General features: G+C 57.8%; 51 protein-coding genes, 2 tRNA genes and 1 pseudogene (1 of these 54 running past the window's edge). 29 read left to right on the top strand and 25 right to left on the bottom strand.

All coding sequences use genetic code 11. From position 1 onward, the window contains the following. The 9 genes from V6942_RS07190 to V6942_RS07155 all read right to left on the bottom strand — a co-directional run. On the bottom strand, positions 1–361 hold the 5' portion of the coding sequence (locus tag V6942_RS07190) for a Fic/DOC family protein (protein WP_136374375.1). The gene continues 257 nt to the left of window position 1, outside the view; 361 of the gene's 618 nt are visible here — the first part of the coding sequence; the start codon lies at positions 359–361; the stop codon falls past the left edge of the window. A gap of 412 nt (positions 362–773) precedes the next feature. Then, entirely contained in the window at positions 774–2,021 is a 1,248-nt protein-coding gene (gene tnaB / locus V6942_RS07185) for a low affinity tryptophan permease TnaB (protein WP_182934445.1), read from the bottom strand. Positions 2,022–2,138: 117 nt separating this feature from the next. Next, the gene (tnaA, locus tag V6942_RS07180) at positions 2,139–3,554 is read right to left on the bottom strand and encodes a tryptophanase (protein WP_106928216.1); all 1,416 of its coding nucleotides are present in this window, start codon (positions 3,552–3,554) and stop codon (positions 2,139–2,141) included. Between the two features lie 248 nt (positions 3,555–3,802). Further along, positions 3,803–3,880: a tryptophanase leader peptide gene (gene tnaC / locus V6942_RS23415; RefSeq protein ID WP_106928434.1), complete on the bottom strand. Its 78-nt coding sequence runs from the start codon at positions 3,878–3,880 to the stop codon at positions 3,803–3,805. Between the two features lie 119 nt (positions 3,881–3,999). After that, entirely contained in the window at positions 4,000–4,779 is a 780-nt protein-coding gene (locus V6942_RS07175) for a heme ABC transporter ATP-binding protein (protein WP_333501038.1), read from the bottom strand. Further along, complete coding sequence (locus tag V6942_RS07170; RefSeq protein ID WP_333501037.1) at positions 4,772–5,767, bottom strand: iron ABC transporter permease; 996 nt, start codon at positions 5,765–5,767, stop codon at positions 4,772–4,774. The genes V6942_RS07175 and V6942_RS07170 overlap by 8 nt, the downstream gene beginning before the upstream one ends. Then, positions 5,767–6,582 (bottom strand): heme/hemin ABC transporter substrate-binding protein, encoded by an 816-nt coding sequence (locus tag V6942_RS07165; protein WP_106928222.1) that lies wholly within the window; start codon positions 6,580–6,582, stop codon positions 5,767–5,769. Before V6942_RS07165 ends, V6942_RS07170 begins: the two co-directional genes overlap by 1 nt. Next, positions 6,579–7,610, bottom strand: coding sequence for a hemin-degrading factor (locus tag V6942_RS07160; protein WP_333501036.1), 1,032 nt, complete (start codon positions 7,608–7,610; stop codon positions 6,579–6,581). Before V6942_RS07160 ends, V6942_RS07165 begins: the two co-directional genes overlap by 4 nt. A gap of 62 nt (positions 7,611–7,672) precedes the next feature. Next, on the bottom strand, positions 7,673–10,030 hold the full coding sequence (locus V6942_RS07155) for a TonB-dependent receptor domain-containing protein (protein ID WP_106928226.1): 2,358 nt from the start codon (positions 10,028–10,030) through the stop codon (positions 7,673–7,675). A 205-nt stretch (positions 10,031–10,235) separates the two neighbouring features. Here V6942_RS07155 and V6942_RS07150 point away from each other — a divergent pair, with 205 nt between their 5' ends. After that, positions 10,236–10,523 (top strand): SelT/SelW/SelH family protein, encoded by a 288-nt coding sequence (locus tag V6942_RS07150; RefSeq protein WP_106928228.1) that lies wholly within the window; start codon positions 10,236–10,238, stop codon positions 10,521–10,523. Positions 10,524–10,587: 64 nt separating this feature from the next. Beyond that, positions 10,588–10,932: a nitrous oxide-stimulated promoter family protein gene (locus V6942_RS07145; RefSeq protein ID WP_106928230.1), complete on the top strand. Its 345-nt coding sequence runs from the start codon at positions 10,588–10,590 to the stop codon at positions 10,930–10,932. Positions 10,933–10,935: 3 nt separating this feature from the next. On the opposite strand, the gene V6942_RS07140 is transcribed toward V6942_RS07145, so the two are convergent. Further along, complete coding sequence (locus V6942_RS07140) at positions 10,936–11,757, bottom strand: AraC family transcriptional regulator (protein ID WP_333501035.1); 822 nt, start codon at positions 11,755–11,757, stop codon at positions 10,936–10,938. Positions 11,758–11,917: 160 nt separating this feature from the next. Between V6942_RS07140 and V6942_RS07135 the strand changes: the two genes are divergently transcribed. Next, positions 11,918–12,685, top strand: a complete 768-nt coding sequence (locus V6942_RS07135; RefSeq protein ID WP_106928234.1) for a phytanoyl-CoA dioxygenase family protein — start codon at positions 11,918–11,920, stop codon at positions 12,683–12,685. 116 nt (positions 12,686–12,801) lie between these two features. On the opposite strand, the gene V6942_RS07130 is transcribed toward V6942_RS07135, so the two are convergent. From V6942_RS07130 to hypA, 10 genes and pseudogenes are all read right to left on the bottom strand, one after another. Next, positions 12,802–13,677: a [formate-C-acetyltransferase]-activating enzyme gene (locus tag V6942_RS07130; protein ID WP_333501034.1), complete on the bottom strand. Its 876-nt coding sequence runs from the start codon at positions 13,675–13,677 to the stop codon at positions 12,802–12,804. Continuing rightward, positions 13,643–15,940, bottom strand: coding sequence for a formate C-acetyltransferase (locus V6942_RS07125; RefSeq protein WP_333501033.1), 2,298 nt, complete (start codon positions 15,938–15,940; stop codon positions 13,643–13,645). Before V6942_RS07125 ends, V6942_RS07130 begins: the two co-directional genes overlap by 35 nt. Positions 15,941–16,188: 248 nt before the next feature. Then, a complete protein-coding gene (locus V6942_RS07120; protein WP_333501032.1) occupies positions 16,189–17,121 on the bottom strand; it encodes an alpha/beta hydrolase in 933 nt (310 codons plus the stop codon). Between the two features lie 167 nt (positions 17,122–17,288). Further along, positions 17,289–17,717 carry a TOBE domain-containing protein gene (locus V6942_RS07115; protein ID WP_106928242.1) on the bottom strand — a complete coding sequence of 143 codons (429 nt, stop codon included), beginning with the start codon at positions 17,715–17,717 and terminating at the stop codon, positions 17,289–17,291. 56 nt (positions 17,718–17,773) lie between these two features. Beyond that, a pseudogene (gene flhA, locus V6942_RS07110) lies at positions 17,774–19,856 on the bottom strand (formate hydrogenlyase transcriptional activator FlhA). Positions 19,857–19,932: 76 nt separating this feature from the next. Further along, a complete protein-coding gene (gene hypE / locus V6942_RS07105) occupies positions 19,933–20,943 on the bottom strand; it encodes a hydrogenase expression/formation protein HypE (RefSeq protein WP_106928246.1) in 1,011 nt (336 codons plus the stop codon). Beyond that, entirely contained in the window at positions 20,940–22,061 is a 1,122-nt protein-coding gene (gene hypD / locus V6942_RS07100; protein WP_182930132.1) for a hydrogenase formation protein HypD, read from the bottom strand. The genes hypE and hypD overlap by 4 nt, the downstream gene beginning before the upstream one ends. Further along, positions 22,061–22,333, bottom strand: coding sequence for a HypC/HybG/HupF family hydrogenase formation chaperone (locus V6942_RS07095; protein WP_106928251.1), 273 nt, complete (start codon positions 22,331–22,333; stop codon positions 22,061–22,063). Before V6942_RS07095 ends, hypD begins: the two co-directional genes overlap by 1 nt. Beyond that, positions 22,324–23,196, bottom strand: coding sequence for a hydrogenase nickel incorporation protein HypB (hypB, locus tag V6942_RS07090; protein WP_333501031.1), 873 nt, complete (start codon positions 23,194–23,196; stop codon positions 22,324–22,326). The genes V6942_RS07095 and hypB overlap by 10 nt, the downstream gene beginning before the upstream one ends. 3 nt (positions 23,197–23,199) lie before the next feature. Next, complete coding sequence (hypA, locus tag V6942_RS07085; protein WP_106928255.1) at positions 23,200–23,550, bottom strand: hydrogenase maturation nickel metallochaperone HypA; 351 nt, start codon at positions 23,548–23,550, stop codon at positions 23,200–23,202. 215 nt (positions 23,551–23,765) lie between these two features. On the opposite strand from hypA, the gene hycA reads away from it, so the two are divergent. The 9 genes from hycA to hycI all read left to right on the top strand — a co-directional run bounded on the left by hycA (position 23,766) and on the right by hycI (position 31,753). Beyond that, positions 23,766–24,233: a formate hydrogenlyase regulator HycA gene (hycA, locus tag V6942_RS07080; protein WP_106928257.1), complete on the top strand. Its 468-nt coding sequence runs from the start codon at positions 23,766–23,768 to the stop codon at positions 24,231–24,233. An 83-nt stretch (positions 24,234–24,316) separates the two neighbouring features. Beyond that, entirely contained in the window at positions 24,317–24,925 is a 609-nt protein-coding gene (locus V6942_RS07075) for a 4Fe-4S dicluster domain-containing protein (protein WP_106928259.1), read from the top strand. Beyond that, entirely contained in the window at positions 24,922–26,748 is a 1,827-nt protein-coding gene (gene hycC / locus V6942_RS07070) for a formate hydrogenlyase subunit 3 (RefSeq protein ID WP_182967192.1), read from the top strand. The genes V6942_RS07075 and hycC overlap by 4 nt, the downstream gene beginning before the upstream one ends. 2 nt (positions 26,749–26,750) lie before the next feature. After that, a complete protein-coding gene (locus V6942_RS07065) occupies positions 26,751–27,674 on the top strand; it encodes a respiratory chain complex I subunit 1 family protein (RefSeq protein WP_106928263.1) in 924 nt (307 codons plus the stop codon). 16 nt (positions 27,675–27,690) lie between these two features. Then, positions 27,691–29,400, top strand: coding sequence for a formate hydrogenlyase subunit HycE (gene hycE, locus V6942_RS07060; RefSeq protein WP_106928265.1), 1,710 nt, complete (start codon positions 27,691–27,693; stop codon positions 29,398–29,400). 164 nt (positions 29,401–29,564) lie between these two features. Further along, positions 29,565–30,107, top strand: a complete 543-nt coding sequence (locus V6942_RS07055) for a formate hydrogenlyase complex iron-sulfur subunit (RefSeq protein ID WP_106928267.1) — start codon at positions 29,565–29,567, stop codon at positions 30,105–30,107. After that, positions 30,107–30,874 carry an NADH-quinone oxidoreductase subunit B family protein gene (locus V6942_RS07050; RefSeq protein ID WP_106928269.1) on the top strand — a complete coding sequence of 256 codons (768 nt, stop codon included), beginning with the start codon at positions 30,107–30,109 and terminating at the stop codon, positions 30,872–30,874. The genes V6942_RS07055 and V6942_RS07050 overlap by 1 nt, the downstream gene beginning before the upstream one ends. After that, the gene (locus V6942_RS07045; RefSeq protein WP_106928271.1) at positions 30,871–31,281 is read left to right on the top strand and encodes a formate hydrogenlyase maturation HycH family protein; all 411 of its coding nucleotides are present in this window, start codon (positions 30,871–30,873) and stop codon (positions 31,279–31,281) included. Before V6942_RS07050 ends, V6942_RS07045 begins: the two co-directional genes overlap by 4 nt. After that, a complete protein-coding gene (gene hycI, locus V6942_RS07040) occupies positions 31,274–31,753 on the top strand; it encodes a hydrogenase maturation peptidase HycI (RefSeq protein ID WP_106928272.1) in 480 nt (159 codons plus the stop codon). The genes V6942_RS07045 and hycI overlap by 8 nt, the downstream gene beginning before the upstream one ends. A gap of 99 nt (positions 31,754–31,852) precedes the next feature. Here the strand turns inward: hycI and V6942_RS07035 are convergent, their stop codons facing one another. Together V6942_RS07035 and ascF are read right to left on the bottom strand one after the other, a co-directional pair. Further along, positions 31,853–33,277 carry a 6-phospho-beta-glucosidase gene (locus tag V6942_RS07035; RefSeq protein WP_333501030.1) on the bottom strand — a complete coding sequence of 475 codons (1,425 nt, stop codon included), beginning with the start codon at positions 33,275–33,277 and terminating at the stop codon, positions 31,853–31,855. Positions 33,278–33,298: 21 nt separating this feature from the next. Continuing rightward, on the bottom strand, positions 33,299–34,750 hold the full coding sequence (gene ascF, locus V6942_RS07030) for a PTS cellobiose/arbutin/salicin transporter subunit IIBC (protein ID WP_106928276.1): 1,452 nt from the start codon (positions 34,748–34,750) through the stop codon (positions 33,299–33,301). A gap of 262 nt (positions 34,751–35,012) precedes the next feature. Between ascF and V6942_RS07025 the strand changes: the two genes are divergently transcribed. The 5 genes from V6942_RS07025 (at position 35,013) to V6942_RS07005 (ending at position 42,164) form a co-directional block, all read left to right on the top strand. After that, a complete protein-coding gene (locus V6942_RS07025; RefSeq protein WP_106928277.1) occupies positions 35,013–36,026 on the top strand; it encodes a LacI family DNA-binding transcriptional regulator in 1,014 nt (337 codons plus the stop codon). 144 nt (positions 36,027–36,170) lie between these two features. Beyond that, complete coding sequence (gene hydN, locus V6942_RS07020; RefSeq protein WP_106928279.1) at positions 36,171–36,716, top strand: electron transport protein HydN; 546 nt, start codon at positions 36,171–36,173, stop codon at positions 36,714–36,716. Positions 36,717–36,753: 37 nt separating this feature from the next. Next, positions 36,754–38,904, top strand: coding sequence for a formate dehydrogenase subunit alpha (gene fdhF, locus V6942_RS07015; protein ID WP_106928281.1), 2,151 nt, complete (start codon positions 36,754–36,756; stop codon positions 38,902–38,904). A 6-nt stretch (positions 38,905–38,910) separates the two neighbouring features. Then, complete coding sequence (gene hypF / locus V6942_RS07010; protein WP_333501029.1) at positions 38,911–41,136, top strand: carbamoyltransferase HypF; 2,226 nt, start codon at positions 38,911–38,913, stop codon at positions 41,134–41,136. Between the two features lie 11 nt (positions 41,137–41,147). Continuing rightward, entirely contained in the window at positions 41,148–42,164 is a 1,017-nt protein-coding gene (locus V6942_RS07005) for a HoxN/HupN/NixA family nickel/cobalt transporter (protein ID WP_106928285.1), read from the top strand. Between the two features lie 44 nt (positions 42,165–42,208). Here V6942_RS07005 and norW read toward each other — a convergent pair whose 3' ends face one another. Further along, entirely contained in the window at positions 42,209–43,342 is a 1,134-nt protein-coding gene (gene norW, locus V6942_RS07000) for an NADH:flavorubredoxin reductase NorW (RefSeq protein WP_333501028.1), read from the bottom strand. Beyond that, positions 43,339–44,787, bottom strand: coding sequence for an anaerobic nitric oxide reductase flavorubredoxin (gene norV / locus V6942_RS06995; protein WP_333501027.1), 1,449 nt, complete (start codon positions 44,785–44,787; stop codon positions 43,339–43,341). The genes norW and norV overlap by 4 nt, the downstream gene beginning before the upstream one ends. A 187-nt stretch (positions 44,788–44,974) precedes the next feature. Here norV and norR point away from each other — a divergent pair, with 187 nt between their 5' ends. After that, positions 44,975–46,492 (top strand): nitric oxide reductase transcriptional regulator NorR, encoded by a 1,518-nt coding sequence (norR, locus tag V6942_RS06990; RefSeq protein ID WP_333501026.1) that lies wholly within the window; start codon positions 44,975–44,977, stop codon positions 46,490–46,492. Here the strand turns inward: norR and gutQ are convergent. Next, on the bottom strand, positions 46,489–47,454 hold the full coding sequence (gene gutQ / locus V6942_RS06985; protein ID WP_106928293.1) for an arabinose-5-phosphate isomerase GutQ: 966 nt from the start codon (positions 47,452–47,454) through the stop codon (positions 46,489–46,491). The genes norR and gutQ overlap by 4 nt on opposite strands. A 201-nt stretch (positions 47,455–47,655) precedes the next feature. Here gutQ and mltB point away from each other — a divergent pair, with 201 nt between their 5' ends. The 11 genes from mltB to V6942_RS06930 all read left to right on the top strand — a co-directional run bounded on the left by mltB (position 47,656) and on the right by V6942_RS06930 (position 57,528). Beyond that, positions 47,656–48,726 carry a lytic murein transglycosylase B gene (mltB, locus tag V6942_RS06980; RefSeq protein WP_106928295.1) on the top strand — a complete coding sequence of 357 codons (1,071 nt, stop codon included), beginning with the start codon at positions 47,656–47,658 and terminating at the stop codon, positions 48,724–48,726. Between the two features lie 207 nt (positions 48,727–48,933). Further along, positions 48,934–49,632 carry a metal ABC transporter ATP-binding protein gene (locus V6942_RS06975; protein WP_420107838.1) on the top strand — a complete coding sequence of 233 codons (699 nt, stop codon included), beginning with the start codon at positions 48,934–48,936 and terminating at the stop codon, positions 49,630–49,632. Further along, on the top strand, positions 49,629–50,483 hold the full coding sequence (locus tag V6942_RS06970) for a metal ABC transporter permease (protein WP_106928299.1): 855 nt from the start codon (positions 49,629–49,631) through the stop codon (positions 50,481–50,483). The genes V6942_RS06975 and V6942_RS06970 overlap by 4 nt, the downstream gene beginning before the upstream one ends. Positions 50,484–50,501: 18 nt before the next feature. Continuing rightward, complete coding sequence (locus V6942_RS06965) at positions 50,502–51,380, top strand: metal ABC transporter substrate-binding protein (RefSeq protein ID WP_333501024.1); 879 nt, start codon at positions 50,502–50,504, stop codon at positions 51,378–51,380. Positions 51,381–51,519: 139 nt separating this feature from the next. Next, the gene (gene pncC, locus V6942_RS06960; protein WP_106928303.1) at positions 51,520–52,017 is read left to right on the top strand and encodes a nicotinamide-nucleotide amidase; all 498 of its coding nucleotides are present in this window, start codon (positions 51,520–51,522) and stop codon (positions 52,015–52,017) included. 80 nt (positions 52,018–52,097) lie between these two features. After that, positions 52,098–53,156 carry a recombinase RecA gene (recA, locus tag V6942_RS06955; protein WP_182930144.1) on the top strand — a complete coding sequence of 353 codons (1,059 nt, stop codon included), beginning with the start codon at positions 52,098–52,100 and terminating at the stop codon, positions 53,154–53,156. A 70-nt stretch (positions 53,157–53,226) separates the two neighbouring features. Continuing rightward, the gene (gene recX / locus V6942_RS06950) at positions 53,227–53,727 is read left to right on the top strand and encodes a recombination regulator RecX (RefSeq protein WP_106928307.1); all 501 of its coding nucleotides are present in this window, start codon (positions 53,227–53,229) and stop codon (positions 53,725–53,727) included. A 255-nt stretch (positions 53,728–53,982) separates the two neighbouring features. Then, positions 53,983–56,610, top strand: a complete 2,628-nt coding sequence (gene alaS / locus V6942_RS06945) for an alanine--tRNA ligase (RefSeq protein WP_333501023.1) — start codon at positions 53,983–53,985, stop codon at positions 56,608–56,610. A gap of 241 nt (positions 56,611–56,851) precedes the next feature. Beyond that, on the top strand, positions 56,852–57,037 hold the full coding sequence (gene csrA / locus V6942_RS06940; protein WP_000906486.1) for a carbon storage regulator CsrA: 186 nt from the start codon (positions 56,852–56,854) through the stop codon (positions 57,035–57,037). A gap of 318 nt (positions 57,038–57,355) precedes the next feature. Then, positions 57,356–57,448 (top strand) — tRNA-Ser (locus V6942_RS06935). 3 nt (positions 57,449–57,451) lie between these two features. Beyond that, positions 57,452–57,528, top strand: a tRNA-Arg gene (locus tag V6942_RS06930). The last annotated feature ends 143 nt before the right edge of the window (positions 57,529–57,671 follow it).

Here is a 57,671-nt window from a genome sequence, read left to right as displayed (position 1 = left end):
TGTCGCTACACGGTGTGTATTGAGCTAGATACTTAGTGTCGAATTCGTTCAGCAGTTTTGGCAACTGTGCCGAGGGGGCAAACATAAAGCCGCCTTTGCTGATATTCACAGCTCTTTCTTGTCCAGCCCACTCGTAGATGTTACCTAACCAGCGGCGATGCCAGCTTTTTAGCATGGCTACGCTGAGATGTCCTTCCGGGAACTGTTCTTCAAAAACAGACTGGTAGAGTTGTTCTAACAGGACAAGTTCCGCTTCATCCATCTCATTGGAAGCAGCGATACCCAGTTTATTAGCCAAAACCTGCTCGTCAGAGTCTTTCTCATACTGACCTTCGCTACTGGATACATGGTATCGGCTCATGGGGCTGCCCTGTGTTAATGGAGGGATGGAAAAACAAAGGGATTATAGCGCTGGATGAGTACAGCAAACAATATTCTTAAAATCAGATAGTTACAAAAGTGTAGGTTGAAATGTAGTTTTTATTCTCTGGTGGAAAATAATCTTTAATAATCAGCATTGACACACCAATGCATCATGGGGGTGTGGGCGTCGAGATTGTCGATTTTACTCATGGGGTGTTATCCAGATCCCTGATTAATAGTGTAAAGCGAACTTTTTCATTTTCGTTTTTGTCGCAAGGGGTGGCTATGATAACGGAGATAGCTATTTCAGGGAAAGCGGCGAAATCGAAAGTCGGGATCGCCGTTTAACGGGGATGCGCCCCTGGGCATATGTCCGGCGACGCGCCAAAACGGCGCGCCGCCGGATGGTGTTAGCCAAAGCGCGGAAGCAGGTTAAAAGTGCTGCCAAACCAGCACAGAATGACCGTCACACCAAACAGAATCACCACGGCAGGAATCGCTTTACCGCCCCAGACGGTAAATATTTTATCCGGAAAACGCTCGCGCGATTTCAGGGCGAGGAAGGCCGGGACGATGACTGCCCAGATTGTCGCGCACAGCCCGGCGCCGCCGATGGCGTAAATAAAGCCGTTGGGGAAAATCAGATACAGTGCGGCGGGCGGTAAAAAGGTCAGTAGCAGCGTTTTGAAGCGGCCGACGGGGGTGTTGTCCATTTTGAACAGGTCTGCCAGATAGTCAAACAGCCCCAGTGTGACGCCAAAGAACGAGCTGGCAACCGCCAGGTTAGAGAATATCAGCAGGAAGAATTCGATGACGCCGCGCTGATTGGTGCCTAAAAACGATTTCACCAGCGAGTCAACGTTGCCACCCGAGGCAATAATTTCCTTAAAGTTGCTGCGGTGGATATTGCCCATGGTGCAGTATAGCCAGAACAGATAAATCACCAGCGCCAGCAGCGAACCGAATACGATACTTTTGATTAGCTTATCTTTGCGCTTGCCGTAACAGATGATCAGGCTGGGAATGTTGCCATGGAAGCCAAACGAGGCAAGGCAAACCGGCACCGCCATGAGTATGTACGGGAAGTAGCTGCTATGGCCTTCCGGCGCGGCAATGTCCCGCAGAATGGAGTAGTCGACCTGGAAGAAAAACGAACCAAATACCACGATAAAGGCGATAATTTTGATGCCGAGGAAAAAAGAGGTAATGCGGCTGGCGGCGAGCGAGCTGAACCACAGTACTGCCGCGACAAAAATGGCGCTGCCGATGCCGACAATACGCGGGTTGACGTGCGTCCCGGCGTTGATGGCGATGGTTTCACTGATAATCGCGCCGTTGGCTGAAATATAGGCGTAGGTCAATATATACAGCACAAAGGCCACGGTAATACCGCTAAGCACATTCCATTTATTGCCAATCAGATCTTTCGTTATGGTATTAAAGCTTGAGCCAACGGGGTAATTAAGATTAGCTTCTAATAAAAGCAGGCCGGAATGAAGCATTGAAAACCAGGCAATAATTAAAATAAATGCGCCCCAAAAAAACCAGGCTCCGGCAAGGTCAACCGGTAAAGCAAACATTCCGCCGCCGATGACGGTGCCGGCAATGACCATAATTCCCCAGAATGAGGAATGTTTTGTATTTGAATCTTCGTCCATGGCTTTCCCTTGTTGATAACGTTTAAGTCAATGCTTTCGTCAGGAACAAACTATGACGCTAGGTAACAAGAACCCGAATGACCCGCTATCAGCAGGGCCATTCGGGTCAGTGGTTAATTAGACTTCTTTTAATTTTGCCGTAAAGTGACGCAGTACTTTCGGCTCGTAGGTGAAGGTTAAACCTTTAATATTGGCCGCATTCTCTTTAACGTGGCCGAACGCTTCGATAATAAAGTCCATATGCGTTTGGGTGTAGGTGGCGCGCGGAATAGTTAAGCGCAGCAGCTCAGCCGGACACGGCAGCTGTTTGCCGGTTTTCGGGTCGCGGCCCAGCAGGAAAGAGCCGATTTCGACGGCGCGAATCCCCGCCACTTTATACAGCTCGCAGGCCAGCGCCTGGGCCGGGAACTGCTCGGCCGGGATGTGCGGCAGCAGCTTGCCCGCATCGACAAACGCCGCGTGGCCGCCCGCCTGCTGGCAGGTCACGCCAATCGCCTCCAGACCGTCGACCAGGTACTGAATCTGCGCAATACGATAGGCCAGCCAGTCCTGATTCATACCGTCGTACAGGCCTACGGCCAGACGCTCCATCGCACCGCCTTCCAGACCGCCGTAAGTCGGGAAGCCTTCCTGTACGACGCAAAGGGTTCGGCATTCGGTATAAACATCGAAGAAGCTGTCGTCTTTAATACACAGCAGGCCGCCCATGGGCACCATGGCGTCTTTCTTCGCCGACATGGCCAGCATATCCGCATATTTGTACGTCTCGCGGGTAATCTCTTCAATGCTCCAGTCCTGATAGCCCGGCTCGCGCTGTTGAATAAAGTAGGCGTTTTCCGCAAAGCGCGCGGAGTCCATCACCACCGGAATATCGTATTTTTTAGCAATCGCGTACATTGCCTTGAGGTTTGCCAGTGAAACCGGCTGGCCGCCCGCAGAGTTACAGGTAATGGTGGCAACAATATACGGCACGTTATTCGGGCCAACGGTTTCAATGCCGTGCTCTAAGCCCTGAAGGTCAAAATCGCCTTTAAAATCATTACGTACGGCGGTGTCGAACGCTTCTTTGGTATACACGTTGCGTACGGTACAGCCGTTAATCTGGCTGTGGCCCTGGGTGGTGTCGAAGAAATAGTTGGAGAACGCCACCATTTTGCTGCGGTCGAGGCCTTTTTCCTGCTCGCGTTTTTTAATCAGTACCGGAATATAAATTTGCTCGGCGCCGCGCCCCTGGTGTGTGGGGATAGTGTGCTGGTAACCAAAAATCTCTTTTACCGCGTTGCATAACGCATAGTAGCTGCGGCTGCCGCTGTAGGCTTCATCGCCGCGTAACATTGCCGCCTGCATATTTTGCGTCACCGCACCGGTGCCGCTGTCGGTCAGCAGGTCAATAAAGACGTCTTCACTATCGAGCAGGAACGGGTTCATTCCAGCCTGAATAATGGCGTTGTCGCGGTGCTCACGGGTGGTGCGTTTTACCGGCTCAATAACGCGAATACGGAAAGGCTCTGGCAGATGTTTAAAGTTATTCATGGTGTTATCCTCAATTTTTTGGCAAGCGTATTCCGCTGACGTCGATAAAAATCAATACGTCATTTTTAACGTAATAAGCATGCCCGCTTCCGCTTTCTGTATTTTGGTTGCAATAAATACGGCGCGTATAATAACCGGCGCAACAATATTGCTGACCTTAATCAGAAATCATGAAATAGGTATAGGTATCCGAAACAGATAATGATAAATCTGTTGTCAGAAATATTTATCAGGAGGCGTGAGAGGCGTTAAGGACGGTGATTGACAATAATGCTGTCAATATTAAACCACTTTGACGTGTTATAGGTTAGCGTGCGGATGTTCATAATGTATGTTCTCCATTAGACACAGGCATACATTATTAGATTTAATATTTTTGTCTATTCCCAACCTATTCAATTGTGAATCTGGTCACGATTGATTCAGTAGATGAATCTAACGCCCGTCAGGGCGCCAGATAAACCTGCGGAACCGCCGCGTCCGGGTGCGTATTCATGCTGATATCCGCCCCGTACCAGCGATGGATGATCGACTGCTGGATGACCTCATGCGGCGTGCCTTGCGCCACCAGCTTACCCTGATGCAGTAAGAGAATGGTATCGGCCCACAGTGCGGCAAGGTTGAGGTCGTGAAGCACAACACAGACGTGCAGCTCGTTGCGACGGGTAAGTCTTTTTAGCAGCCGCAGCAAATGCTGTTGATAAAAGAGATCCAGCGCTGAGGTGGGCTCGTCGAGAAACAGCCAGCCCTTTGGCCCATCGCCGTGCCACAGCTGTGCCAGGCTGCGTGCCAGCTGAACGCGCTGCTGCTCGCCGCCGGAAAGCGCCGGGTAAGGGCGTCCCGCCAGATGAGTGCAGCCTGTTTCCGCCATGACGCGTTGAATGAGCGCGGGATCGTCCTGCGCCCCCCACGGTGCGCGCCCCATGGCGATGACCGTTTCAACCGGCCAGTTGGCGTTCAACTGAGTGCGTTGCAACATCACCGCGCGACGGCGGGAGAGGGCGGCAGCGGACCATTCGCTAAGCGGCTTGCCTTCTATGCGCTGTTCGCCGCTGTCGGCCGCTAAAAAACCGGTCAGCAGCCGCAGCAGAGTCGATTTTCCTGCGCCATTAGGGCCGATCAGCGCGGTGACTTCACCGGGCCGCAGCGTGAGTGAAACGCTATCAATCACCCGCCGTTTCCCCAGGCGTAGCGACAGCGCGCGGGCAATATAGTGTTTATCCATGAGCGGATCTCTCCTGGCGGAATATCAACCATAGGAACCACGGCGCGCCAAGCAGGCTGGTGAGTAGCCCCACCGGCATTTCGGCGGGCGCGGCGACGGTGCGGGCCAGCGTATCGGCAATCAGCAGCAGGATAGCGCCCGCCAGCAGCGAGCCTGGCACCAGACCGCGGTGATCTGGCCCCAGCCACATACGCATCAGGTGCGGAACCACCAGACCGATAAATCCAATCACGCCGCTGATGGCGACCGAGGCGGCGACCAGCACGGCGCTGCACAGCAGCATCAGACGCTGCACCATGCGGACGTTAACGCCGAGGTAGTGGGCCTCTTCATCACCCAATTGCAGCAGGTTGAGGCGCGAGGCCATCCACCACACCGCGAGGGATGACGGAATAATCAGCGTCGCGGCGACCAGCAGCGTCGGCCACTCGGCCTGCCCGAGGCTGCCCATTCCCCAGAGTGAAAGCTGGCGCAGCTGCGTGTCGTTGCTGATCCACGACAGCATGCCAACCAGCGCGCCGCATAGCGCGTTGATGGCAATGCCAACCAACAGTAGCCGGGAGAGCGAACCGCCGCCGGTTTTACTGAGGATAAAAATCACCGCCATCACCGCCAGGCTGCCGATAAACGCTGCCAGCATCGGGGCATACAGCGCCACCAGCATCGGGACCGAAATCGGCAGAATCAGCCAGAAGGCAACCGCTAGCGCCGCGCCGCTGCTGATACCGAGTAACCCCGGGTCGGCTAACGGGTTGCGAAAGAGGCCCTGCATCACGCAGCCAGAGAGCGCCAGCGCGCTGCCCACTACCAGCGTCAGCAGCACCCGCGGCAGACGGATGGTGAGCCAGATATGACGCAGCACTTCATCGCCGGACGGCCACAGGCTGGTTAACGGCAGCCGCATGGCACCAAGCGTGGTAGCCAGCATCGTCAGGGCCAGCAATAGCAGTACCATGAGCCACAGCTGGCGGGAGACGGTGATGCGCATCAGGGCAGCTGCTCCGCTTTTTGCCGCAGCTGTTGCAGCGCCTGAGGCGTACGGGGGCCGAAGCCCAGCAGCGCCATGTCGTCAATCACCAGCACCTGCTGATGACGACCGGCGGGCGTTTGCGCCAGGCCCGGCAGCTTCCACAACGAGGCTTCGCCGCCCATGCCCTTCAGCCCATCGGCGGAAATCACCACCAGATCCGGACGGCTGGCAATCACCCCCTCCTGCGACATCGTGCGATAGTGGTCAAAGCCCTGCATGGCGTTTTGCAAACCGGCGAGTTTTATCGCTCCGTCTGCGGCCGTTTGCTGGCCGGCGACCAGCGCCCCGGAACCTCCGTGGCTGAGGATGAATAGCACCCGTTTGTTCAGCGCCTGAGGCGAGATTTTTGCCATCTGCTCATCGAGCGTTTTACGCAGCGCCTCGCCCTGCGGCCGTTTGTCGAGCGCGTCGGCGATAACGCTGATTTTGCGTTCCATCGCCGCGGTGTCGTAGCCGCCAGGCACGTTAACCACCTTCACCTTGCTGCCTTCTACCTTTTGCAGTACCAGCGACGGCTGCGCCTGGCTGCTTGCCAGAACTAATGTCGGGCGCAGCGAGAGAATACCTTCCGCGTTGAGCTGGCGTAGGTATCCTACGTCCGGCAGCGATTGTGCTGCCGTGGGCCAGGTGCTGGTGCTGTCGCGCGCCACCAACTGAGGCTGTGCATCCAGCGCATAGACGATTTCCGTGACGTCGCCGCCGAGGGTGATAATGCGCTCGGCGGCGTTGGCGAACAGCGGCAGGGCCGCCAGCAGAATCACTAGCCGTTTCATACGGTCTGGCCTTCCGCGGTCAGACTGTCGACCTGCGCGCGCCACTGTGCCTGTTCCGGATGACCTTCGCTGCGCTGGCCGTACAGTTGAGCAATCTGTGTGCCGTCTTTAGCAAACAGCTCCACGCTGGTGACGTGGCCGTCGACGGTCGGTTTACGTGTCACCCAGATTTCGTCAATCGTTTCTTCGCGCAGATGCAGCGTAAACGTACGGTTGAAGATGTTGATCCAGCCACGCATTGGCGTCAGCTTTTCCAGCGTGCCGGTGAAGATCTGTACACAGCCGCGGTTGCCGACGAAGATCATAAATTCGTTGCCGTCCTGTTGAAGGGTCTCCAGCAGGCGGGGCAGTGCATCCGTATCAATACGGCAGGCGAGATCGTCACTTACCAGGCGGAAGGCCTGCTGGCGCGAGAGGTTGTATTTGCGCAGCAGCACGAAGAACTGATGAACGTCGGTCATCGCGCGCCACGCTTTTTCCAGCGCCGCGCCGTCGGCTGTGTCGGCGTAGCGGGCGCTTTCCGCAGGGCGGATAGCCAGCGGCGTTGGGGTATTCTGGGTATGCTCGGCAATCAGCGCCTGCCAGGCTGTGTGGGCCGTGGCATCGGTGGTGTAAACCTTCAGTACGGCATCACCGTGCGGATCGAAGAACTGGATGCTCTCTCGTCCCGCCTCGTTGAGGTAAAACGCGCTGGCCCATTGGCTCAGGAACAGACGCAGATCGAGCGCGCGCGGGTTCAGCACCAGGCCCGCGTGGCCGTCGAGATGCTGGTGGGTAAAGGCTCCCACCTGCTCGTGGACCGCATACTCATTACGGCAGATGCATTTTGTTTCGCCGACGCTCTCCAGCGCGGCGAGGAGCGCGCGGGCGTTATCGTGCAGGCGTACGGCGTCGTGGCCGACACGGGCTGCGGTTAGCTCGGCTTCGCTGATACCCATTTCCGCGGCGATGTCGCGGGCGTATTTGGCGGTGCCGTTGGCTTTCACGGCCTGATAGCGCTGCCACAGTTCGGCGGGTGTGTTTTGCATGGCTCTCTTCCTTATAATTTCCCCGGCCAGCGGCCGGGGTGCAGGTTTAGGGTATGTTGTTATCAGAAGTCGACGTTAATGCCCAGCTGCCAGGTGCGGCCCGGCATGACCGCCAGCGACTTATCGTTGGCATCCTGGTTTGTTGACGTTTCAATATTGCGGCTGCTCAGATAGTCCCAGTATTTCCGGTCGGTCAGGTTATACACGCCACCGTTGATACGGACGTTCTTCGCCACGCGCCAGTAGGCCGTCCAGTCGAGCATGCCGTAACCCGGTACGCGCATGTATTGGCTGGTGGAATCGGTGATTGCGCTGCCGGTATTGGTATAGGTTTCGCGGTTGGTGGCAGTCGCACGCTTACCCTTCACAAAGGTGGCGGTCAGGGCGGTGCCGTAGCGTTTCGCCGGGTCATCCCACGCGACGCCAACGATGGCCTTCATTGGCGCTACGCTGTCGAGATCAACGTACTTATCGCCGTAGTAGCTGGACTTCGATTTCCCTTCGCTGTAGCCGTAGGCCAGCGTTGCGCTCAGCCCGTCGACCTGTTCAAACCAGGTGCCGAAGTTGAACTTCGTGCTGATCTCCCCGCCGTAGATATAGGCTTTATCGCGGTTTTCCGCCTGATAAATGGTGTAAATGTTTGACGGTACGTTAGTGAACTGACTCGGGTTATTCGAGCGGGTGTAGCGGGTGTAGGCAATAAAGTTTTTATAGCTGTTGTAGAACAGGGCGGTACGCAGGGTGATCCCTTCAGTGACTTCGCCCTTCATTCCCCATTCGAGGTTGTCGCTGGTCTCGGTTTTCAGATCGGTATTGCCGATCAGCGCATACTGGCCGCGGCCCGCATAGCTGGAACCGAGATTCCATGAACCGTACAACTGGCTGGTGTTCGGGAATTCCGCGCCGCGTTTGTACTGCAGGTAGGTCATCATGCGCGGCGTGATGTCGTACTGGAAGGTCAGCGACGGCAGCGCCTGGGTATCCGCATTTTTCCCGTACAGCGTGGCAACCGAGGATTCGGTCAGCACCGTGCTGTTGGTGGTCAGGCTGGAGAGATTCTCCGGCTTGGTTGACTGATGCACGACGCGAATGCCGGGGATCACCGCAAAGTTGTGACTGTCGAGATCGAAGTTGATCTGATCCTGTAAGAAACCGGCGATCGTGTAATCGCGGCTGTCCGCTTCCGGCTGCATGATCTCACTGTAGACGCTCGGGATCGGCGACTGGCTGAACGGACGCTGAGTTTTCGTGGTGCTGGCATTGAAGCCCGCGCTCAGGTCATGGCGGCCAAGGGTTTTCGCCAGCGCCGTCTGCATACCCCAGGTATCGGTGTCGTAGTTGGAGTACACCGTCTCCATCGTTCCGCTGCTGCTGTCTGGCATCCAGGTGCGGTCATGTGCCTCGGTGTGCTGGTAGTACACTTTGGTTGAGACGCTGTCGATAACGTCATTCATCGGCGTCCAGTCGTCTTTGAGGCTCAGGCCCCAGCGGCGGGTCTGGCTGGTCTGCTGCGCATCGCCGATAGTTTTGCTGCCGCTGTCGTTCCACACATCGTAATGGGTGTGATTCGTTTTATGGTAGTAGTCGAGGGTACCGGTCAGCTTGTGTTCATCGTTCGGTTGCCAGATCCCGGAAGTCATAAAGGCGTCGGAGTGCCAGTTTGCCGGATAAGCATCAACACGGGTGCTGTTGGTGGTTGTCTGCTGGCCGTCACGACGGCTGTAGACGAAAATCCCGCGCAGGGTATCGTCGCCGCCTGCGGCGGTCAGGCCGTTGTGCCAGCTGCGGTCCGAAGAGTCATACTCACTGCGGTAGCTGAAGGCGCTGGTTTTGCCGGGATGCAGGTAGTCATCTGCCGATTTTGGCTTGAAGGAGACGTTACCGCCGATGGACGTGTTGGCGGTTTCGGTGTCGGTTGCGCCGGACTGAATATCCACGCTGCCGTACATATACGGATCGATGTAGTCACGACCGATGCCAAAAGTATTCAGCCCGGCGCGGCTGACATAGCTGCGTCCGGTTGCGTTCGGTTGGGCGATACCGTCAACATCGATGCCGACGCGGTTGCTCTCCAGACCGCGGATGTTATAACCCGTGTAGCCGCCGCGGTCGAAACCGCTCTTGCCGTTACCTGAACCGCCGCTGGCGCCGGTTGCGCCGATCAGCGGTTCGTAACGCATGATAGAACCAAAATCGTTGGCCCCTTTATCCTGCAGCTCCTGCGCGCTGACCGCATGTTGGCTACCCGGTTTGAGAAGCGGCGCGGGCGCGGTAACGGTCATCTGTTCCGCGCTATCTACGGCGGCGGTTTTATCCTGTGTTTCAGCCGCGCCCGCGGACGTCTGATAGAGTGCTGCGAGCAATGAGGTCACCAGTAGGCTTTTCTTGTGCCACGCCTCTGATTGAATAGATTTGTACATAGTTGCCATGCCTTCATCGTTATTAGTATTGGCTCACGCGACGCTCCCAGCGTCGGCTTTTCCTTAAGCGTTATGACGTTGTCCCATTTTTATCAACGCGAATAGTAATGATAGGTATTATCATTTGCAATAATGTTTGCAAATAATTCTGTCTCTATGCAACAATTTATTTACACTTTAAGCTTTAATCTTTTGTGAGAACGTTATGACGCAGAAAGCCGCCATTACGATTACCTACTGCTCTCAGTGCAACTGGATGCTGCGCGCCAGTTGGATGGCGCAGGAGTTGCTGCACACCTTCAGTACCGATATCGCCGCCGTTACGCTGGTGCCGGGAACCGGCGGAATTTTTACGATTACCGTGAACGAGATGCTGGTGTGGGATCGCAAGCGGGACGAGGGCTTCCCGGATGCCGCCGAGCTTAAGCGCCGGGTACGCGACGTCTGCTTCCCGGAGAAACCGCTGGGCCACGTGGACAAGCACGACGGATAAAGCGGCTGCCAACGCATCACTAAATGTGTATTATTAATGCATCTTTAATGGTGAGGAAAGGACTATGCCAGGCAATCGCATTCGTCGTGAAAAACAGACCATCAGCAGCATGATTACGCTGTATCAGCGCCGCTGCCCGCAGGCGCTGGATGACGCCGGGCACTATCAGGCGCTCAACGATTATGCCGATAAGCGGCTGGATAAGTGCGTGTTCGGCGAGGAGAAACCGGCTTGTAAACAGTGTCCGGTGCACTGCTATCAGCCGGCCAAGCGTGAAGAGATGAAGCAGATTATGCGCTGGGCCGGGCCGCGCATGCTCTGGCGCCATCCGATCCTCACGATTCTTCATCTGCTTGATGACCGGCGTCCGGTGCCCGAACTGCCGGAGAAATACCGGCCGAAAAAATAGCCCTCACAGGGTGCGGCAGTGACGGCGATACTCCGTCGGCGATCGCGCCGTGTGCTTGCGAAAAATCCGGCAGAAATAGTTGCTGTCCTCAAAGCCGCAGTGGTGGGCAATCTCTTTAATTTTCAGTTCATACCCGCGCAGTAATTTCTTCGCCAGCTCCAGACGTACGGCGGTGAGGTATTCATTAAAACCAACGGTGCTGGATTTCTGGAACAGGTGCGACAGGTAGTTTGGCGTAATGTGGAACTTCCGCGCGACGGTTTCACGGCTGAGTGCTTCGGCGGCGTGTTCGTCGATGTACTCCTGAATCGCCAGAAACAGCTCTTTGCTTTTACTGACCGTATCGGCCAGATGCGTAAGCTGATCGATACAGTGGCTCAGCAGCCCGCTGAGGACAATCTGTGCTGTTGGCATCACCGGCCGAATGGCCAACTCGTTTAACGCCAGTAGCAGGTACGACCCCACTCGCGGGCCTAGCCTGGCGACGTGCTGTTTGCGAATCTCAACGAATTTTTTGCCGTCGAAGCGTTGCAGGCTAAAGCCCAGCTTCTGCTTACTGAACAGAACGCTCAGCGTGGTGGCAGGGCCGTGCCACTGCGGGGCATTCCAGCGATTGCCTGGTATATACAGTGCCTGCATCGGGCCAAGCGGTTCCTGTAGGCAGCCGTCTACCAGTTCACCGTCCAATACGATCTCCAGCCGCGGGAATGATACGCTCATGGCCAGCTCCGGTGCGGGCTGCAACGTTTGCGGAAAACGCACGACCAGTTCACCCTGGCGGGCAAGCAGCTGCTCCAGCACGGGGACGAGGGATTGCTCTGACATGCTCATGTCCTGGTTATTATTCTGGATTTTGAATCTCATCACACTTTATTTTGCTGTACACAAAAATCCAGCGTTGTGTAGCTATCTCATACAGAATGCCGACCGCTCGTGCAGTAACTTTTCATACATGTTGTGAAATGGTTAACAAAAGAGAGGCGAGATGGACAAGCAAGCGGCATTCTGGCTGGACGCACTGGGCGCCAACGGCGAACTGTCGGCCACGATGAAACATGAGCTGGATACCCAGGGCTATACGATTGTGCACGGCGTGGCGGATGCCGACTGGCTACATGCGATGCGCGAGCGTATTGATTATCTGGTGGAGCTGGAAGGCGAGAACCTGGCGGTGGAACACCATCAGGAAGAGACGGCGACGCGCGTGGCGAATCTGATTAACAAGGGCGTGGTTTGGGAAAAGGTCTGGTCGCATCCGCTGATTCTGTCAGCGTGTCGCTATATCTTTGACGGAGGATTTAAAGTGTCCAGCCTCAACGCCCGTGAGGCGCTGTATAACGGCGGTCATCAGCCGCTGCATGCCGACTGGAAAAAACCGCGTCCCGACTTCCCGAAGGTGCATCTGGTGAATACTATCTGGGCGATTGATGACCTGTACGCCGCCAACGGCGCGCCGCGTATCATCCCCGCTACGCACCTGCGCCCGGAGCTGCCGGAAGATGTATTGAAAGACGTAGGAGCACCGCATCCGGATGAGGTGATTTTTGCTGCGCCAGCGGGCAGCGTGATGATTTACAACGCCCACGCGTGGCACGGTGGCACCACGAACCGCGAAGGCTCGCGCCGCCGCGTGCTGCACGGGCTGTATATCGACCGGGCGGATACCGCGCAGCAGGATCAGCGCCGCTGGTTAACGCCGGAAACGGCGAGCCGGTTGACCCCGGCGCAGAAGTGGCTGTTGGATGTGGAATAACGCCATGCATTAGCGTTTTTTATAGGCCCGATAAGCGTAGCGCCATCGGGCAATTTGTTGTGCCGTGCCGGATGGCGGCGTAAACGCCGTATCCGGCCTCCAGGTTTTGTGCAGGGCTAGCCCCCCATCACCACCTGATACCCCGCCTGTTCCACCCTCGCCCGAATTGGCGCAATCTCGTCGGCCTGCGGCGCTTTTATCCCCGCCATTGCCCACTCACGCGCCAGCAGGGAATACTTCGGCTCGCCGTACTGATGGAACGGCAGAAGATGCACTTCCTCAACCGGTAGCGGTGCCAGAAACGCCAGAATCTGTGCGACGTTATCGGTGCTGAGGGTGTAACCGGGGATCAGCGGCAGCCGTGGAATCACCTTAATACCTTCCGCGACCAGCAGGCGAAAGTTCTCCAGCACCCGCGGCTGGTTCATGCTCAGCACCTGGCGCGCCTGCGCGCAGTCCATGATTTTGAGATCAAACAGCACTTCATCGCAGGCCTGTGCCAGCGGCAGCAGGCGGCGAGGGGAGGTATCGCCCGCAGTTTCAATGGCGGTGCGAATACCCCACTGTTTGAGGCGCTGCAAAAAGCGGGTGGCGAACTCGGCCTGCATCAGCACTTCGCCGCCGGAGAGTGTCACCCCGCCGCCGGACGCGCGGAAGAACACCTCATCTTTGAGCACTTCCCGTTCGAGAGACTCCAGCGTCACGTCGCGGCCAATATGCTCCCACGCGCCCGACGGACATTCGTCGGCATCCTGCAAACAGGTGGCGCAGTGCAGACACTTGCTTTCCCGGCGGACGGTCTCAATTTTTGGCGACATCGACTCCGGGTTGGCGCACCACGGGCAGGTATGTGGGCAGCCTTTGAAGAACACCACGGTGCGGATGCCCTGACCATCGTTTAACGAATAGCGCTGGATATTGAAAATGCGCGCCGTGTCGGCGCGCGTCTCAATCACCTCACAGCTGATGCGCGGTGCGGCGGATAATGTCATCCTGAATCTCCTTCGACAGCTCAACAAAGAAGGCGCTGTAGCCCGCGACGCGCACCACCAGACCGGCGAAATCCTGCGGTCGTTGCTGGGCTTCGCGCAGGGTCTCGGCGTTTACCACGTTGAACTGAATATGCTGGAGCTTGAGCTTGGTAAAGGCGTGCAGGAAATCCGCCAGCTTGTTGAGCCCGCTTTCCCCTTCCAGCGTCGCCGGGGTGAACTTAACGTTCAGCAGCGTACCGTTTGAAAGCAGATAGTTATCCAGCTTGCTCACCGACTTCAGCACCGCCGTGGGTCCCTGACCGTCCTGGCCGACCATTGGTGACAGCCCGCCGTCCGCCAACTGTTCGCCGGCCAGACGACCATCTGGCGTCGCGCCGACGACCGAACCAAGCGGCACGTGCGCGGAAACGGTATAAGATCCAGGGGTAAACTGACCGCCGCGCGGGTTACGGTATTTTTCGACCTCTTTACAGTAAAAACGCAGCAAATCGGCGCTGATGTTATCAACATCATCGATGTCGTTACCGTACTTCTCAAAGCGGTTAATCAGCCGCGCGCGGACTTTTTCCCCCTCCGGCGTGGCGAAGTTGGCCTTCAGCACCGTCAGCAGCTCATCGAAGCTCATGCGCTGCTGATCGAACACCATGCCTTTCAACGCATGCAGCGAGTCGCTCAGATTGGCGATACCGATGCCCTGCACGCCGGAGAAGTTATAGCGCGCGCCGCCGTCGGTAATGTCTTTGCCGTTGGCGATACAGTCTTCAACAAACGAAGAGAGCAGCGGCACCGGCGCCCAGTCGCGGTGGCCGATATCGCAAATATTGCTCCCTTCCACCATCAGCTTGATGTAGTGGCGAATTTTATCGCGAATGCTGGCCAGCAGGCCGTCGTAGGTAAGGTGCTCATCGCCTTCGTGCTCCAGCATAACGATCTCCATGACCTTCAGCAGGTTGAACATCGCGATGTCGTGCAAACCGTAGGTGCGACCAGGAATCGATAGCTCGACGCAGCCCACCACCGCGTAGTCGCGGGCATCTTCCAGCGACACGCCACGGTTGAGGAACGCGGGCACCACGACCTCATCGTTGAAGATTTGCGGAATGCCGGTGCCGAGGCGCACGGTTTCGGCGGTTTTGCGCAGGAACGGGCGGTCGATCAGTTCGTTGACCCGCACGCCGAGGTTCGGCTGCGGCAGACGCACGTTCTGGTAGGCATCCAGGCAGGTAAAGGAGAGGATATTCACCGCGCTGCGGCCGTTTTCGGTCAGGCCGCCGAGCAGGGCGGTGTAGCCAGTCGGGAAACCGGCGAAATAGCGGGCGCTGCTGGTGGATCGCAGCAGTACGATGTCGTTGCATTTCACCCACAATGACTCCAACTGCTCCTGCATGAACGCCGGGTCCTCGCCGTGGTTCAGCGATGCCTGCCAGAACGGCAGCATGTACTGGTCAAAGCGGCCGAGCGAGATGGAGCTGGCGTTCGACTCATACTGCAAAATGATGTTCATGTACCAGAACAGCTGGCAGGCCTGCCAGAAGTTTTCCGGCTTCTGCCCGGCGTTATGGCGCGAGACGCTAGCAATGGTCTCCAGTTCCTGACGACGCTGCGGGTCAGGGCAACGGCTCGCCATCTCATCGGCCAGCGCGGCGTAGCGCAGGATGTGGCGCTGGGAGGCTTCCAGCAGAATCAGCACCGCCTGGTAAAAGGCGTTATCCGGCTGTTCGCGCAGATGGGCGTGCATCTCATTAACCAGCGCGTCCAGGCCGTTATTCAGCAGGCGCGGATAGTCGATGATGATATGGCCCTGGCCTTTGTCGGTCTGGTTGACGCTGAATATCTGCGTGCTGACGGCAGCTTTCACTTCGTCGGTCATCTGCGCGTTGATGAAGTCCTTCATCGAGCGCTTTTCCCAGTACGGGAACAGCTCGTCGCGGTACAGGCGCTTGTCGTCGTCGCTGATATTAAAACGGTCCTGCGGGCGGGTTGGGAACTGGTCCAGCTCTTTTAGCAGCCAGTACGGGTCCATCTCCGGCGACATAATCCCGGCGCGCGGTTTGATGGTGCGGTTGCCGGCAATCAGTTCATCGTCGCGAATGCTGATGGCGACGTTATCAAGAATATGAGCGGTGGCTTTGGCGCGGCGAATGATGACCGGCTCGCCGTCGGTCTGACGGTGACTTTCAGTGTAGAGGACGGCGCGCTCAAGGGAGATTTCGCGCGGGTTGGCAAAGAGGGCGTCTTTCAGGCGCTGGATACGATTAGTCATTTTGCGGGCTCCTCGGGAGATTAACCTGACATTCCTTATGGCTTCTACGTTAGGCAAATACGGGGCGGGGAGACAGAAGAGAATGAGGTGATTTACTGGATTATTGTGATCGAAAGGGAAAAATGAGATCTCAATTTTGTCTGGGTGGTAAACCAGATTGCCGGATGGCGGCTTCGCCTTATCCGGCCTACAGGTCCGTGCCGTTTTTGGGTTTGTAGGCCAGATAAGCGCAGCGCCGTCAGGCGCGACTAATGCAGCGAAGCAACCCAATTCATCGCCAGCTCCGGCCATGCGGCGGCGGGCAGGCCTTTGGTTCCGCGAATGCCAAACCCGTGTTTACCTTCGGCAAACAGATGCAACTCCGTCGGCACGATATGCGCGCGCAGGGCGTTGAACATCACCAGCGAATTTTCGACCGGTACTGACGGGTCATCCACCGCGTGCATCAGGAAGGTTGGCGGTGTTTGAGCGGTGATATTCAGCTCAGGAGAGTAGCGCTTAATCTGCTCGGCGGATGGCGTGTCGCCAATTAATGCGGTGCGTGAACCGGGGTGAGCAATGGCTTTATCCATCGAAATAACCGGGTAGCCGAGCACCACAAAATCAGGACGTGCGCTCTGTTTATCGACATCGTCGAGCGGCGAGTAAACCGCTTCGTCGTAGCGCGTCTCAAGGCTTGCCGCCACGTGCCCGCCCGCAGAGAAGCCCATCACGCCGATTTTTTGCGGGTTAATATGCCACTTTGTGGCATTAGCGCGCACGGTGCGCAGCGCTCGCTGGGCGTCAGCCAGTGGCGCATTGGCCCCTTCGGCATGACCGTCGGCGGGCATGCGGTAGGTCATCACAAACAGCGTGTAGCCTTTGGCGTTAAACGGCGCGGCTAAATCGCTGCCTTCTTTATCCAGCACCACCCGCTGATAGGAGCCCCCCGGCGTCACCAGCAGCGCCACGCCGTTCGGATGTGCCGGAGCGTAGACGGTGATTTGTGGCGCGCGGATACCGGTCACGGCGCGATCCGGCAGTTTGGGATCTTTGCTACGTTCCACCAGCGCGTAGGTTACCGGGCTGTTTTTAGCCCCCGGCGCTTCGCCATTGGGCCAGACGGAAAGGACAGGCAGGGCGGCAAAAGCCGCCTGCGCGGAAAATGCCAGAACAAGAGCAGCAGACAGAGGTAAGCGCATCGTAAACGTCTCCACGGGGAAAACGCTTATTTATCATCCATTAAATTGTGAGAACGGGAATGCATTCACAAAATGGTGTTTCATAAATAGAGAAACAAGAAGGTGTGAGGTGGGTGTTATTCCCGGCGTCGCGTAGCCCAACTGAGCAGCGCGACGCCGGGGAAAACTTACGCGCGGGTGGCGATAAGAATCGCGGAAGCCTTAATCAGCGCAATAGCGCGGCTGCCTTTCGCCAGCTTCATCTCGCTCTGACTTTCGTTGGTGATGACCGCAACAATCTCAAAGCCTGCGTCGGTTTTGATATGCACGGTCGCGTTTACCGCGCCTTCGGTGACCTGGGTCACTTCACCGGCAAACTGGTTGCGTGCAGAGAACTTCAGACCGCAGTCTTCGGTTGCCAGCGTTACCCACGGGGCTTTAATCAGGGCAATGGCTTCCTTCCCATTGACCAGGCCCAGCGCTTCTTTGCTGCTGTGGGTGACGATAGCCACCAGCTTTGCGCCGCCCGGCAGGGTCAGTTCGATTTCGTCGTTGACCGCGCCGGTTGAGACTGCGCTGATGGTGCCTGTTAATTGGTTACGTGCTGAAACTGCCATACGATACTGCCTCCATTCACTCGTTATCGAATCAGAGGTCAGTATAGCCACAGTTTTTACATTAACGAATCTTTATCAATACCCAGACGTTTCATTCTTGAGAGCAATGTGGTGCGCTTAAGCCCCAAACGCTGCGCCGCGCCTTTCGCCCCGGCGACCACGCCGTTCGTCTCTTTCAGCACCCGAACGATCAGCTGATATTCGTCTTCGCCTTCTTTCGGCGCTTCGGCGGCCGGAACGGGCTCCGCGTTATCTGAGGCAAACGCCAGCTCCGGCATGGACAGCTGCAGCACGCTGCCGCGCGTCAGCAGCACCGCGCGTTCAATCACGTTTTCCAGCTCGCGCACGTTGCCTGGCCATTCCATCTGGCTAAGGATGCGCAGCGTTTCCGCCGGAATACTGTCGATATTGCGGCCCAGCCGACGGGCGATTTTGAAGGTAAACGCCTTCACCAGTAGCGGAATGTCTTCCGGGCGTTCGCGCAGCGGTGGCAGGTGGATCGGGAACACATTAAGACGATAGTAAAGATCGCTACGGAACTCGCGATCGAGCACCATTTGCTTGAGATCGCGGTTGGTGGCGGCGATCAGGCGTACGTCGGTCTGGATCAGCTTATTGCTGCCCAGGCGTTCAAACTCCTGTTCTTGTAGTACGCGCAGCAGCTTAGGCTGTAGCTCCAGCGGCATATCGCCCACTTCGTCGAGGAACAGCGAGCTTTTATCCGCCAGCTCAAAGCGGCCGATTCGCTGGGTGCTGGCGCCGGTAAACGCGCCGCGCTCGTGGCCAAACAGGTCGCTTTCCAGCAGGCCGGCTGGCAATCGCGGCACAGTTCATTTTCACCATTCGGCGGGTGTTGCGGCCGCTGAGATTATGGATGGCGCGGGCGATCAGCTCTTTCCCTGTGCCGGTTTCCCCGAGGATCAGCACCGTGCTGTCGCTTGGGGCAACCATCTCAACCTGCTTAAGCACGTTGAACATCGCTTCGCTGCGGCCGATGATTTCGCCAAATTCGCCGTCGACGTTGTTCAGCTGTTCGGTCAACGCCAGGTTTTCATCCACCAGGCGCTCTTTCAGACGGTGGATTTCCTGATAGGCGAGGGCGTTATCAACGGCGATGGAGACGCGCTCCGCTATCTGCTTGAGCAGCTTCAGGTTGGCGGCACAAAAGACCTTTTCGTCGCACTGGGCAAGCTTAAGCACGCCGAGCATTTTGTCGCCCGACATCAGCGGCAGCAGGCACAGCGTCTGGATTTTGTCGTCCCACATTTCAAACAGATGGCGCTCGTACGGCGCCAGCTTATCGCGCTCGTCGAGGTTGAGCTTGAGCATCTCCTTGCTCTTAAATACCTGCTCCGTCAGCGTGCCGGATTCGTTAACTTCGCTTTGATCGTGCACCGGATCGTTAACGTCGATGTAGTGCGTCGAATAGATATTCAGTTTGCCTTTGCGGTTGCCGCGCAGCACCACGCTAATGGCGTCAATATTGAAGTAGTAGTGGATCTCTTTGGCGACCGCGCTGACTAACTCATCCATATCCAGACGCGATAGCACGGCGTTGGTGATAGCCACCAGAATACGGAAGTTATCGCGCTCGCGGCACAGCAGATCGTAATCAACGTTGTTGGTGACCCGGCTTTGGATCTGCTCGGTGACCACGGCGACGATCTGCGTAAAGGTATGCAGACGCTGGTACTCTTTTTCCGTCCACGGGCTATCGTCTTTACGGATAAACTCGCAGCCGCCGAAAATGCGCCCTTCCGCCGCCAGCGGCAGCAGGCAGTAGTGACCGAAAGGCGAATACAGCTCGCTGGCGGCCAGCTGTGGCCAGGCTTCGTTGAACTCGCTGTAGCTGCAGTGCAGCGCGTCGGGGCGCGAGAGCAGACGTCTGACCGGGCCGTTGGCCAGGATATTATCGTCCTCGTAGGCCAGCGGTTGGCCCGCGCCGCGCGAGGTATGATAGCCCGCACGCAGGTTGCCCGGCTGGAGCAGGATAATTGCTGCGCTGTCGGCCAGCGCCGCCTGTTTAGCCAGATGCGCCAGCGTTTCGCTTAGCGCAGCCAGATCCGGCTGTTGAAGAAGAGTCCGGGTAATATCGAACAGCCCTTGCTGCCCGAGATCGCCCATCGGTGTATACGACATGTAACTTGCCCATAAATGCACCGCGTTGGGTGCGATAAATAATAATAATAATAAAATGCTGACCTTGAGCGGCCGGTTAACAAATTCGCGGCAGCGGTTCGGCGTGGGGGAGATCCAGCGTGCGCTTCACGCCGTAGAGCCCGGCCACGCGAACGCCTCGACGTTCGGTCACTTCGCCGATGATGGCGGCATCCGCGCCCAGTGGGTGCGCGCGCAGTGCGGCGAGTACCGTATCGGCGGCCTCCCGGCTGACGCCGATAACCAGTTTACCTTCATTAGCAAAGTTAAGCGCGTCCAGCCCCAATAATTCGCACACGCCGCGTACGGCATCTTTTAACGGCAGGTATTGTTCCTGGATTTCAACGCCGTAGCCGCAGGTCGCGGCAAACTCGTGGGCGACCGCATTGACCCCGCCGCGAGTGGCATCACGCAGCGCTTTGACGCCGTCGATGGGCCGCAGGCTTTGAATCAGCGGCGTTAATACCGCGCAGTCGCTTTGCAGTTCACCGTCGAGGCCGAGCTGTTCACGCAGGTTGAGAATGGTCGCACCGTGATCGCCTAGCGTACCGCTGACGATGAGCACGTCACCTGGCGTCAGCGTTGCCGCGCCCCAGTGGATATCCGCCGGAATGGCGCCCATTCCGGCGGTGTTGATAAAAAGCTTGTCCGCCGCGCCGCGACCGACCACTTTGGTGTCGCCGGTGACGATGGCGATTTCCGCCGCTTGGGCGGTCGCCGCCATGCTGTTGACCACGGCCTCCAGCGTCTCCATCGCTAGCCCTTCCTCAATAATAAAACCGCAGGAAAGATAGCGCGGTACCGCACCGCTGACCGCCACGTCGTTCGCCGTGCCGCAGACCGCCAGCTTGCCGATATTGCCTCCGGGGAAGAACAGGGGGTCTATCACGTAGCTGTCGGTAGAAAAGGCCAGACGGTCACCGTGGGCGGTCAGAGAAGCCAGCGACAGACGCGCCTGGTCCTCCTGCTCCGCCAGCCAGGGGTTGGCGAACGCCTTCATAAACAGACTGTCGATCAGCTGCTGCATCGCCAGGCCGCCGCTGCCGTGGGCTAACTGGATTGTCTTCATGCTTCGGACTCCTGACTGCGATATTGATACCAGGCGGCACACGCCCCTTCGGATGACACCATCAGCGCGCCGAACGCGCTCTGTGGGTTACAGGTGGCACCGAACAGCGGGCATTGATGCGGCTTACAGCGGCCGGTCAATACGTCGCCACAGCGGGCGCGCGGGTCGTCGCAGACGCGCTGCGGCTGTGGCTTAAAGTGGGCTTCGGCGTCGAAGCGCTGATAGTCGGGCGTCAGCTGCACGCCAGAGTCGTTAATTAACCCCAGGCCGCGCCATTCGCTGTCGCCTTTCACGGCAAACACGGCAGCAATGGCCTCTTGCGCAAGCCGATTACCGTCGTCCGGCACCACGCGGCGATACTGATTTTCCACGCAAGGCGCTTCGGCAATCTTCTGCTCCACCAGCATGTTCACCCCCTGGAGCAGATCGACCGGTTCAAACCCGGCGACCACCAGCGGGCGATGGTAGTCGCTGGCGATAAAACCGTAGGCGTGAGTGCCTATCACCATGCTGACGTGGCCCGGTGCGAGAAAAGCATCGATGCCGTTGTCCGGCTGATCGAGCAGGCTGCGCAGGGTTGGAATCAGCGTAATGTGCTGACAGAAAAAGAAGAAGTTACCCACGTTCTGCGCTTTGGCCTGCTGGAGGGTAATTGCCGTTGTCGGCATGGTGGTTTCAAAACCGAGGCCGAAAAACACCACTTTACGATCCGGATTGTGCTGCGCCAGTTTGAGGGCGTCCATTGGCGAATACACGATGCGGATATCCGCGCCGCGTGATTTCGCCTGCATCAGCGATCCGTTTTTCCCCGGCACGCGCATGGCATCGCCGAAGGTACAGAAAATGACGTCGGGGTGGCTGGCAATCTCGATGCAGGCGTCAATTCGCCCCATAGGCAGCACGCATACCGGGCAGCCTGGTCCGTGAATAAATTCGATATTCTCTGGCAGGAGTTGGTCGAGACCGAATTTAAAAATCGCGTGCGTGTGGCCGCCGCACACTTCCATAATACGCAGCGGGCGTTCGGCGGTGTAGGCCAGACGCTGTGCCCGGTTTTTCAGGTGGGCGATGAGCTGCATCACCTGTTCCGGCGCACGGTACTCATCAACAAAGCGCATTACCGTTCCTCGCCAAAGAGCAGGGCGCCGACGTCCGGCTCGACTTCAAACATGTTTTCCAGCGCCGCGAGGGTATCGCGAGCCTCGTCTTCGTTAATAATGCTCATAGCAAAGCCTACGTGCACCAGTACCCACTGACCGATACGCGGCTGGCCGTGTTCATCGGTTGCGCCGACCAGCGTCAGGTCGACATCACGCTTGATACCACAAACGTCAACCTTCGCCTGCACGCCGTCAATGGCGGCAATTTGTCCTGGAATGCCTATGCACATCGCTGCGCCTCCAGCCAGTTTAACCAGGTCTCCATGCCTTCACCGCTGGTAGCGGAGAGCAGGATGATTTCAATATTCGGGTTCACTTCACGCGCGCAGGCGAGGCACTTCTCAACGTCGAAATTGAGGTACGGCAGCAGGTCAACTTTGTTGAGCAGCATGACCGACGCGGCGGCAAACATATGCGGGTACTTGAGGGGCTTGTCTTCACCTTCGGTGACCGACAGCACGGCGACTTTGTGGCGTTCGCCTAAATCAAAGCTCGCCGGGCAAACCAGGTTGCCGACGTTTTCGATAAACAGAATCCCGTTGCTCTCGAGCGGCAGGCGCGGGGCGGCATCGGCAATCATCTGCGCATCAAGGTGACAGCCTTTACCGGTGTTGACCTGAATGGCCGGCGTACCGGTTGCGCGAATGCGCGCGGCATCGTTAACCGTTTGCTGGTCGCCTTCGATGACGGCGCAGGAGACGCGGCCTTTCAGGCGCATCAGGGTTTCGGTGAGCAGGGTGGTTTTACCGGAGCCCGGGCTGGAAACCAGATTCAGCACCAGCTGTTCGCGGGCGGCAAAACGCGCGCGGTTACGTGCGGCAATCTGATTGTTTTTATCCAGCACGTCAATTTCCACTTCCAGCATCCGGCGCTGGCTCATGCCCGGCGCGTGGGTGCCCGCCTCTCCGTGGCCATAGTGCAGGTCGCCGTTGTCCGCGGCCTGCGGCTGAAATTCTTGTGTTCTGACGCCGGTAATCGACAGAGCCGGACGGCCTGCCGGTGCGAAGGGGGCGCTGCGGAACAGCGAATGCGGGTTACGTTCATCGCCCTCTATATAGAGGTTGCCTTCAGCACAACCACAGGTGCTACACATACATTACTCCTGATCAATTTCAATTCGCTGAATCTGTAAACCGTCGTCGGCGACGATACGCAGGTTGTCGCTGTTGCACTGTGGGCAGCGGCGGACGTGTACCGACACGAGCTGGACATACTGCTGGCAGGCTTCACACCAGCATTCTGCCTCCTGCTCTTCGACGTGGAGTGTACAGCCTTCAGCCAGCGTGCCGCGGCACACCAGATCAAAACAAAAGGTCATCGCGCTGGTCTCTACGCAAGAAAACGCCCCGACCTTGATCCAAACGCCAGTCACGCGCTTAGCGCCGTTCTGTCTCGCCTGCTGTTCGACAATTTCCAGCGCGCGCTGGCAGAGCGTGATTTCGTGCATATCGCCTCTCGTTTTTGATGACTCGCAGATGTAATGCAATAACGATGCCAGAGATGGAATGGCGTCGTAAAAGACTGTCGATGACGATGTCATGCTGACGAAATGACATGTCGTCTACGGCATGTCATTTATATAAATATAATTAAAATCAATTAGTTAAAAACATGGCATGAAATCTGCTTAGGAGGCTTGTTTCTATTAACCGGGTAACCGACATGACTATTTGGGAAATTAGCGAGAAGGCCGATTACATCGCCGATCGTCACCGCCGCCATCAGGATCAATGGCGTGTGTACTGTAACGCTCTGGTTCAAGGGATCACGTTGTCAAAAGCGCGTCTGCATCATGCAATGAACTGCGCACCGGATAAAGAGCTGAGCTTCGTGCTGTTCGAGCATTTCATCGTCTCCGTTACGCTGGCTGACAACTTTAACAGCCACACCGTTGAGTACTACGTGGAAACGCGAGATGGCCTGAATAAAGAATGCGTTGCGCGCGCTGAGCTGAGCGACAGCGGCTTTATCGACGGTACGGTCAACATCCGCGATCGCGAGCAGGTGCTGGAACACTATCTGGACAAAATCTCGCCGGTATACGACACCCTGTATGCCGCGCTGGAGAGCGACAGCCCGGTGAGTTTCGACAAACTGGCGCAGGACCCTCATCGGGCATCCATCGCCTGAATATTTGGTGTGTCGACGGGTGTCGAAATGACACCTGCTCTGCATGATTTCGTCAAAAATGACTGTCACCTGAGGAAGACCTGGTGAATCGTTTTGTAATTGCTGACTCTACCGTTTGTATTGGTTGCCGCACCTGTGAAGCGGCCTGTGCGGAAACGCACCGCCAGCACGGCCTGCAATCCATGCCGCGGCTCAGAGTCATGCTCAATGAAAAAGAATCCGCGCCGCAGATGTGTCACCACTGCGAAGACGCGCCGTGCGCTGGCGTTTGTCCGGTGAATGCTATTACCCGCGTAGACGGAGCCGTTCAGCTGAATGAAAGCCTCTGCGTGAGCTGCAAACTGTGTGGTATTGCCTGCCCGTTTGGCGCCATTGAATTTTCCGGCAGCCGTCCGCTGGATATCCCGGCCAACGCCAATACGCCAAAAGCGCTACCGGCTCCGCCGGCGCCGGCTCGCGTCAGTACGTTACTGGACTGGGTGCCGGGCGTTCGCGCCATCGCGGTGAAGTGCGATCTGTGCCAGTTCGATGAACAGGGCCCGGCCTGCGTACGCACCTGCCCAACGAAAGCGCTGCATCTGGTCAATAACATGGACATCGCCCGCGCCAGCAAACGCAAGCGTGAGCTGACCTTCCACACTGATTTGGGCGATCTTTCGCTGTTTCAGGCGCAACAAGGAGAGGTGAAATGAGCGTGATGACCTTAATTAATAGCGCGGTGGCGTGGTTTGCTTTTGCCGCGGTATTCGCCTTTTTACTGTCGCTGAAAAAATCGCTGAGCGGTGTGATTGCCGGTATCGGTGGCGCACTGGGTAGCCTGTGCGCGCTGCTGGCTGGCGTGCAGGTGCTGGTTCGTGGCTTCCCGGCGATGGGCAGCCTACGTCTGGTGCACTACAGCGTACTGGTCACCCCGCTGAATGCGGTCTGGCTGATAGCGCTGGGCCTGTGTGGTCTGTTTGTCAGCCTGTACAACATTGACTGGCATCGTCATCCGAAGGTGCGTAATAACGGCCTGCTGATTAACGTCCTGCTGGCCGCCGCCGTGTGCGCGATTGTCGCCAGCAGCGTAGGTTCACTGGTGGTGATGGCCGAAATTATGGCGCTGTGCGGCGCATTTCTTACCGGCTGTGCTTCATCCGGCAAGCTGTGGTTCGCGCTAGGTCGCCTGGGCACGATTCTGCTGGCGATTGCCTGCCTGCTGCTGTGGCAGCGCTACGGCACGCTGGACCTGCTGTTGCTGAATGAACGCGCGCAGCAGCTGCCCATTGGCTCCGACATCTGGCTGCTGTGCGTTATCGGCTTTGGCCTGCTAGCCGGGATTATCCCGCTGCACGGCTGGGTGCCACAAGCGCATGCCAACGCCAGCGCACCGGCCGCCGCGCTGTTCTCTACCGTGGTGATGAAAGTGGGACTGCTCGGCATTCTCACCGTGTCTTTGCTGGGTAACGCACAGCCGTTGTGGTGGGGGATAGCCCTGCTGGTGCTGGGGATGATCACCGCCTTCGTGGGCGGCCTGTACGCGTTAATGGAACACAATATCCAGCGTCTGCTGGCGTACCACACGCTGGAAAATATCGGCATTATCCTGCTCGGTTTAGGTGTGGGCATCACCGGCCTGGCGCTGCAACAGCCGGTGATGGTGGCGCTGGGGCTGGTCGGTGGCCTGTACCATCTGCTCAATCACAGTCTGTTTAAAACCACGCTGTTCCTCGGCGCGGGTGCGGTCTGGTTCCGTACCGGCCACCGCGATATCGAAAAACTGGGCGGCATCGGCAAGCGTATGCCGATGATTTCGCTGGCGATGCTGGTAGGGCTGATGGCGATGGCCGCGCTGCCGCCGCTGAACGGTTTTGCCGGTGAGTGGGTTATCTATCAGTCGTTCTTCAAACTGAGCACCAGCGGCGCGTTTATTGGCCGTCTGCTTGGCCCGCTGCTGGCGGTTGGCCTGGCGATCACCGGTGCGCTGGCGGTGATGTGTATGGCGAAAGTCTACGGCGTCACCTTCCTGGGCGCGCCGCGGACGCAAGAAGCGGAAAACGCCTGCTGCGCGCCGCTGCTGATGTCGGCGAGCACCGTCGCGATGGCGCTGCTGTGTATCGTCGGCGGTGTTGCTGCACCGTGGCTGTTGCCCATGCTGAGTACCGCCGTGCCGCTGCCGATGGCAACCGCACATACCGTGGTCTCCCAGCCGATGATTACCCTGCTGCTGATTGCTTGCCCACTGCTGCCGTTCATTATTCTGGCGCTGCTTAAAGGCAACCGTCTGCCGAGCCGTTCGCGCGGCGCGGCGTGGGTGTGCGGCTACGACCATGAAAAATCAATGGTCATTACCGCACACGGCTTCGCGATGCCGGTGAAACAGGCGTTTGCACCGGTGCTGAAGCTGCGTCAATGGCTGAATCCGGTGTCGTGGGTTCCGGGCTGGCAGAACGCGGCGGCGCCGCTGCTGCTGCAACGTCTGGCGCTGGTTGAACTGGCGGTGCTGGTCGTGATTGTCATCTCTCGAGGAGCCTGAACATGACGTTCCTATTTGCTGTACTGCAGGCGCTGGTGCTATTCGCCGTCGCGCCGCTGCTTTCCGGTATCACCCGCGTGCTGCGCGCACGGTTGCATAACCGTCGCGGCCCGGGCGTGATGCAGGAGTATCGCGACATCATCAAACTGCTGGGCCGTCAGAGCGTTGGCCCGGATGCCTCCGGCTGGGTGTTCCGCCTGACGCCGTTTGTGATGGTCGGCGTGATGCTGACGATCGCGACCGCGCTGCCGGTGGTGACGGTAGCTTCCCCGATGCCGGGTCTGGGCGACCTTATCACCCTTATTTACCTGTTCGCCGTGGCGCGTTTCTTCTTCGCCATTGCCGGTCTGGACACCGGTAGCCCGTTCACCGCCATCGGCGCCAGCCGTGAAGCGATGCTCGGCGTGCTGGTGGAACCTATCCTGCTGCTCGGACTGTGGGTCGCCGCGCTGGTTGCGGGCTCTACTCATATCAGCAATATCACCAACACCCTGTACCACTGGCCGGTCAGCCGCAGCATTCCGCTGGTGCTGGCCTTCTGCGCCTGCGCCTTCGCCACCTTTATCGAAATGGGCAAACTGCCGTTCGATCTCGCGGAAGCAGAGCAAGAGTTGCAGGAAGGCCCGCTGTCCGAGTACAGCGGTAGCGGCTTCGGCGTGCTGAAGTGGGGCATCAGCCTCAAACAGCTGGTGGTGCTGCAGATGTTTGTTGGCGTCTTCATCCCGTGGGGACAGATGACCAGCTTTAGCGTCGGCGGCCTGGTTCTTGCGGTGATTGCCGCCATCGTCAAGCTGGTGGTCGGGGTGCTGATTATTGCCCTGTTCGAAAACAGCATGGCGCGTCTGCGTCTGGATATCACCGGCCGCATTACCTGGACCGGGTTCGGTTTAGCCTTTTTAGCCTTCGTCTCCTTGCTGGTGGCGTGATAAGAGAGTTGTGAGCATGTCTGAAGAAAAAGTGGGTCAACACTACCTCGCCGCGCTGCACCAGGCCTACCCGGGCGTGGTGCTGGACGAAGCCTGGCAGACCAAAGACCAGTTAACGATTACCGTGAAGGTGAACTACCTGCCGGAAGTCGTCGAGTTTCTTTACTACCACCAGGGCGGCTGGCTGTCGGTGCTGTTTGGCAACGATGAACGTAAGCTGAACGGTCATTACGCCGTTTACTACGTGTTGTCGATGGAGAAGGGCACTAAGTGCTGGATCACCGTGCGCGTCGAAGTGGACGCCAACACCCTGGAGTATCCGTCCGTTACGCCGCGCGTACCTGCCGCCGTATGGGGCGAACGCGAAGTGCGTGACATGTACGGTCTGCGCCCGGTCGGCCTGCCGGACGAGCGTCGTCTGGTGCTGCCGGACGATTGGCCGGACGAGCTGTACCCGTTGCGTAAAGACAGCATGGACTACCGCCAGCGCCCGGCACCGACCACCGATGCGGAAACCTACGAGTTCATCAACGAGCTGGGCACCAAGAAAAACAACGTGGTGCCGATTGGCCCGCTGCACGTGACGTCCGACGAACCGGGACACTTCCGTCTGTTCGTTGACGGCGAGAACATTATCGACGCCGACTACCGTCTGTTCTATGTCCACCGCGGCATGGAGAAACTGGCGGAAACCCGTATGGGCTACAACGAAGTCACCTTCTTGTCTGACCGCGTGTGCGGCATCTGTGGCTTTGCCCACAGCACCGCCTACACCACCTCCGTCGAGAATGCGATGGGCATCGTGGTACCGGAACGCGCACAGATGATTCGCGCCATCCTGCTGGAAGTTGAGCGCCTGCACTCGCACCTGCTGAACCTCGGCCTGGCGTGTCACTTCACCGGCTTTGACTCTGGCTTTATGCAGTTTTTCCGCGTGCGTGAAGCCTCTATGAAAATGGCAGAAATCCTCACCGGCGCGCGTAAAACCTACGGCCTGAACCTGATTGGCGGTATTCGTCGTGACTTCCTGAAAGACGACATGATCCAGACCCGTCAGCTGGCGCAGCAGATGCGCCGCGACGTGCAGGATCTGGTGGATATTCTGCTGAGTACGCCGAACATGGAACAGCGTACCGTCGGTATCGGCCGTCTGGACCCGGAAATCGCCCGTGACTTCAGTAACGTCGGCCCGATGGTCCGCGCCAGCGGCCACGCCCGCGACACCCGCGCCGATCACCCGTTTGTCGGTTACGGTCTGCTGCCGATGGAAGTGCACAGCGAACAGGGCTGCGACGTGATTTCCCGTCTGAAAGTGCGTATCAACGAAGTGTTCACCGCGCTGAACATGATTGACTACGGCCTTGATAACCTGCCGGGCGGCCCGCTGGCGGTGGAAGGTTTCACCTACATTCCGCATCGCTTTGCGCTGGGCTTCTCGGAAGCGCCGCGCGGCGATGATATCCACTGGAGCATGACCGGCGACAACCAGAAGCTGTACCGCTGGCGCTGCCGTGCGGCGACCTACGCCAACTGGCCGACCCTGCGCTATATGCTGCGTGGTAACACCGTTTCCGATGCGCCGCTGATTATCGGTAGCCTCGATCCTTGCTACTCCTGTACCGACCGCATGACCGTGGTCGACGTGCGTAAGAAGAAAAGCAAGGTCGTGCCGTATAAAGAGCTTGAGCGCTACAGCATCGAGCGTAAGAACTCGCCGCTGAAATAATTGGGGCATTGCGTGGGGGCCCCTCACCCCGACCCTCTCCCCAAAGGGGCGAGGGGGAAGGGCAGATCGCGTGCGTATTCACTGACAACGCCGATCTGTTCCCTCTCCCTTTCAGGGAGAGGGCTAGGGTGAGGGTAAAACCCCGCACGCATCCGGGAGCAACTATGTTTACCTTTATTAAAAAAGCCATTAAAACCGGCGTGACCACCTCGTCTTATCCGCTGGAAGCGATGCCGGTGGATAAAAACTTCCGCGGCAAACCGGAACACAACCCGCAGCAGTGTGTTGGCTGCGCGGCGTGCGTCAACGCCTGCCCGTCGAACGCGCTGACGGTGGAAACCGATCTCGCCGCCAATCAGCTGGCGTGGCAGTTCAACCTCGGTCGCTGCATTTTCTGCGGTCGCTGTGAGGAAGTGTGCCCGACCGCGGCGATCAAGCTGTCTCAGGAATATGAGCTGGCGGTGTGGAAAAAAGAAGATTTCCTCCAGCAGTCTCGCTTCGATATCTGCAACTGCCGCGTGTGTCAGCGTCCGTTTGCGGTGCAAAAAGAGATTGATTACGCGATTGAAATTCTCAAGCACAACGGTGACAGCCGCGCGGAACACCACCGTGAAAGCTTTGAAACCTGCCCGGAATGTAAGCGTCAGAAATGTCTGGTGCCCTCCGATCGTATTGACCTGACTCGCCACATGAAAGAGGCCATCTGATGAGCAACTTAATCGGGCCACGCGACGATAACGGCATGCCAGTGCCGATGACGGTAGACGAATCTATCGCCAGCATGAAAGCGTCGCTGCTAAAAAACATTAAGCGTTCCGCCTACGTTTACCGCGTCGACTGCGGCGGCTGCAACGGCTGCGAAATCGAAATTTTCGCCACGCTGTCACCGCTGTTTGATGCTGAACGTTTTGGCATTAAAGTGGTGCCATCGCCGCGCCACGCCGACATTCTGCTGTTTACCGGTGCGGTGACGCGCGCTATGCGCTCACCGGCGCTGCGCGCCTGGCAGTCTGCGCCGGACCCGAAAATCTGTATCTCTTACGGAGCCTGCGGTAACAGCGGCGGTATCTTCCACGACTTGTACTGCGTCTGGGGCGGCACCGACAAAATCGTGCCGGTCGACGTGTACATCCCCGGCTGCCCGCCAACGCCTGCCGCTACGCTGTACGGCTTTGCCATGGCGCTGGGTCTGCTGGAGCAGAAAATCCATGCCCGCGCGCCGGGCGAGCTGGATGCCCAGCCTGCCGAAATCCTCCATCCGGATATGGTGCAGCCGCTGCGCGTTCAGGTTGACCGCGCCGCGCGTCGCCTGGCGGGCTACCGCTACGGTCGTCAGATTGCGGACGACTATATGCTGCATTTGGGGCAGGGTGACGAGCGGGTTCAGCAGTGGCTGGAGGCAGAAAACGATCCGCGTCTGACGGAAATCGTCACGCAGCTGGGCCATGTGGTAGAAGGAGCGCGAATTCGATGAGCGAACAGGTGGTGTTCAGTCAACTGAGCCGTAAATTCATTGATGAGAACGATGCAACGCCTTCCGAGGCGCAGCAGGTTGTCTATTACAGCCTGGCGATTGGCCACCACCTTGGGGTCATCGATTGCCTGGAAGCCGCGCTGACCTGCCCGTGGGATGACTATCGGGCGTGGATAGCTACGCTGGAAGAGGGCAGTACGGCGCGGCGGAAAATGGAAGGGGTGCCGAAATACGGCGAAATTGTTATCGACAGTAACCACGTGTCGATGCTGGCCAACGCGTTTGACAAAGCGCGCGCACGCCAGACGCCGGAACAGCAGGCGTGGAGCGAAGCGATGCTCAATATGCTGCATGCCATTTATCAAGAAAGCGCCATCTACCTGATGGTCAGGAGGCTCCGTGACTGACGTTTTACTCTGTGTTGGCAATAGCATGATGGGCGATGACGGCGCCGGTCCGCTGCTCGCTGAAATGTGCGCCGCCCAGCCGAAAGGGGCGTGGGTCGTGATTGACGGCGGCAGTGCGCCGGAAAATGACATCGTGGCGATTCGCGAGCTGAACCCTGCACGTCTGCTGATTGTTGACGCTACCGATATGGGGCTGAATCCGGGCGAAATACGTATTATCGATCCGGACGACATCGCCGAGATGTTTATGATGACCACCCACAATATGCCGCTGAACTATCTGGTCGATCAGCTGAAAGACGACGTGGGCGAGGTGATTTTCCTCGGCATTCAGCCGGATATCGTGGGCTTTTATTACCCAATGACTCAGGCCATTAAAGACGCGGTTGAGGTGGTGTATCAGCGGCTGGAAAACTGGCAGGAGAACGGCGGGTTTGCGCAGTTAGAGGCTGAGGACGACGAGTCGTGTTGATCCGTTTGTGATGCCGGGTGGCGCTTCGCTTATCCGGCCTACGTACGGCACGTTTCTGGTAGGCCGGATAAGGCAACGCCGCCATCCGGCACCCTATTTTTACGCCAAATCTTCCCCGTTGCTGGCAATCACCTTCTTATACCACCAGAACGACTTTTTACGCGTCCGCGCCAGCGTGCCGTTCCCCGCATCGTCGCGGTCAACGTAGACAAACCCATAGCGCTTGCTCATCTCCCCCGTAGAGGCTGCCACCAGGTCAATACAGCCCCAGGTGGTGTAGCCCATCAGCGGTACGCCGTCTTCAATGGCGTCACCCATTGCGCGGATATGTTCGCGCAGATAGCTGATGCGGTAATCGTCGTCGATCTGCCCGTCGGCGTTGACCACGTCCTTGGCGCCCAGGCCGTTTTCCACCAGGAACAGCGGCTTCTGGTAGCGGTCATACATCATGTTCATGGTAATTCGCAGGCCGAGCGGGTCGATGCCCCAGCCCCATTCACTGGCCTCGATGTACGGGTTTTTCAGTGACTTGACTATGTTTGCCGCGTTGGTGTTGTTGGCGTTCATCTCCGCCGAGGCGCAGCGCGAGGCGTAGTAGCTAAACGACACGAAATCGACGGTGTGCTTCAGCGCCTCGTCGTCTCCCGCTTCTTTCGCGATGGTGACGCCTTTCTCGCGGAAAACGCGGGCGGAATAGGCCGGGTACGCGCCGCGCGCCTGTACATCGATAAAGAACAGGTTCTCGCGATCTTTCTCCAGCGCTGCCCACACGTCTTCAGGCTTACAGGAGTACGGGTAGAAGTTACCGCCCGCCAGCATACAGCCGACCTGGTTTTGCGGGTTGACCTCGTGGGCAATTTGGGTGGCCAATGCGCTGGCCACCAGTTCGTGATGCGCGGCCTGGTATTTCACCTGATCCTGGTTTTCCCCCTCTTCAAACACCAGCCCGGCGCCGGAGAACGGGCTGTGGAGCATGATGTTGATTTCATTGAAGGTCAGCCAGTATTTCACCAGCCCGTCGAACGCCTCAAAGCAGGTGCGCGCATAGCGGGTGAAAAACGCCACCATTTTGCGATTACGCCACGAACCGTATTCGGTCACCAGATGCATCGGAACATCAAAGTGGCACAGGGTGACCAGCGGCTCGATACCGTATTTTTTGCACTCGCGGAACAGGTCGCGGTAAAAGGCGATACCTTCCTCATTTGGCGTCAGTTCATCGCCGTTGGGGTACAGACGGCTCCAGGCAATGGAGGTACGGAATACGCCAAAGCCCATCTCTGCCATGAGGGCAATATCTTCTTTGTAGCGATGATAGAAATCGATGGCCTGATGGCTTGGATAGAACTCGTCATCGCGCAACGCAAAGCGTTTTTCCTGGCCGAGTTTGACCGGCAGACGGTTGGCGCCGTGCGGAATCATATCCACGGTTGTCAGGCCTTTACCGCCTTCCAGATAGGCCCCTTCGGCCTGGTTGGCGGCAATGGCGCCGCCCCAGAGAAATCCTTGCGGAAATGTCGACATGCGTTACCTCGCTATTAAAAATTATGCCACGCGGGCCGCGGCGGCCGGGGCGGTTGCCTGGCGTTGACGCGCATCGGCGGCGGCATCCTCTACCGGAATATCCTCAAAGCCGAGGATCAGCGTCAGCACGAACGACAGCACCACCGCCAGCGCCATGACGCCAAACACCCATACGATAGTCATCGGATTGGCGGGATCGAAGAACTGTACGCTGGTGAACAGACCCGGTGCGGCCATTGAGTGGCTCGCCAGACCGGCGATACCGGCGACGGCGCCGCAGATAAAGCCGCTAATCAGGCTGGCGATTAACGGGCGTTTCAGGCGAACCGCCACCCCGTACAGCGCCGGTTCAGAGATACCGGCAAGAATCGCCGAAGCCGCTGCCGCCAGCGCGGTCTGGCGCAGCTCCGGGTTTTTTGTTTTCCATGCGACCGCCAGTGACGAGCCGCCGAGCGACAGGTTAGCGCCGATTTCTGACGGCATCACCATCCCTTCTTTGCCGGTTTCGGCGATGGTCTGAATGATGGTGGGGGTAAACACGCGGTGCATCCCGGTCATCACCAGCAGCGGCCACAGGGCGCCCATAATGGCGACAGACAGCCAGCCCAGATAGCCGTGAATGGTGTACACCAGCGCGGAGATAGCGCTACCGATCCAGATGCCAATCGGGCCGATCAGGACGATCGCCAGCGGGGCGGCAATCAGCACGATCAGCATGGGTTTCAGGAAGTTTTTGGTGACTGCCGGTGTGATCCGATCGACCCAGCGCTCGATATAAGACAGGCACCAGGTCATCACCAGCGCCGGTATCACGGTGTAGGTGTATTTCACCGCCGTCACCGGAATAAAAGCGAACTCAACGTGCTCGCCCTGAGCGGCCTTTGCCATCAACTCAATAAAGCTGGGATGCACCAGCACCCCGGCGATAGCAATTGCCAGCGACATATTGGTTTTGAATTTTACCGCCGCCGAGGCGGCGACCATCAGCGGCAGGAAGAAGAACGCGCCGTCGCCGATCGCGGTCAGAATGGTCAGCGTTGGCGCACCTTTCGACAGCACGCCGGTCATTTCGAGGATCATGGCCAGCAGTTTGACCATCGATCCACCGATAATCGCCGGGATCAGCGGAGACATGGTGCCGATCAGCGCGTCGAGTATTCCCGCGCCGACGCGCTTGAAGGTGAGTTTGGGCTTCCCGACCGGAACGGCTGGCTGAAGATCGCCGGGCAGCAGGCTGACCACTTCGCGGTAGGCCTGCGAGACGGTGTTGCCAATGATCACCTGGCACTGGCTGTCGGTACGTACCACGCCCATCACGCCGCTGATGCCTTTAAGCGTGGCGCTATCAACCTGCGAATCGTCTTTGAGCACGAAGCGCAGACGGGTCATGCAGTGCGTGACGGCGGCGATATTATCCACGCCGCCCAGCGCGTTCACCACGGATTGCGCCAGAGCCGCATAATTTTTAGCCATCGGAAAATCCTGTTTTATCAGTAGGGTACTTGTCGCGCATCGGCCGAGGCTGGTCGGCGATGAAACGTTGTATAGGAAACCGGTTCCACATAATCATCTTGTGTTTATTTTGTTGCAGCAAGATCTAATTTTTGTTTTTAATTAATTCGTGAAACCGATCACATGAAAGCGCGAAGACCCCTTTTGCCGCGGTTTTGCCGTTGCTGAAAATCCTCAGACGGTGAAGTACACTGCTGACAGATCATTTCTTAAAGGAACAACGATGACGACGATGCTAGAGGTGGCACGACGGGCGGGCGTATCGAAAGCCACCGTATCGCGGGTGCTATCGGGCAACGGTTACGTCAGCCAGGAAACAAAAGATCGGGTGTTTCTGGCCATTGAAGAGAGCGGCTACCGGCCGAATCTGCTGGCGCGTAACCTGGCGACGAAAAAGACGCAGACGCTGGGGCTGGTGGTCACCAATACCCTTTATCACGGCGTGTACTTCAGTGAACTGTTGTACCACGCGGCAAGCATGACGGAAGATCAGGGGCGACGGCTGGTGCTGGCGGACGGCAAGCACAGCGCGGAGGAAGAGCGGGAGGCCATTCAGTATCTGCTCGACCTGCGCTGCGACGGCATTATTATTTATCCGCGTTTTTTAAGCGTCGACGAAATTGACGACATGATTGAGCAGCAGCCCCAGCCGGTGCTGGTGATTAACCGTCGGCTGCGGCGCAACAGCAGCCACTGTGTCTATTGCGATCAAAAAAATGCCAGCCAGATGGCGGTGGAGCGCTTAATCGCGCTGGGCCATCGCGATATTGCGTTTATTACCGGCTCGCTCGATTCGCCAACCGGCATTGAGCGCCTCTCGGGTTACAAAGACGCGTTGGCTCAGCACGGCATTGCGGTGCGTGACGCGCTGATTGTTGAAGGTAAATGGACGCCGGCCACCGGTGCCGCGGGCGTTGACACGCTGCTGACGCGGCAGGTGCCGTTTAGTGCGCTGGTGGCAAGTAACGATGATATGGCTGTGGGGGCAATCAAGCGCCTCCACGATCGCGATATCGCGGTGCCACAGCAGGTGTCGGTGATTGGCTTCGACGATATCACATTGGCACCCTATATGGTTCCGTCACTTTCAAGCGTACGTATTCCGGTGACGGAGATGATTAAAGAGACCATCCACCGGCTTATTTTTATGCTCGACGGCGGCGATTTTAAATACCAGCAAACCTTCCCCGGTGAACTGATCGCCCGTGACTCCATCGCGGCGGGTCCCCACCGCTAGCGTCGTCAGCTGTCATCGTCATTAGTGACGATGACAGCGAATCTTCACGGTTAATCTAAAAAATATCCTTAAAAATCAACTTTGTAAAAGTTGGCTCGAATAATGCATCCTCCCGCGCAATCACTGTCATAGCTGGAGAAGTTGATGAACCGTTTCATCATCGCTGATGCGAGTAAATGTATTGGCTGTCGTACGTGCGAAGTCGCCTGCGTTGTTTCTCACCAGCAGGACCAGGACTGCGCCGCACTGACGCCACAGTCTTTCCTGCCCCGTATTCACGTTATCAAAGGCGTGGATGTATCGACCGCCACCGCCTGCCGTCAGTGCGAAGACGCGCCGTGCGCCAACGTCTGTCCGAACGGCGCTATCATTCGCGACAAAGGGTTTATTCACGTCATGCAGGAGCGCTGCATCGGCTGTAAAACCTGTGTGGTGGCCTGCCCGTACGGCGCCATGGAAGTGGTGGTGCGTCCGGTCGTTCGCGACAGCGGCGCGGGCCTGAAGGTACGCGCGGAAAAAGCGGAAGCCAATAAATGTGACCTCTGTTTCCATCGTGAAGCCGGCCCTGCCTGTATGGAAGCGTGCCCGACACACGCGCTGTTTTGCGTTGACCGCGACAAGCTGGAACAGCTGAGCGCGGAAAAACGCCGTCGCGCCGCGCTGGAAAGCGCCGCGTCTATCTCTCTTTAATCATCCTTAGATTTCTCTTTTAACAGGTCTGTTACTGATGAAAAAAATCACGAGCGTATGCCCTTATTGTGGCGCGGGTTGCAAACTGAAACTGGTTGTCGACAACGGTAAAATTATTCGTGCCGAAGCCGCCAACGGCCAAACCAACCAGAACGAGCTGTGCCTGAAAGGCTACTACGGCTGGGACTTCCTTAACGACACCCAGCTGCTGACGCCTCGCTTAACGCAGCCGATGATCCGCTATGAGAAGGGCGGCAAACTGACCCCCGTGAGCTGGGATGAAGCGATTCGTTACACCGCGAAGCGCCTTGGCGACATTAAAGCTGAATTCGGCCCGCGCGCCATTATGACTACCGGGTCATCGCGCGGTACCGGCAATGAAACCAACTATGTGATGCAAAAATTCGCCCGCGGCGTGCTGCATACCAATAACGTCGACTGCTGCGCCCGCGTGTGCCACGGCCCATCCGTCGCAGGTTTACAGGACGTACTGGGCAACGGCGCGATGAGTAACAGCATCGGCGATATTGAAAACTCCCGCTGCCTGCTGGTCTTTGGCTACAACTGCGCTGACTCGCACCCGATCGTGGCGCGTCGGGTTATTAAGGCCAAAGAGAAAGGGGCCAAAATTATCGTCTGCGATCCGCGCAAAATTGAAACCGCGCGCATTGCCGATCAGCACTTACAGATGCGTAACGGCAGCAACATGGCGCTGGTGAACGCGTTTGCCCACGTGCTGCTGGAAGAAGAGCTGTACGACAAAGAATACGTCGCCCGCTACACCACCGGGCTGGAAGAGATGCGTGAAGTGGTGAAAGACTACGCGCCGGAAGCGGTGGAATCGCTGACCGGCATTCCTGCTGCACAGGTACGTCAGGCGATGCGCACCTATGCGGCGGCACCGTCGGCGACCATTATGTGGGGGATGGGCGTGACCCAGTTTGGTCAGGCGGTTGACGTGGTGAAAGGGCTGGCAAGCCTGGCGCTGCTGACCGGCAACCTCGGGCGCGAAGCCGTTGGCGTGGGCCCGGTGCGTGGACAGAACAACGTACAGGGCGCCTGTGATATGGGCGTGCTGCCAAACCAGTTCCCCGGCTATCAGGATGTGGTTGACCCGCAGGTACGCGCGAAGTTCGCCAAGGCGTGGGGCATTGATGCCAGCGTAATGGATGACAAAGTCGGCGTACGCATTACCGAAGTCCCGCACCTGGCGCTCGAAGGGAAGGTCAAAGCCTACTACATCATGGGCGAAGATCCGCTGCAAACGGAGGCCGATCTGGGCCTGGTGCGCAAAGGGTTTGAGGCGCTCGATTTCGTGGTGGTGCAGGACATCTTTATGACCAAAACCGCCGAACAGGCGGACGTGCTGCTGCCAGCGACCTCCTGGGGCGAACACGGCGGCGTCTTTACCTGTGCTGACCGCGGCTTCCAGCGTTTCGAAAAAGCCATCGAACCGACCTATAACGTGAAGCGTGACTGGGACATTATCAGCCTGATCGCCACCGAAATGGGCTATCCGATGCACTATGACAATAACCAGCAGATTTGGGACGAAATGCGCGAGCTGTGCCCGCTGTTCTACGGTGTGACCTACGAAAAAATGGGTGACATGGGCCACGTGCAGTGGCCTTGCCCGACGCTGGACCATCCCGGTACGCCATACCTCTATGAAGGCAACGCGTTTGCCACGCCGGACGGTAAGGGCCATCTGTTTGCCGCGCCGTGGCGTGCGCCTGCGGAAAGCCCGGACGCCGAATTCCCGCTGGTGCTGTGTACGGTGCGTGAGGTGGGGCACTACTCCTGCCGCTCGATGACCGGTAACTGCGCAGCGCTGCAGTCGCTGGCCGATGAACCTGGCTTCGTGCAGATTAACCCGCAGGATGCCGCACTGCTGAACGTGCAGGACAAACAGCTGGTCTGGGTTTCTTCACGCCGTGGCAAAGTTATCACCCGCGCTAACGTCAGCGAACGTATCAACCAAGGCAGCGTATACATGACCTACCAATGGTGGATTGGCGCCTGCAACGAACTGACCCAGGACAATCTCGACCCGATTTCCAAAACGCCGGAAACCAAGTACTGCGCGGTAAAAGTGGAAGCGATTGAGGATCAGCACTGGGCCGAAAATCATGCGTTACAAAGCTATCAGTCGATGAAAATGCGTCTGAAAGCGGCGGTACACGGGTAAATCACTATGCGTGCAAACGGTGTGCAGATCCGCATTTGCGGAAAAGTACAGGGCGTGGGCTTCCGGCCCTTTGTGTGGCAGCTGGCGCAGCAGCGCGGCTGCCTGGGCGATGTCTGTAATGACGGCGCGGGCGTACTGCTGCGCCTGTACGGCGATGAAGTCGATTTTATCGCCGCGCTGTACCAGCACTGTCCGCCGCTTGCACGCATCGACAGTACCCAGGTCGAGCCCTTTGCGTGGCCGACCTTACCCAGCGAATTTACTATCCGTCAGAGCGGCGCGGGGGCGATGAACACGCAAATCGTGCCGGATGCCGCAACCTGTCCAGCCTGTCTGGCGGAAATGAACGACCCGCAGCAGCGGCGCTACCGCTATCCGTTTATTAACTGCACCCACTGCGGGCCGCGCTTTACCATTATCAACGCCATGCCATATGACCGACCTTTCACGGTGATGGCGGCGTTTCCGCTTTGCCCGCAGTGCGCGGCGGAGTATCGCAACCCTTACGATCGGCGCTTTCACGCCCAGCCGGTGGCCTGCGCGGAATGCGGGCCTTGGCTGACGTGGCACAGCGGCGACCAGCGCGAGCAGAAAGAGGCCGCGCTGACCGCCGCCATCGCGCTGCTGAAGGCCGGCGGCATCGTGGCGGTAAAGGGCATTGGCGGTTTTCATCTGGCTTGTGATGCCACAAACGCCGAGGCCGTAGCCCGACTGCGCAAACGAAAACGTCGCCTGGCGAAACCGCTGGCGGTGATGCTAGCAAACGCCGATGCGCTGCCGATGGATGCCCGCTCGCTGCTGCAAACGCCCGCCGCGCCGATTGTGCTGGTCGATAAAGCCCGCGTGGCGCAGCTTTGCGAGGCCATTGCGCCAGCGCTTGCCGAGGTGGGGGTGATGCTGCCCGCCAACCCACTTCAGCACCTGCTGATACAGGGCGCGGATCGCCCGCTGGTGATGACCTCCGGCAATCTGAGCGGCAAACCACCGGCGCTGAGTAACGCGCAGGCGCTGGCGGATCTGGCGGACATTGCCGACGGTTTTCTGCTGCACAACCGCGATATCGTGCAGCGTATGGATGACTCCGTGGTGCGTCAGAGCGGCGAAATGCTGCGCCGTTCACGTGGCTTTGTGCCGGACGCGCTGCCGCTGCCGCCGGGCTTTCGCGACGTGCCGCCCATGCTGTGTCTTGGCGCAGACATGAAAAATACTTTCTGCCTGGTGCGCGGTGACCAGGCGGTGGTGAGCCAGCACTTTGGCGATCTGACAGACGACGGCGTAGAAAGCCAGTGGCGGCAGGCGCTGGGCCTGATGCAGGCCATCTATGATTTTACGCCGCAGGCGGTTGTGGCTGACGCGCATGATGGCTACCGCTCGTCACACTGGGCCGAACACAGCCCGCTACCGGTACAGCGCGTGTTGCATCATCACGCGCATATTGCCGCCTGCCTGGCGGAGCACGACTGGCCGCTTGACGGCGGAGAAGTGATTGCGATGGCGCTCGATGGCATCGGCATGGGGGAAAACGGCGCGCTGTGGGGCGGCGAGTGCCTGCGCGTGAGCTACCGGGAATGCGAACATCTCGGCGGTCTGCCGCCGGTAGCGCTGCCGGGGGGCGATCTGGCGGCGAAGCAGCCGTGGCGTAACCTGCTGGCTCAATGCCTGGCGTTTGTGCCTGACTGGTTGTCTTTCAGCGAAACCCGGACTTTACAGCAACAAAACTGGCCGCTGCTGAAGCAGGCTATGGCGCGCGGGATCAATAGCCCGCAGGCCTCTTCCTGTGGCCGACTGTTTGACGCCGTGGCCTGCGCGCTGGGCTGTGCACCGCAGACGCTGAGCTATGAAGGCGAAGCAGCATGCCGGCTTGAAGCGCTGGCCGCGGTCTGTGACGGCATTCGCCACCCGGTCACGATGCCGGTACGCGAGCGCTATCTCGATCTTGCGTCGTTCTGGGAAACCTGGCTGCGCTGGCAGGCGACGCCTGCACAAAAAGCGTGGGCCTTTCACGACGCGCTGGCGCAGGGCATCGCCGAGCTGATGCGCCATCACGCGCGGCAGGCAGGCGTCTCCACTCTGGCCTTCGGTGGCGGTGTGCTGCACAACGCGCTGCTGCGTGCGCGGCTGATGCACTATTTACACGATTTCACTTTGCTTTTTCCGAAGCGGTTACCCGCCGGGGACGGAGCAATTTCATACGGACAGGCCGTGATTGCGGCGGCTCGTCATCTGATTTAAAGGAGTAATTCATGTTGTGGAATGTTCTTCGTCAACAGCCGCGTGCGTCGCTGCTGGTGCTGGCTTTGGTGATGGCGAACTTACTGGCCTGGGGTTGGGCATGGCAAGCATTTGGTCATAACGGCGCGCTGATGGCCGCCAGCCTGCTGGCGTGGGGCTACGGTCTGCGCCATGCGGTCGATGCGGACCATATTGCGGCCATTGATAACGTCACCCGCAAAATGATGCAGCAGGGCAAACGTCCGTTTGGCGTCGGCGCCTGGTTCTCGCTGGGGCACTCCTCGATTGTGGTGTTAGCGTCAGTGGCGATTGCCGCGACGGCGACGGCCTTCCAGCATAAGATGGGCTGGTTCCACGACACCGGCAGCATTATTGGTACCGCCGTATCCGCCGTGTTCCTGCTGGCGATGGCGCTGGTGAACCTGGTGATTTTGCGCGGCGTGTGGCGCAGCTTCCAGGCGCTGAAGAAAGGGGAATCGGTTTCCGCTGACGCACCGATCTCCGGTGGGTTGATGAACGCGCTATTCAGCCGTACCTTCCGGCTGATTGGCAAAAGCTGGCATATGTACCTGGTCGGCTTCCTGTTTGGCCTGGGCTTTGATACAGCGACCGAAATTGGCGTACTGGGTATCTCTGCCGCCAGCGCCTCCAGCGGGATGTCGATGTGGTCGATTATGGTATTCCCGGCACTGTTTGCCAGCGGTATGGCGCTGGTGGATACGCTGGATAATATTCTGATGGTCGGCGCCTATGGTTGGGCCTTCAATAAGCCGCAGCGTAAGCTTTACTACAATATGACCATTACCGGTGCTTCTGTGGTGGTGGCGCTGTTTATTGGCGGGCTGGAAGCGCTGGGGCTGATTATGGATAAGTTCGGGCTGACCGGCGGCCTGTGGAATGACGTTGCCGTGCTGAGCGATAACCTCGGTAATGCGGGGTTTGTGGTGATTGGGCTGTTCGCTCTGTGCTGGCTGGTGTCGATGGTGAACTATCGCTGGCGTAATTATGACGCGCTGGTGGTGCGGTAGGCCGGATAAGGCGTTTACGCCGCTATCCGGCAAGCTGCTCGTGCTTAGCTGGCGAGCAGCTTCAACAACCCAAACGCTTCCTTCATTCTCTCTTCACTGACCACGAACGCTCGTAATTTTTGGTCGGCATCGTAGCCCTGCGCCAGCATACCGTCGGCGCGGGTTTCGATCTGCCAGTTCAAATCCTGACGGCGGGTTTCACCGGCCAGATGCAGCGGCAGATCCGGCGTTTTCACCTTCACCAACATGTTTGGCAGCTTCAGCTCCCCGGACTGACCGAGCAGGTTTTTCGCCAGGCACATGGCGCTCATTAAAATCGGCTGCAGGAATGGCATTACCGCCCCGTTAATCTCGGCGCAGTCGCCCAGCGCGTAGATATCCGGATTGCTGGTGCGCAGCGTACCGTCGACCTTCACGCCGCGGTTAATCTCCAGACCCGCCATGCGGGCCAGCGCCGTTTCCGGGCGCAGGCCGGCGGCGGCCACAACGGCATCGACTTCAATGTGGCGATCGCGATCGAAGCTGGCACGAATGCCGGTGGCGGTTTGTTCCAGCGACTGTAGCTGGGTTTTCAGCAGCAGATGGATCCCCATGTCGGTCAGGCGATGCTGCAGGCGGCTGCTGACTTCCGGCGGCATCAGCGACGCCAGAATGCTGGCTGAGCTGTCGACGACGGTAACGGCTTTACCGGCGCGGCAGAAATCCATCGCCAGCTCGCTGCCGATCAAACCGCCGCCAATAATCAGCACCCGTTGTGCATCGCGCAGGGTGCTCTGTGCGGCCCCGAACTCCTGCTGGCTGTTAAGGGTCAGCATCAGCTCTTTGCCCGGTACCGGCGGTACCATCGCCGAGGCGCCGGTGGCGAGGACCAGTTTATCGTACTGCCAGACCTGATTCTGGCTCTTCACCGTATGGGCCTCGGCATCAATTCCGGTCACCCAGGTCTGCGGAAACAGATTCAGGTTGTACTGCTCGGCAAACTCGCCGGCGGTTTGCAGCGTGAGGTCGGCGGCCGTTTGCCCCCGGCTGACCACGTGGCTCAGATCCGGTTTGTTGTACTCGTCGATGCTGTCGGCGGCGATGAGCGTCAGTCTGACGCTCGCATCCTGTTTACGGATGTTTTTCACCAGTTGGCGGGCGGCGAAGCCCGAGCCAACGATCACAATGCCATGAGTCATTTTGCCTCCGTTGCCAGTACGTCGAAGACGTCTTTGCCTAATGAACATTCCGGGCACAGGAAGTTATCCGGAACGTCGCTCCACGGGGTGCCAGGCTGGACGTCCTGATTCGGTTCGCCTTTGGCTGGGTCGTAGATCCACTGACACACGCTGCACTGCATGCTTGGGCCGAGGTCGGCAGCTGCTGCTGCGGCACAGGCGCACGCTTCTTTTGCGCTGGTGGAAGCGGCGGTCATTTCCGGCAGCGGACCCAGCGCCCATTGACGGGCGATTTCACGACCGTGCTGGCGGCACAGCTCCAGCGCATCCTGGTCCGGTCGCCATTTCGCCTTCAGGCTCAGCGACATCTCGAAACCGGCATCCTGCAAACGGGTGGACAGACGGTCGACCGCACCACCGCTCCAGCCGTGAGACCCAAAGGCGCTGGCGCGTTTGTTACGGAAGCGCAGACCGGTCATCTCTTCCACCAGGCCGGCAATTTTCGGCATCATCACGTTGTTCATGGTGGAGGTGCCGACCAGAACCCCTTTAGAACGGAAAACGTTGGTCAGAATTTCATTTTTATCACTGCGGGCGACGTTAAAGATTTTTACCGCCACGTTCGGGTCGACTTCGTTGATCCCTTGGGCAATCGCATCCGCCATCATGCGGGTGTTATTGGACATGGTGTCATAGAAGATGGTGATGCGGTCTTCCTGATAATCCGCCGCCCATTTCAGGTACAGCTCAACGATCTGCGTCGGGTTGTCGCGCCATACCACGCCGTGGGAGGTGGCAATCATATCGACCGGCAGGTTGAAGCCGAGGATCTCGGTGATTTTTGGCGTCACCAGACGGCTGAACGGCGTCAGGATATTGGCGTAGTAGCGCTGGCACTGTTCGAACAGCTCGGTCTGGTCAACTTCGTCGTTGAACAGGCGTTCGTCGCAGTAGTGCTGGCCGAAGGCGTCGTTACTGAACAGCACGGCGTCGCCGGTCATGTAGGTCATCATGCTGTCCGGCCAGTGCAGCATCGGGGTTTCGACGAAGATCAGCTGTTTACCGTTGCCGATGTCCAGGCTGTCACCGGTTTTGACCACGTTGAAGTTCCATTCCGGATGATGGTGGTGACCGTTGATGGAGTCAATGGCGTTGGCGGTGCAGTAAATGGGGGTGTCCGGGATTTGCGACATCAGCTCGGTCAGCGCACCGGCGTGGTCCTCTTCCGCGTGGTTAATAATGATGTAGTCGATATCGGCAAGGTCGATTTCGCTGCGCAGGTTCTGGACGAATTCACGGCTGAATTTATGGTCAACGGTATCGATCAGGACGTTTTTGCCTTCGCGAATCAGGTAGCTGTTGTAGCTGCTGCCGCGCAGCGTTTTGTATTCCGTCCCGTGGAAATCGCGCACTTCCCAGTCACGTTGGCCAACCCAATGAATGTTATTTTTAACCAGAATAGACATAGCAACCTCAATTAATTCAGCGTTTTTCAAAAAAGATGTATTGCTAATTGCAGGTTGCGTGCCAACTTTTTAATTCATTGATTTTTATGGTTTAATTTATTTATACCTCTTTTTTGTTAGTCAAAATGACTATGCATTAAATTGTCAATATGACATGATGCATGGTCAAAATGACAGTGAGGTAGCGATGAGTTTTTCCGTTGACGTACTGGCCGGTATTGCCATTGAACTGCAGCGCGGTGTTGGCCATCAGGATCGCTTCCAGCGGCTGATTACCACGCTGCGCCAGGTGCTGGAGTGCGATGCATCGGCGCTGCTGCGCTATGAAGCGCGGCAGTTTATTCCTCTGGCCATTGATGGCCTGGCCAAAGATGTGCTGGGCAGGCGCTTTACGCTGGAGGGCCACCCGCGGTTAGAGGCGATTGCTCGTGCGGGGGACGTCGTGCGTTTCCCGGCGGACAGCTCGCTGCCCGATCCCTACGACGGGCTGATTCCCGGCCAGGAGAGCCTCAAAGTGCACGCCTGCGTTGGTCTGCCGCTATTTGCCGGGCAGAACCTGATTGGTGCGCTGACGCTCGACGGTATGTCACCGGATCAGTTCGACATCTTCAGCGATGAAGAGCTCAGGCTGATTGCTGCGCTGGCGGCCGGTGCGCTGAGTAACGCGCTGCTGATTGAACAGCTCGAAAGCCAGAACATGTTACCGGGTACGCCGGGCGATTTTGAGCAGGTAAAAGAGACGCAGATGATTGGCCTGTCGCCGGGCATGATGCAGCTCAAAAAAGAGATTGAGATTGTTGCTGCCTCTGATCTTAACGTGCTGATCAGCGGTGAGACCGGCACCGGGAAGGAGCTGGTAGCGAAAGCGATTCATGAAGGTTCACCGCGCGCGGTCAGCCCACTGGTGTACCTTAACTGCGCCGCGCTGCCGGAGAGCGTGGCCGAAAGCGAGCTGTTTGGCCATGTGAAAGGCGCGTTTACCGGCGCCATCAGCAACCGCAGCGGCAAGTTTGAAATGGCCGATAACGGCACGCTGTTTTTAGATGAAATTGGCGAGCTGTCGCTGGCGCTACAGGCCAAGCTGCTGCGCGTGTTGCAGTATGGCGATATTCAACGAGTGGGCGATGACCGAAGCCTGCGGGTTGACGTGCGCGTGCTGGCGGCGACCAACCGCGATCTGCGTGAAGAGGTGCTGGCCGGTCACTTCCGCGCCGACCTGTTCCATCGTTTGAGCGTGTTTCCGCTTTCCGTACCGCCGCTGCGCGAGCGTGGCGACGATGTGCTGCTGCTGGCGGGCTATTTTTGCGAACAGTGCCGATTGCGGCTGGGCCTTTCCCGCGTAGTGTTGAGCGACGGAGCGCGTGCGCATCTGCAAAACTATGGTTGGCCAGGAAACGTACGCGAGCTGGAACATGCGGTACATCGCGCGGTGGTGCTGGCGCGGGCGACCCGCAGCAGCGGTGAAGTGGTGCTGGAGGCGCCGCATTTTGCCTTACAGGAAGGTGCGCATACGGCGGTTGTTGAAACAATGCCGGTTGCGCCAACGGTGCAAAACCTGCGCGATGCGACCGAGCATTTTCAGCGGCAGATGATTCGCCAGGCGCTGTCGGCGCATCAGAATAACTGGGCGGCCAGCGCCAGAGCGCTGGAGACAGACGTCGCCAACCTGCATCGGCTGGCGAAGCGTCTGGGCCTGAAGGATTAAAGGATCCCGGCCTGATAGAAGTTTTGCAGGTTAATCGCGCCGACCAGACGGTGTTCTTCGTCCACCACCGGGGCGGCGCTGATTTTCAGTTTCATCAGCTTTTCTTTGGCGTCGATCGCGCGCGCCTGGTCGTGAATCGTTACGCCGCCTTTGGTCATCGCCTCGTTGACGCTATCGGCCAGTGAACCGCCGCCCACCAGCCAGCGGCGCAGGTCGCCGTCGGTAAACACGCCGTGAACCTGCAAAACATCATCGCACACCGCCACCATCCCCATACCGGTGCGGCTCAGTTCAAGCATGGCGTCCATCACGCTGGCATGCACGTTGACCTGGGGAATATCAGCCTCTTTGCGCATCAGGTGGTGCACGCGATTAAGCAGACGCGCGCCGAGCGCGCCGGCCGGATGCGAGCGAGCAAAATCTTCTTCACTAAAGCCGCGCGCCTGCATAACGGCAATCGCCAGCGCATCGCCCATCATCAGGGTGTTGACGGTGCTGGACGTTGGCGCCAGGTGCATTGGACAGGCTTCGCGTTCGACGGAGATATCCAGCACCGCGTCGGCGGCCAGCGCCAGCGGTGAATTGGCTTTGCCGGTCATCGCCAGCAGCGTAACGGCTTTCTCTTTGAGGCGCGGAATAATGTAGTCGAGTTCTTTGGCGCTGCCGGAGTAGGAGATAAACAGCATGACGTCGCGACTTTCAACCATACCCAGGTCGCCGTGCAGTGCTTCTGCAGGGTGGACGAAGAAAGCCGGGGTGCCGGTGCTGGCAAAGGTGGCGGCCAGCTTTTTGCCAATATGGCCGGATTTGCCCATTCCGGAAACGATCAGTTTGCCCTGGCAGCCGAGAATGGCTTTTGCCGCCTGAACAAAGGTATCGTCGAGGCGATCGGGCAGGCGGCTGGCTTCCTGTAGTTCCAGTAACAGGGCCTTACGCCCGGCGTCTAACAAAAAATCACTCATGACTTTCTCCGATAATTAGCGCGTACACGGTCCGTTTTGCGCGGCGATGATAAAACATTCCGGCCGTTGAGATCATCGATTGCATCATGATTGTTCGACGGCGGCGATTTTTTTCCCCGCCGGATGCGAAGGCGCTTCCTTGCAGCGCGGCGGATGCTTTACCATATTTAACTCTTGCTGATATTGTTAAATGGAAGTCCCATGTTGAAGCGTCGCGTTCTGGCTTTACTCCCCCTGTGTGTCCTGCTCGCTGCCTGTAGCAGCAAACCGAAAACGGCTGAATCACCGGCACAAACCTCCGGCGGTTTCCTTCTTGAACCCCAGCATAATGCCATGATGCCGAGCGGCGACTTTGCCAATAATCCGGCGGCGGAGCAGTTCATCGACAAGATGGTGAGCAAGCACGGCTTTGACCGACAGCAGCTGCACGAAATTCTCTCTCAGGCGAAACGTCTGGACTATGTTCTGCGCCTGATGGACCGACAGGCGCCGACCGGTCTGCCGCCGACCGGGCCGAACGGTGCGTGGTTGCGCTATCGCAAACAGTTTATTACCCCGGATAACGTGCAGAACGGCGTGGCGTTCTGGAACCAGTATCAAGGCGCGTTACAGCGCGCGCAGCAGGTGTACGGCGTGCCGCCTGAGATCATCGTCGGTATCATTGGCGTTGAAACCCGCTGGGGCCGTGTAATGGGTAAAACCCGCATTCTTGATGCGCTGGCGACGCTCTCCTTCAACTACCCGCGCCGCGCGGCGTACTTCTCCGGCGAGCTGGAAACCTTCCTGCTGATGGCGCGTGATGAACAAGACGATCCGCTGGATCTGAAAGGCTCGTTCGCTGGTGCGATGGGCTACGGACAGTTTATGCCGTCGTCCTATAAGGAGTTCGCCGTCGACTTCAACGGTGATGGCCATATCAACCTGTGGGACCCTGAAGATGCCATCGGTAGCGTGGCAAACTACTTCAAGCAGCATGGCTGGGTGAGCGGCGATGCGGTGGCCGTACAGGCGATGGGTCAGGCGCCGGGCCTGGACAACGGCTTTAAAACCAAATACAGCGTATCGCAGCTGGCGGCGGCTGGCCTGACGCCGATGCAGCCTTTAGGTAACCACCAGCAGGCCAGCCTGCTGCGGTTGGATATCGGTACTGGCTATCAGTACTGGTACGGCTTACCGAACTTCTACACCATCACGCGCTATAACCACAGCACCCACTACGCTATGGCGGTGTGGCAGCTAGGCCTGGCGGTGTCTCAGGCTCGCGCGCAGTAATCTTTCCTCTCCTGCACCTCTCCGTCCGGAGAGGTGTCAGTTACATCTTGCATCATTTCCAGCCGTTTACATCGTAGCGCTCATTCTATATTGTTATGTTATAACATCAAATTATGAGGCGAAGATTTTGACTCCTGTTTTTATGGCTTCCGCCGGCGTGCGGCTTTGGCTGGCGGGGATGCTGCTGGCTGCGCTGTGGCTGGCGGTATGGTGGGCGGTCGCGCTGCCATGATTGAACTCGATAACCTCGTTGTCGGCTATGAAGGGCGGGCGATTACGCCTGCTCTCAGCGGCATGATTCACAAGGGCAGCATGACGGCCATTGTCGGTCTGAACGGCTGCGGCAAATCTACCCTGTTAAAAACGCTGGCCGGATTTATTCCGCCGGTCAGCGGCGTTATGCGCTGGACGCCGTCGCGGCCAACGATCGGCTGGCTGGCGCAGCGTCACGCGCTGGAGTCGCAGTTCCCGCTGACGGTGATTGATGTCGTCAGCCAGGGAGCCTGGCCGCGGATTTCGCTGCTGCGCGGAATTGGCCGCGACGTACGGCGCCGCATCCAGGCCGCGCTGGCGCGGGTTGGGCTGGCGGCCATGGCCACCGCACCGATTGAGTCCCTCTCCGGCGGTCAGTTTCAGCGCATGCTGTTCGCCCGCGTACTGGTGCAACGCGCGCCGCTGGTCATGCTGGACGAGCCGTTTACCGGAATTGATGAAGCGACCACGTTTGATTTGATGGGGGTGATTGAGGAAATGCATCAGCAGGGGCAGACCGTGCTGGCGGTGCTGCACGATAACCAGCGGGTGGCTGATTACTTTCCGCAAACGCTGCTGCTGGCGGAAAACAACGCCTGCTGGGGGCATACCCATGATGTATTGCCCGCGTTTGAATCGGTGAGGCGCGCATGATCTGGCATACCTTTTTTCAACCCTTTATTGAGTTTGGCTTTATGCGCCGTGCGCTGGTGGTCTGCCTGGCGCTGTCGTTGAGTACCACCGTGCTCGGCGTTTTTCTGCTGCTAAGGCGCATGAGCTTAATGGGCGATGCGCTGTCGCATGCCATTCTGCCGGGCGTGGCGGTGGGGTATTTGGTGAACGGCATGTCGCTGCTGGCGATGACCGTCGGCGGTTTTATCGCCGGAATAGCGGTGGCGCTGATTGCCGGCTGGGCGAGCCGCCGAACGCCGTTAAAGGAGGACGCCAGTTTTGCCGGGTTCTATCTTGGCTCGCTGGCGCTGGGCGTCACGCTGGTCTCGCTGCGCGGTTCTAACGTCGACCTGCTGCACCTGCTTTTTGGCTCAATACTGGCGGTGGACAGCAACGCGGCCCTGTTTGTGGCGGGCGTTGCCAGCCTGACGCTTATCTGTATCGCGCTGTTTTATCGTGGGCTGGTGAGCGAAGCCTTTGACAGCGCCTGGCTACAGGTCAATGCACGCTGGCTGCCGATTGTGCTTCATGGGCTGTTCCTGGCGCTGCTGGTGCTTAACCTGGTCGCCGGTTTTCAGGTGCTCGGCACGCTGATGGCCGTGGGCGTGATGATGCTGCCTGCCGTGGCTGCACGCTGTTGGGCGCAAACGCTGCCGGGGATTTTACTGCTGGCGGCGCTGATGGGCAGCGTCTGTGCGTGGATGGGATTGAGCCTGTCGTGGGCGGCTAATCTCCCCGCTGGACCGTCGATTGTGCTGACCGCCAGCGGCGTTTTTTTGGTTTCGGTATTTTTTGGCAAGCGTAGTCGGCTGACCGTCAGCTGGCGAAATTGAAGACGATAAGGGGAAAACATGAAGCGTATTGGGGTGATTCTGGCGCTGGCGCTCGGGATAACGGCGCAGGGGGTAATGGCGAAAACGCTGAACGTGGTCAGCAGTTTTTCCGTGCTGGGTGATATGGTGCAGCAAATTGGCGGCGAGCACGTACATGTCGACACGCTGGTTGGTCCGGACGGCGACCCGCATACCTTTGAGCCGTCGCCGAAAGACAGCTCGCTGCTCAGCAAGGCGGATGTGGTGGTGGTGAACGGGCTGGGGCTCGAGGGGTGGATCGACCGGTTAATTAAAGCCTCTGGCTTTAAAGGGGAGCTGGTGGTTGCATCAACCGGCGTGAAGACGCACACGCTGGATGAGGATGGAAAAATAGTGACCGACCCGCATGCCTGGAACAGCGCGGCTAACGGCGCGCTGTATGCGCAAAACATCATGAACGGGTTGATCAAGGCCGACCCCCAGGATAGCGCGGCGTTAAAAGCCTCCGGCGAGCGTTATATCGGGCAACTGAACGAAGTGCATGATTGGGCGAAAAAACAGTTCGACGGCATTCCGCAGGCGAAACGTAAAGTCTTAACCAGCCACGATGCCTTCGGTTATTTCTCCCGCGCCTACGGCGTGACCTTCCTGGCTCCGCAGGGGCTGTCGTCGGAAAGCGAGGCCAGTGCGGCGCAGGTTGCGGCGCTGATTAAGCAGATTCAGGCCGACGGCGTGCACACCTGGTTTATGGAAAACCAGCTCGATCCGCGTCTGGTGCGACAGATTGCCACGGCCACGGGGTCGCAGCCGGGTGGCGAACTTTATCCCGAAGCGCTGTCAAAGCCCGGCGGCGTGGCAGACAGCTACGTGAAAATGTTGCGTCATAATGTCCAGTTGATTGCCGCCAGCATGCGCTAAATTTCTCGCCGTTTCGCCCCGACGTCGTCGGGGCGATGCAATTTCGGAATGCCCCTCGTAAAATCGCCACCCCATCCCCATATCTGTGCTGAAAGTGCTATCTTTGATGGCCTCTTTATCCGGCTTAAGCGGAGCGACAATGACAGATTCAGAATTACTGCAGCTGAGCGAGCAGGTCGGCCTGGCGCTGAAAGCGCGCGGCGCGACGATGACCACCGCCGAGTCCTGCACCGGCGGCTGGATTGCCAAAACCATCACCGACGTAGCGGGCAGTTCCGCATGGTTTGAACGCGGTTTTGTCACCTACAGCAATGAGGCTAAATCGCAGATGATCGGCGTGCGGGAAGTGACGCTGGAACAGAACGGTGCGGTTAGCGAGCCCGTGGTCGTCGAAATGGCAATTGGCGCGCTGCGCGCGGCACGAGCAGACTTTGCGGTCTCGGTTAGCGGCATTGCCGGGCCGGACGGCGGCAGCGCGGAAAAACCGGTAGGCACCGTGTGGTTTGGCGTTGCCAGCGCCAGCGGGCAGGGGGTGACCCAGTGTGAATGTTTCTCCGGCGACCGTGAATCAGTGCGCCGACAGGCGACGGCTTTCGCGCTAAAACTCCTCTGGCAACAATTTCTACAAAATACTTGATACTGTATGACCATACAGTATAATTGCCTCAACAGAACAGAATTCACTATCCGGTTTCATCCGGTATGACAGGAGTAATAATGGCTATCGACGAAAACAAACAGAAAGCGTTGGCGGCAGCGCTGGGCCAGATCGAAAAGCAATTCGGTAAAGGCTCCATCATGCGTCTGGGTGAAGACCGTACCATGGATGTGGAAACCATCTCCACCGGTTCGCTGTCACTGGATATCGCGCTGGGCGCAGGCGGCCTGCCAATGGGCCGTATCGTCGAAATCTACGGGCCTGAATCCTCCGGTAAAACGACCCTGACGCTGCAGGTTATCGCCGCAGCGCAGCGTGAAGGTAAAACCTGTGCGTTCATCGATGCTGAACACGCGCTGGACCCGGTTTATGCGCGCAAGCTGGGCGTCGATATCGACAACCTGCTGTGCTCCCAGCCGGATACCGGCGAACAGGCGCTGGAAATCTGTGACGCGCTGGCACGTTCCGGTGCAGTAGACGTTATCGTGGTCGACTCCGTCGCGGCGCTGACGCCGAAAGCGGAAATCGAAGGCGAAATCGGCGACTCTCACATGGGCCTTGCGGCACGTATGATGAGCCAGGCGATGCGTAAGCTGGCGGGTAACCTGAAACAGTCCAACACCCTGCTGATCTTCATCAACCAGATCCGTATGAAAATCGGCGTGATGTTCGGTAACCCGGAAACCACGACCGGCGGTAATGCGCTGAAGTTCTACGCCTCCGTTCGTCTGGACATCCGTCGTATCGGCGCGGTGAAAGAGGGCGACAACGTTGTCGGCAGCGAAACCCGCGTGAAGGTTGTGAAGAACAAAATTGCGGCGCCGTTCAAACAGGCTGAATTCCAGATCCTCTATGGCGAAGGCATCAACTTCTTCGGCGAACTGGTCGATCTCGGCGTGAAAGAGAAGCTGATTGAAAAAGCAGGTGCCTGGTATAGCTACAACGGCGATAAAATCGGTCAGGGCAAAGCGAACGCGATCTCCTGGCTGAAAGAGAACCCGGCTGCGGCGAAAGAAATTGAGAAGAAGGTACGCGAACTGCTGCTCAATAACCAGGACGATAAACCTGACTTCGTTGTTGATAACAACAACGTTGAAGAAACCAACGAAGACTTCTGATAACCTCAGAACGAAGACGAAGGGCTGCTGATGCAGCCCTTTTTGCATTTATCACAATGGCAGAAAAACGATGACCGAAAACTCACCGCGCCGCTCCGCCTATGCCCGTCTGCTGGACCGCGCAATCCGCATTCTGGCGATGCGTGACCACAGTGAGCAGGAGCTGCGGCGCAAGCTGACCGCTCCGGTGATGACCAAAAATGGCCCGGAAGCCGTTGACGCGCCGCCGGAAGATGTTGAAAAGGTGATTGCCTGGTGCTTTGAAAACCGCTATCTGGACGATCTCCGGTTTGTGCGGCAGTTTCTCGCCAGCCGTAGCCGTAAAGGCTATGGCCCGGCGCGCATTCGCCAGGAGCTGGGGCAAAAAGGGATAAACCGTCACGATATCGAACAGGCGATGCGGGAATGCGAGATCGACTGGGGGATGCTTGCGCGCGAACAGGCGCAGCGAAAATACGGCGATCCGTTGCCGACGCTGTTTGCCGAGAAGGTTAAAATCCAGCGTTTTTTGCTCTACCGCGGCTACCTTATGGAAGATATCCAGGAAATATGGCGAAATTTTGCTGATTGACCGCACTCGGGATTTTACTTCCCTTTAAAGAAAACTTATCTTATTCCCACTTTTTCCGTTTGGATGCGGGTTGCTTTTACGGTGGCCCGCGTCTGCGACGAATATTCCTTAAATACACGAAATCATTCAAGCCGCATCAAGGCGGCAAGTGAGTGAATCCCCAGGAGCGTACATAAGTACGTGACTGGGGTGAACGAGCGCAGCCAACGAAGAGGCGGTTTGAAGGATGAAGTGTAGCTTGATTTCAGGATAATTATGAGCAAGAGCACCGCTGAGATCCGTCAGGCGTTTCTCGACTTTTTCCATAGTAAAGGCCATCAGGTAGTTGCCAGCAGCTCCCTTGTGCCGAATAACGACCCCACTCTGTTGTTTACCAACGCCGGGATGAACCAGTTCAAGGACGTGTTCCTCGGTCTCGACAAACGTAATTATTCGCGCGCGACCACCGCGCAGCGTTGCGTGCGTGCGGGCGGTAAACATAATGACCTGGAAAACGTCGGCTACACCGCACGTCACCACACCTTCTTCGAAATGCTGGGTAACTTCAGCTTCGGCGACTACTTCAAACACGATGCTATCCAGTACGCCTGGGAGCTGCTGACCGGTGAAAACTGGTTTGCGCTGCCGAAAGAGCGCCTGTGGGTTACCGTGTATGAGAGCGATGACGAAGCTTACGAAATCTGGGAAAAAGAAGTCGGTATTCCGCGTGAGCGCATTATTCGCATCGGCGACAACAAAGGCGCGCCGTATGCATCCGATAACTTCTGGCAGATGGGTGACACCGGTCCTTGCGGTCCGTGCACCGAGATTTTCTACGACCACGGTGACCACATCTGGGGTGGGCCTCCGGGATCCGCAGAAGAAGACGGCGACCGCTATATCGAAATCTGGAACATCGTCTTCATGCAGTTCAACCGTCAGGCTGACGGCACCATGGAACCGCTGCCGAAGCCGTCCGTGGACACCGGTATGGGTCTGGAGCGTATAACTGCCGTTCTGCAGCACGTGAACTCCAACTACGAAATCGACCTGTTCCGCACCTTGATTGATGCCGTGGCTAAAGTCACTGGCGCAACCGACCTGAGCAACAAGTCGCTGCGCGTCATCGCGGACCACATTCGTTCCTGTGCGTTCCTGATTGCCGATGGCGTGATGCCGTCCAACGAAAGCCGTGGTTATGTGCTGCGTCGTATCATTCGTCGCGCAATCCGCCACGGCAACATGCTGGGCGCGAAAGACACCTTCTTCTACAAGCTGGTTGGCCCGCTGGTGGACGTGATGGGTGCCGCAGGCGAAGAGCTGAAACGCCAGCAGGCGCAGGTTGAACAGGTTCTGAAAACCGAAGAAGAGCAGTTTGCTCGTACGCTGGAGCGCGGCCTGGCCCTGCTCGACGAAGAGCTGGCGAAGCTGACCGGCGATACGCTGGATGGCGAAACCGCTTTCCGCCTGTACGACACCTACGGTTTCCCGGTTGACCTGACGGCAGACGTTTGCCGTGAACGTAATATCAAGGTTGACGAAGCTGGCTTTGAAGCCGCAATGGAAGAACAGCGCCGTCGTGCGCGTGAATCCAGCGGTTTTGGCGCGGATTACAACGCCATGATCCGCGTTGACGGCGCATCTGAGTTTAAAGGCTACGACCATCTGGAACTGAACGGTAAAGTCACCGCCCTGTTCGTTGACGGTAAAGCGGTAGAGTCTATTACTGCGGGCCAGGAAGCCGTTGTCGTTCTGGACCAGACTCCGTTCTATGCGGAATCCGGCGGCCAGGTTGGCGACAAGGGTGAGCTGAAAGGCGCGGGCTTTAGCTTCGCCGTTAGCGATACCCAGAAATACGGTCAGGCTATTGGCCATCTTGGCAAGCTGGCGGCCGGCGCGCTGAAAGTAGGCGATGCCGTGCAGGCTGACGTGGATGACGCACGTCGTGCTCGCATCCGTCTGAACCACTCCGCTACGCACCTGATGCACGCGGCGCTGCGTCAGGTTCTGGGCACGCATGTGGCGCAGAAAGGCTCGTTGGTTAACGATAAAGTGCTGCGTTTCGACTTCTCCCACTTTGAAGCCATGAAGCCGGAAGAGATCCGCGCGGTTGAGGATCTGGTCAATGCCCAGATTCGTCGCAACCTGCCGATCGAAACCAATATCATGGATCTGGATGCGGCGAAAGCGAAGGGCGCAATGGCGCTGTTTGGTGAGAAATATGACGACCACGTGCGTGTATTGAGCATGGGCGACTTCTCTACCGAACTGTGTGGCGGTACCCACGCTTCTCGTACCGGTGATATCGGTCTGTTCCGCATTGTGTCGGAATCTGGCACAGCGGCAGGCGTGCGTCGTATTGAAGCCGTTACCGGTGAGGGTGCAATAGCCTCTCTGCATGCTGAAAGCGATCGCTTAAACGACATTGCTCAGCTGCTGAAAGGTGATAGCCACAACCTGACGGAGAAAGTACGTACTGTTATCGAACGTACCCGCCAGCTGGAAAAAGAGCTGCAGCAGCTGAAAGAGCAGGCCGCAGCCCAGGAAAGCGCGAATCTTTCCAGCAAAGCTGAGACGATTAACGGCGTTAATCTGCTGGTGAGCGAACTTGCCGGCGTTGAGCCGAAAATGCTGCGTACCATGGTCGACGATCTGAAGAACCAGCTGGGTTCGGCGGTTATCGTGCTGGCGACGGTTGCAGAAGGTAAGGTTTCTCTGATTGCGGGCGTGTCTAAGGACGTGACTGACCGTGTGAAAGCAGGGGAACTGATTGGTATGGTCGCTCAGCAGGTGGGCGGCAAAGGGGGCGGTCGTCCGGATATGGCGCAAGCTGGCGGTACCGACGCTGCGGCTCTCCCGGCTGCACTGGCCAGCGTGAAGGGCTGGGTAAGCGCTAAACTGTAATAACAATAAACGCATGCAGACGCCTTAACGTTATCTGTTCAGGCGTCTTGCATATGCGGTACTGATAACGATAAAGTCAGGTTGAAGTCATGTAAATCGGCTAGACTTACATTTAACAGAATGTGATGCCGTGACTGCTTACACATAAGGTGTTTGTCATCGCTGACCTTTTGGCGTTATATGATGGAGAATGCCGGGATACAGAGAGACCCGACTCATTTAATCTTTCAAGGAGCAAAGAATGCTGATTCTGACTCGTCGAGTTGGTGAGACCCTCATGATCGGAGATGAGGTCACTGTGACAGTTTTAGGAGTGAAGGGTAACCAGGTGCGCATCGGCGTAAATGCCCCGAAAGAAGTCTCTGTCCACCGTGAAGAGATCTACCAGCGTATCCAGGCTGAAAAATCCCAGCAGTCCAGTTACTAAGTTCTCGCGTCTCACCCAGCGGGTGAGACGCAACTCCCGCCGTTTTTCCCGTTTTATCTTCTGCGTCAGCCCTTTTTTCTTCTGTTCTCTCCCTTAGCGCCATTTTTTCGTATTGCCGTTTTGCGGCCGTAATCGCGTTTTATCTGTTGATAAAACGCCCGTTCTGCTTTTTTTAACGCCTGATTGTCTGTGAAATGTGCAAACGAAAAAAATCTGCGGAAAATTGTTTGACTTATAAGTCCCAGAAAGTAATATGTGCGCCACACAGCGACGATGAGCAGAAACAAGTTCTTCGAAGCACTCGCAAGAGGTGTTGTTGGTGAGGTGGCCGAGAGGCTGAAGGCGCTCCCCTGCTAAGGGAGTATGCGGTCAAAAGCTGCATCCGGGGTTCGAATCCCCGCCTCACCGCCATTTGCATCCGTAGCTCAGCTGGATAGAGTACTCGGCTACGAACCGAGCGGTCGGAGGTTCGAATCCTCCCGGATGCACCATCTTCTCTGAGATAACGCATTAGCGTTGTAACAGAAAACAGATAGCGCTTAGCAGCGGTATCGAATCTGCAGTAAAGTAAGTTTCCCGATGCATCCGTAGCTCAGCTGGATAGAGTACTCGGCTACGAACCGAGCGGTCGGAG

Origin of the sequence: Kluyvera genomosp. 2 (genome assembly GCF_036759865.1) — a bacterium.
GTDB lineage: Bacteria > Pseudomonadota > Gammaproteobacteria > Enterobacterales > Enterobacteriaceae > Kluyvera > Kluyvera ascorbata_B.
The sequence above is the reverse complement of the archived record's forward strand: the minus strand, read 5'-3'. Positions and strand labels throughout refer to the sequence as shown.

Bases quoted from the DNA above. Each gene is read 5' to 3' on its own strand.
- csrA (WP_000906486.1), top strand. From the start codon at position 56,852: ATGCTGATTCTGACTCGTCGAGTTGGTGAGACCCTCATGATCGGAGAT.
- norV (WP_333501027.1), bottom strand. From the start codon at position 44,787: ATGTCTATTCTGGTTAAAAATAACATTCATTGGGTTGGCCAACGTGAC.
- V6942_RS07055 (WP_106928267.1), top strand. From the start codon at position 29,565: ATGTTTACCTTTATTAAAAAAGCCATTAAAACCGGCGTGACCACCTCG.
- norW (WP_333501028.1), bottom strand. From the start codon at position 43,342: ATGACTCATGGCATTGTGATCGTTGGCTCGGGCTTCGCCGCCCGCCAA.
- hypF (WP_333501029.1), top strand. From the start codon at position 38,911: ATGCGTGCAAACGGTGTGCAGATCCGCATTTGCGGAAAAGTACAGGGC.
- hycA (WP_106928257.1), top strand. From the start codon at position 23,766: ATGACTATTTGGGAAATTAGCGAGAAGGCCGATTACATCGCCGATCGT.
- V6942_RS07155 (WP_106928226.1), bottom strand. From the start codon at position 10,030: ATGTACAAATCTATTCAATCAGAGGCGTGGCACAAGAAAAGCCTACTG.
- hydN (WP_106928279.1), top strand. From the start codon at position 36,171: ATGAACCGTTTCATCATCGCTGATGCGAGTAAATGTATTGGCTGTCGT.
- V6942_RS07140 (WP_333501035.1), bottom strand. From the start codon at position 11,757: ATGTCAGAGCAATCCCTCGTCCCCGTGCTGGAGCAGCTGCTTGCCCGC.
- V6942_RS07150 (WP_106928228.1), top strand. From the start codon at position 10,236: ATGACGCAGAAAGCCGCCATTACGATTACCTACTGCTCTCAGTGCAAC.
- V6942_RS07095 (WP_106928251.1), bottom strand. From the start codon at position 22,333: ATGTGCATAGGCATTCCAGGACAAATTGCCGCCATTGACGGCGTGCAG.
- hycC (WP_182967192.1), top strand. From the start codon at position 24,922: ATGAGCGTGATGACCTTAATTAATAGCGCGGTGGCGTGGTTTGCTTTT.
- V6942_RS06975 (WP_420107838.1), top strand. From the start codon at position 48,934: ATGGTGGGCGGTCGCGCTGCCATGATTGAACTCGATAACCTCGTTGTC.
- hypB (WP_333501031.1), bottom strand. From the start codon at position 23,196: ATGTGTAGCACCTGTGGTTGTGCTGAAGGCAACCTCTATATAGAGGGC.
- V6942_RS06965 (WP_333501024.1), top strand. From the start codon at position 50,502: ATGAAGCGTATTGGGGTGATTCTGGCGCTGGCGCTCGGGATAACGGCG.
- tnaB (WP_182934445.1), bottom strand. From the start codon at position 2,021: ATGGACGAAGATTCAAATACAAAACATTCCTCATTCTGGGGAATTATG.
- pncC (WP_106928303.1), top strand. From the start codon at position 51,520: ATGACAGATTCAGAATTACTGCAGCTGAGCGAGCAGGTCGGCCTGGCG.
- V6942_RS07170 (WP_333501037.1), bottom strand. From the start codon at position 5,767: ATGCGCATCACCGTCTCCCGCCAGCTGTGGCTCATGGTACTGCTATTG.
- V6942_RS07145 (WP_106928230.1), top strand. From the start codon at position 10,588: ATGCCAGGCAATCGCATTCGTCGTGAAAAACAGACCATCAGCAGCATG.
- V6942_RS06970 (WP_106928299.1), top strand. From the start codon at position 49,629: ATGATCTGGCATACCTTTTTTCAACCCTTTATTGAGTTTGGCTTTATG.
- tnaA (WP_106928216.1), bottom strand. From the start codon at position 3,554: ATGAATAACTTTAAACATCTGCCAGAGCCTTTCCGTATTCGCGTTATT.
- V6942_RS07175 (WP_333501038.1), bottom strand. From the start codon at position 4,779: ATGGATAAACACTATATTGCCCGCGCGCTGTCGCTACGCCTGGGGAAA.
- hypA (WP_106928255.1), bottom strand. From the start codon at position 23,550: ATGCACGAAATCACGCTCTGCCAGCGCGCGCTGGAAATTGTCGAACAG.
- ascF (WP_106928276.1), bottom strand. From the start codon at position 34,750: ATGGCTAAAAATTATGCGGCTCTGGCGCAATCCGTGGTGAACGCGCTG.
- V6942_RS07035 (WP_333501030.1), bottom strand. From the start codon at position 33,277: ATGTCGACATTTCCGCAAGGATTTCTCTGGGGCGGCGCCATTGCCGCC.
- mltB (WP_106928295.1), top strand. From the start codon at position 47,656: ATGTTGAAGCGTCGCGTTCTGGCTTTACTCCCCCTGTGTGTCCTGCTC.
- hypD (WP_182930132.1), bottom strand. From the start codon at position 22,061: ATGCGCTTTGTTGATGAGTACCGTGCGCCGGAACAGGTGATGCAGCTC.
- V6942_RS07125 (WP_333501033.1), bottom strand. From the start codon at position 15,940: ATGACTAATCGTATCCAGCGCCTGAAAGACGCCCTCTTTGCCAACCCG.
- fdhF (WP_106928281.1), top strand. From the start codon at position 36,754: ATGAAAAAAATCACGAGCGTATGCCCTTATTGTGGCGCGGGTTGCAAA.
- V6942_RS07130 (WP_333501034.1), bottom strand. From the start codon at position 13,677: ATGACATTATCCGCCGCACCGCGCATCAGCTGTGAGGTGATTGAGACG.
- V6942_RS07005 (WP_106928285.1), top strand. From the start codon at position 41,148: ATGTTGTGGAATGTTCTTCGTCAACAGCCGCGTGCGTCGCTGCTGGTG.
- V6942_RS07165 (WP_106928222.1), bottom strand. From the start codon at position 6,582: ATGAAACGGCTAGTGATTCTGCTGGCGGCCCTGCCGCTGTTCGCCAAC.
- V6942_RS07065 (WP_106928263.1), top strand. From the start codon at position 26,751: ATGACGTTCCTATTTGCTGTACTGCAGGCGCTGGTGCTATTCGCCGTC.
- hycE (WP_106928265.1), top strand. From the start codon at position 27,691: ATGTCTGAAGAAAAAGTGGGTCAACACTACCTCGCCGCGCTGCACCAG.
- V6942_RS07045 (WP_106928271.1), top strand. From the start codon at position 30,871: ATGAGCGAACAGGTGGTGTTCAGTCAACTGAGCCGTAAATTCATTGAT.
- V6942_RS07160 (WP_333501036.1), bottom strand. From the start codon at position 7,610: ATGCAAAACACACCCGCCGAACTGTGGCAGCGCTATCAGGCCGTGAAA.
- norR (WP_333501026.1), top strand. From the start codon at position 44,975: ATGAGTTTTTCCGTTGACGTACTGGCCGGTATTGCCATTGAACTGCAG.
- V6942_RS07115 (WP_106928242.1), bottom strand. From the start codon at position 17,717: ATGGCAGTTTCAGCACGTAACCAATTAACAGGCACCATCAGCGCAGTC.
- V6942_RS07135 (WP_106928234.1), top strand. From the start codon at position 11,918: ATGGACAAGCAAGCGGCATTCTGGCTGGACGCACTGGGCGCCAACGGC.
- alaS (WP_333501023.1), top strand. From the start codon at position 53,983: ATGAGCAAGAGCACCGCTGAGATCCGTCAGGCGTTTCTCGACTTTTTC.
- V6942_RS07025 (WP_106928277.1), top strand. From the start codon at position 35,013: ATGACGACGATGCTAGAGGTGGCACGACGGGCGGGCGTATCGAAAGCC.
- V6942_RS07050 (WP_106928269.1), top strand. From the start codon at position 30,107: ATGAGCAACTTAATCGGGCCACGCGACGATAACGGCATGCCAGTGCCG.
- gutQ (WP_106928293.1), bottom strand. From the start codon at position 47,454: ATGAGTGATTTTTTGTTAGACGCCGGGCGTAAGGCCCTGTTACTGGAA.
- hypE (WP_106928246.1), bottom strand. From the start codon at position 20,943: ATGAAGACAATCCAGTTAGCCCACGGCAGCGGCGGCCTGGCGATGCAG.
- recX (WP_106928307.1), top strand. From the start codon at position 53,227: ATGACCGAAAACTCACCGCGCCGCTCCGCCTATGCCCGTCTGCTGGAC.
- tnaC (WP_106928434.1), bottom strand. From the start codon at position 3,880: ATGAACATCCGCACGCTAACCTATAACACGTCAAAGTGGTTTAATATT.
- recA (WP_182930144.1), top strand. From the start codon at position 52,098: ATGGCTATCGACGAAAACAAACAGAAAGCGTTGGCGGCAGCGCTGGGC.
- V6942_RS07120 (WP_333501032.1), bottom strand. From the start codon at position 17,121: ATGCGCTTACCTCTGTCTGCTGCTCTTGTTCTGGCATTTTCCGCGCAG.